General features: G+C 73.0%; 48 protein-coding genes, 1 other RNA gene and 2 pseudogenes (1 of these 51 running past the window's edge). 27 read left to right on the forward strand and 24 right to left on the reverse strand.

Features of this window, described 5'->3' with window-relative positions:
* Window positions 1-305: 305 nt before the first annotated feature.
* The 4 genes from ACZ5Y0_RS00405 to ACZ5Y0_RS00420 form a co-directional block, all read right to left on the reverse strand.
* Entirely contained in the window at window positions 306-1,529 is a 1,224-nt protein-coding gene (locus ACZ5Y0_RS00405) for an MFS transporter (RefSeq protein ID WP_469126421.1), read from the reverse strand.
* Between the two features lie 87 nt (window positions 1,530-1,616).
* The gene (locus tag ACZ5Y0_RS00410) at window positions 1,617-2,675 is read right to left on the reverse strand and encodes an endonuclease/exonuclease/phosphatase family protein (protein WP_469126422.1); all 1,059 of its coding nucleotides are present in this window, start codon (window positions 2,673-2,675) and stop codon (window positions 1,617-1,619) included.
* A 145-nt stretch (window positions 2,676-2,820) separates the two neighbouring features.
* Entirely contained in the window at window positions 2,821-3,549 is a 729-nt protein-coding gene (locus ACZ5Y0_RS00415) for a TetR/AcrR family transcriptional regulator (RefSeq protein ID WP_469126423.1), read from the reverse strand.
* Between the two features lie 219 nt (window positions 3,550-3,768).
* Window positions 3,769-5,361 (reverse strand): MFS transporter, encoded by a 1,593-nt coding sequence (locus tag ACZ5Y0_RS00420; protein WP_469126424.1) that lies wholly within the window; start codon window positions 5,359-5,361, stop codon window positions 3,769-3,771.
* A gap of 168 nt (window positions 5,362-5,529) precedes the next feature.
* Between ACZ5Y0_RS00420 and panB the strand changes: the two genes are divergently transcribed.
* From panB to ACZ5Y0_RS00435, 3 genes are all read left to right on the forward strand, one after another.
* On the forward strand, window positions 5,530-6,396 hold the full coding sequence (panB, locus tag ACZ5Y0_RS00425; RefSeq protein WP_469126425.1) for a 3-methyl-2-oxobutanoate hydroxymethyltransferase: 867 nt from the start codon (window positions 5,530-5,532) through the stop codon (window positions 6,394-6,396).
* A gap of 246 nt (window positions 6,397-6,642) precedes the next feature.
* Window positions 6,643-7,671: an ATP-binding cassette domain-containing protein gene (locus ACZ5Y0_RS00430; RefSeq protein ID WP_469126426.1), complete on the forward strand. Its 1,029-nt coding sequence runs from the start codon at window positions 6,643-6,645 to the stop codon at window positions 7,669-7,671.
* A complete protein-coding gene (locus ACZ5Y0_RS00435) occupies window positions 7,668-8,498 on the forward strand; it encodes an ABC transporter permease (RefSeq protein WP_469126427.1) in 831 nt (276 codons plus the stop codon). The genes ACZ5Y0_RS00430 and ACZ5Y0_RS00435 overlap by 4 nt, the downstream gene beginning before the upstream one ends.
* A gap of 9 nt (window positions 8,499-8,507) precedes the next feature.
* Here ACZ5Y0_RS00435 and ACZ5Y0_RS00440 read toward each other — a convergent pair whose 3' ends face one another.
* Entirely contained in the window at window positions 8,508-11,816 is a 3,309-nt protein-coding gene (locus ACZ5Y0_RS00440) for a BTAD domain-containing putative transcriptional regulator (protein WP_469126428.1), read from the reverse strand.
* A 199-nt stretch (window positions 11,817-12,015) separates the two neighbouring features.
* Here ACZ5Y0_RS00440 and ACZ5Y0_RS00445 point away from each other — a divergent pair, with 199 nt between their 5' ends.
* The gene (locus tag ACZ5Y0_RS00445) at window positions 12,016-12,816 is read left to right on the forward strand and encodes a site-2 protease family protein (protein ID WP_469126429.1); all 801 of its coding nucleotides are present in this window, start codon (window positions 12,016-12,018) and stop codon (window positions 12,814-12,816) included.
* Here the strand turns inward: ACZ5Y0_RS00445 and ACZ5Y0_RS00450 are convergent.
* Both ACZ5Y0_RS00450 and npdG read right to left on the reverse strand, forming a co-directional pair.
* A complete protein-coding gene (locus tag ACZ5Y0_RS00450; protein WP_469126430.1) occupies window positions 12,806-12,985 on the reverse strand; it encodes a hypothetical protein in 180 nt (59 codons plus the stop codon). The two genes, ACZ5Y0_RS00445 and ACZ5Y0_RS00450, sit on opposite strands and share 11 nt — an antisense overlap.
* Before the next feature lie 98 nt (window positions 12,986-13,083).
* Window positions 13,084-13,800, reverse strand: a complete 717-nt coding sequence (gene npdG, locus ACZ5Y0_RS00455; protein ID WP_469126431.1) for an NADPH-dependent F420 reductase — start codon at window positions 13,798-13,800, stop codon at window positions 13,084-13,086.
* 149 nt (window positions 13,801-13,949) lie between these two features.
* Between npdG and ACZ5Y0_RS00460 the strand changes: the two genes are divergently transcribed.
* Window positions 13,950-14,549, forward strand: a complete 600-nt coding sequence (locus ACZ5Y0_RS00460) for a hypothetical protein (RefSeq protein WP_469126432.1) — start codon at window positions 13,950-13,952, stop codon at window positions 14,547-14,549.
* A gap of 71 nt (window positions 14,550-14,620) precedes the next feature.
* The gene (locus tag ACZ5Y0_RS00465) at window positions 14,621-15,925 is read left to right on the forward strand and encodes an MFS transporter (RefSeq protein ID WP_469126433.1); all 1,305 of its coding nucleotides are present in this window, start codon (window positions 14,621-14,623) and stop codon (window positions 15,923-15,925) included.
* On the opposite strand, the gene ACZ5Y0_RS00470 is transcribed toward ACZ5Y0_RS00465, so the two are convergent.
* Complete coding sequence (locus ACZ5Y0_RS00470) at window positions 15,926-16,159, reverse strand: hypothetical protein (RefSeq protein ID WP_469126434.1); 234 nt, start codon at window positions 16,157-16,159, stop codon at window positions 15,926-15,928.
* Window positions 16,160-16,217: 58 nt separating this feature from the next.
* On the opposite strand from ACZ5Y0_RS00470, the gene map reads away from it, so the two are divergent.
* On the forward strand, window positions 16,218-17,075 hold the full coding sequence (gene map / locus ACZ5Y0_RS00475; RefSeq protein ID WP_469126435.1) for a type I methionyl aminopeptidase: 858 nt from the start codon (window positions 16,218-16,220) through the stop codon (window positions 17,073-17,075).
* A gap of 194 nt (window positions 17,076-17,269) precedes the next feature.
* Here map and ACZ5Y0_RS00480 read toward each other — a convergent pair whose 3' ends face one another.
* Window positions 17,270-17,914, reverse strand: a complete 645-nt coding sequence (locus tag ACZ5Y0_RS00480) for a PhzF family phenazine biosynthesis protein (protein WP_469126436.1) — start codon at window positions 17,912-17,914, stop codon at window positions 17,270-17,272.
* Between the two features lie 512 nt (window positions 17,915-18,426).
* On the opposite strand from ACZ5Y0_RS00480, the gene efeO reads away from it, so the two are divergent.
* Genes efeO through ACZ5Y0_RS00500 form a run of 4 tightly spaced genes read left to right on the forward strand, consistent with a single transcriptional unit; the run spans window position 18,427 to window position 22,691 of the window.
* Window positions 18,427-19,578 (forward strand): iron uptake system protein EfeO, encoded by a 1,152-nt coding sequence (gene efeO / locus ACZ5Y0_RS00485; RefSeq protein ID WP_469126437.1) that lies wholly within the window; start codon window positions 18,427-18,429, stop codon window positions 19,576-19,578.
* Window positions 19,579-19,594: 16 nt separating this feature from the next.
* Entirely contained in the window at window positions 19,595-20,848 is a 1,254-nt protein-coding gene (gene efeB, locus ACZ5Y0_RS00490) for an iron uptake transporter deferrochelatase/peroxidase subunit (RefSeq protein ID WP_469126438.1), read from the forward strand.
* 3 nt (window positions 20,849-20,851) lie between these two features.
* Complete coding sequence (gene efeU / locus ACZ5Y0_RS00495) at window positions 20,852-21,736, forward strand: iron uptake transporter permease EfeU (RefSeq protein ID WP_469126439.1); 885 nt, start codon at window positions 20,852-20,854, stop codon at window positions 21,734-21,736.
* On the forward strand, window positions 21,684-22,691 hold the full coding sequence (locus tag ACZ5Y0_RS00500; protein WP_469126440.1) for an SCO2278 family lipoprotein: 1,008 nt from the start codon (window positions 21,684-21,686) through the stop codon (window positions 22,689-22,691). Before efeU ends, ACZ5Y0_RS00500 begins: the two co-directional genes overlap by 53 nt.
* Before the next feature lie 110 nt (window positions 22,692-22,801).
* On the opposite strand, the gene ACZ5Y0_RS00505 is transcribed toward ACZ5Y0_RS00500, so the two are convergent.
* The 3 genes from ACZ5Y0_RS00505 to ACZ5Y0_RS00515 form a co-directional block, all read right to left on the reverse strand.
* A complete protein-coding gene (locus ACZ5Y0_RS00505; RefSeq protein WP_469126441.1) occupies window positions 22,802-23,533 on the reverse strand; it encodes a bifunctional DNA primase/polymerase in 732 nt (243 codons plus the stop codon).
* A gap of 131 nt (window positions 23,534-23,664) precedes the next feature.
* The gene (locus ACZ5Y0_RS00510; protein WP_469126442.1) at window positions 23,665-24,285 is read right to left on the reverse strand and encodes a TetR/AcrR family transcriptional regulator; all 621 of its coding nucleotides are present in this window, start codon (window positions 24,283-24,285) and stop codon (window positions 23,665-23,667) included.
* Window positions 24,286-24,356: 71 nt separating this feature from the next.
* A complete protein-coding gene (locus ACZ5Y0_RS00515; protein WP_469126443.1) occupies window positions 24,357-25,352 on the reverse strand; it encodes a Gfo/Idh/MocA family protein in 996 nt (331 codons plus the stop codon).
* An 80-nt stretch (window positions 25,353-25,432) separates the two neighbouring features.
* Here ACZ5Y0_RS00515 and ACZ5Y0_RS00520 point away from each other — a divergent pair, with 80 nt between their 5' ends.
* The 3 genes from ACZ5Y0_RS00520 (at window position 25,433) to ACZ5Y0_RS00530 (ending at window position 29,228) form a co-directional block, all read left to right on the forward strand.
* Entirely contained in the window at window positions 25,433-26,782 is a 1,350-nt protein-coding gene (locus ACZ5Y0_RS00520) for a multidrug effflux MFS transporter (RefSeq protein WP_469126444.1), read from the forward strand.
* Window positions 26,779-27,903, forward strand: a complete 1,125-nt coding sequence (locus ACZ5Y0_RS00525; protein ID WP_469126944.1) for a serine hydrolase domain-containing protein — start codon at window positions 26,779-26,781, stop codon at window positions 27,901-27,903. The genes ACZ5Y0_RS00520 and ACZ5Y0_RS00525 overlap by 4 nt, the downstream gene beginning before the upstream one ends.
* 350 nt (window positions 27,904-28,253) lie before the next feature.
* Window positions 28,254-29,228 (forward strand): small ribosomal subunit Rsm22 family protein, encoded by a 975-nt coding sequence (locus ACZ5Y0_RS00530; RefSeq protein ID WP_469126445.1) that lies wholly within the window; start codon window positions 28,254-28,256, stop codon window positions 29,226-29,228.
* A gap of 1 nt (window position 29,229) precedes the next feature.
* Here the strand turns inward: ACZ5Y0_RS00530 and ACZ5Y0_RS00535 are convergent, their stop codons facing one another.
* Entirely contained in the window at window positions 29,230-30,870 is a 1,641-nt protein-coding gene (locus tag ACZ5Y0_RS00535; RefSeq protein ID WP_469126446.1) for an alkaline phosphatase D family protein, read from the reverse strand.
* A gap of 208 nt (window positions 30,871-31,078) precedes the next feature.
* Here ACZ5Y0_RS00535 and ACZ5Y0_RS00540 point away from each other — a divergent pair, with 208 nt between their 5' ends.
* Entirely contained in the window at window positions 31,079-31,870 is a 792-nt protein-coding gene (locus ACZ5Y0_RS00540) for an SDR family oxidoreductase (RefSeq protein ID WP_469126447.1), read from the forward strand.
* Between the two features lie 287 nt (window positions 31,871-32,157).
* Window positions 32,158-32,419 (forward strand): annotated as a pseudogene (locus tag ACZ5Y0_RS00545) (ATP-binding cassette domain-containing protein); the annotation flags it as partial.
* Window positions 32,420-32,805: 386 nt separating this feature from the next.
* On the opposite strand, the gene ACZ5Y0_RS00550 reads toward ACZ5Y0_RS00545, so the two are convergent.
* A complete protein-coding gene (locus ACZ5Y0_RS00550; protein WP_469126448.1) occupies window positions 32,806-33,132 on the reverse strand; it encodes a nuclear transport factor 2 family protein in 327 nt (108 codons plus the stop codon).
* A 171-nt stretch (window positions 33,133-33,303) separates the two neighbouring features.
* Between ACZ5Y0_RS00550 and ACZ5Y0_RS00555 the strand changes: the two genes are divergently transcribed.
* The 5 genes and pseudogenes from ACZ5Y0_RS00555 (at window position 33,304) to ACZ5Y0_RS00575 (ending at window position 39,842) form a co-directional block, all read left to right on the forward strand.
* Entirely contained in the window at window positions 33,304-33,849 is a 546-nt protein-coding gene (locus tag ACZ5Y0_RS00555; protein WP_469126449.1) for a DoxX family protein, read from the forward strand.
* Between the two features lie 179 nt (window positions 33,850-34,028).
* Window positions 34,029-34,430 (forward strand): MazG-like family protein, encoded by a 402-nt coding sequence (locus ACZ5Y0_RS00560; protein ID WP_469126450.1) that lies wholly within the window; start codon window positions 34,029-34,031, stop codon window positions 34,428-34,430.
* Between the two features lie 317 nt (window positions 34,431-34,747).
* Complete coding sequence (locus tag ACZ5Y0_RS00565; protein WP_469126451.1) at window positions 34,748-35,389, forward strand: hypothetical protein; 642 nt, start codon at window positions 34,748-34,750, stop codon at window positions 35,387-35,389.
* A pseudogene (locus ACZ5Y0_RS00570) lies at window positions 35,389-37,606 on the forward strand (bifunctional serine/threonine-protein kinase/ABC transporter substrate-binding protein). Before ACZ5Y0_RS00565 ends, ACZ5Y0_RS00570 begins: the two are co-directional and overlap by 1 nt.
* Window positions 37,607-37,619: 13 nt before the next feature.
* Complete coding sequence (locus ACZ5Y0_RS00575) at window positions 37,620-39,842, forward strand: bifunctional serine/threonine-protein kinase/ABC transporter substrate-binding protein (protein ID WP_469126452.1); 2,223 nt, start codon at window positions 37,620-37,622, stop codon at window positions 39,840-39,842.
* A gap of 112 nt (window positions 39,843-39,954) precedes the next feature.
* On the opposite strand, the gene rnpB is transcribed toward ACZ5Y0_RS00575, so the two are convergent.
* Window positions 39,955-40,356: RNase P RNA component class A (rnpB, locus tag ACZ5Y0_RS00580), an RNA gene on the reverse strand.
* A 222-nt stretch (window positions 40,357-40,578) separates the two neighbouring features.
* Window positions 40,579-42,021 (reverse strand): RNB domain-containing ribonuclease, encoded by a 1,443-nt coding sequence (locus tag ACZ5Y0_RS00585; protein ID WP_469126453.1) that lies wholly within the window; start codon window positions 42,019-42,021, stop codon window positions 40,579-40,581.
* A 76-nt stretch (window positions 42,022-42,097) separates the two neighbouring features.
* Here ACZ5Y0_RS00585 and yaaA point away from each other — a divergent pair, with 76 nt between their 5' ends.
* Together yaaA and eda are read left to right on the forward strand one after the other, a co-directional pair.
* Window positions 42,098-42,880 carry a peroxide stress protein YaaA gene (yaaA, locus tag ACZ5Y0_RS00590; RefSeq protein ID WP_469126454.1) on the forward strand — a complete coding sequence of 261 codons (783 nt, stop codon included), beginning with the start codon at window positions 42,098-42,100 and terminating at the stop codon, window positions 42,878-42,880.
* Window positions 42,881-42,953: 73 nt separating this feature from the next.
* A complete protein-coding gene (gene eda, locus ACZ5Y0_RS00595) occupies window positions 42,954-43,616 on the forward strand; it encodes a bifunctional 4-hydroxy-2-oxoglutarate aldolase/2-dehydro-3-deoxy-phosphogluconate aldolase (RefSeq protein ID WP_469126455.1) in 663 nt (220 codons plus the stop codon).
* Here eda and ACZ5Y0_RS00600 read toward each other — a convergent pair.
* From ACZ5Y0_RS00600 to ACZ5Y0_RS00610, 3 genes are read right to left on the reverse strand one after another with little or no spacing between them, the layout of a single operon-like run.
* Complete coding sequence (locus ACZ5Y0_RS00600; RefSeq protein ID WP_469126456.1) at window positions 43,588-45,108, reverse strand: bifunctional RNase H/acid phosphatase; 1,521 nt, start codon at window positions 45,106-45,108, stop codon at window positions 43,588-43,590. The two genes, eda and ACZ5Y0_RS00600, sit on opposite strands and share 29 nt — an antisense overlap.
* A gap of 9 nt (window positions 45,109-45,117) precedes the next feature.
* Window positions 45,118-45,861 (reverse strand): zinc ribbon domain-containing protein, encoded by a 744-nt coding sequence (locus tag ACZ5Y0_RS00605; RefSeq protein ID WP_469126945.1) that lies wholly within the window; start codon window positions 45,859-45,861, stop codon window positions 45,118-45,120.
* Window positions 45,858-46,697 carry a Nif3-like dinuclear metal center hexameric protein gene (locus ACZ5Y0_RS00610; RefSeq protein WP_469126457.1) on the reverse strand — a complete coding sequence of 280 codons (840 nt, stop codon included), beginning with the start codon at window positions 46,695-46,697 and terminating at the stop codon, window positions 45,858-45,860. The genes ACZ5Y0_RS00605 and ACZ5Y0_RS00610 overlap by 4 nt, the downstream gene beginning before the upstream one ends.
* Before the next feature lie 208 nt (window positions 46,698-46,905).
* On the opposite strand from ACZ5Y0_RS00610, the gene ACZ5Y0_RS00615 reads away from it, so the two are divergent.
* Together ACZ5Y0_RS00615 and ACZ5Y0_RS00620 are read left to right on the forward strand one after the other, a co-directional pair.
* Complete coding sequence (locus ACZ5Y0_RS00615) at window positions 46,906-48,057, forward strand: hypothetical protein (RefSeq protein WP_469126458.1); 1,152 nt, start codon at window positions 46,906-46,908, stop codon at window positions 48,055-48,057.
* Between the two features lie 102 nt (window positions 48,058-48,159).
* Window positions 48,160-48,318, forward strand: coding sequence for a hypothetical protein (locus ACZ5Y0_RS00620; RefSeq protein ID WP_469126459.1), 159 nt, complete (start codon window positions 48,160-48,162; stop codon window positions 48,316-48,318).
* A gap of 101 nt (window positions 48,319-48,419) precedes the next feature.
* Here ACZ5Y0_RS00620 and ACZ5Y0_RS00625 read toward each other — a convergent pair whose 3' ends face one another.
* From ACZ5Y0_RS00625 to ACZ5Y0_RS00645, 5 genes are all read right to left on the reverse strand, one after another.
* A complete protein-coding gene (locus tag ACZ5Y0_RS00625) occupies window positions 48,420-49,361 on the reverse strand; it encodes a 3-oxoacyl-ACP reductase (protein ID WP_469126460.1) in 942 nt (313 codons plus the stop codon).
* A gap of 9 nt (window positions 49,362-49,370) precedes the next feature.
* Complete coding sequence (locus tag ACZ5Y0_RS00630; RefSeq protein ID WP_469126461.1) at window positions 49,371-50,447, reverse strand: Zn-dependent alcohol dehydrogenase; 1,077 nt, start codon at window positions 50,445-50,447, stop codon at window positions 49,371-49,373.
* Window positions 50,448-50,498: 51 nt separating this feature from the next.
* Window positions 50,499-51,356: a MaoC/PaaZ C-terminal domain-containing protein gene (locus ACZ5Y0_RS00635; protein ID WP_469126462.1), complete on the reverse strand. Its 858-nt coding sequence runs from the start codon at window positions 51,354-51,356 to the stop codon at window positions 50,499-50,501.
* 304 nt (window positions 51,357-51,660) lie between these two features.
* Window positions 51,661-52,311, reverse strand: a complete 651-nt coding sequence (locus tag ACZ5Y0_RS00640) for a class I SAM-dependent methyltransferase (RefSeq protein WP_469126463.1) — start codon at window positions 52,309-52,311, stop codon at window positions 51,661-51,663.
* Between the two features lie 94 nt (window positions 52,312-52,405).
* A complete protein-coding gene (locus ACZ5Y0_RS00645; RefSeq protein WP_469126464.1) occupies window positions 52,406-54,154 on the reverse strand; it encodes an MFS transporter in 1,749 nt (582 codons plus the stop codon).
* A gap of 423 nt (window positions 54,155-54,577) precedes the next feature.
* Here ACZ5Y0_RS00645 and ACZ5Y0_RS00650 point away from each other — a divergent pair, with 423 nt between their 5' ends.
* Both ACZ5Y0_RS00650 and ACZ5Y0_RS00655 read left to right on the forward strand, forming a co-directional pair.
* Window positions 54,578-55,117 carry a SigE family RNA polymerase sigma factor gene (locus ACZ5Y0_RS00650; protein ID WP_469126465.1) on the forward strand — a complete coding sequence of 180 codons (540 nt, stop codon included), beginning with the start codon at window positions 54,578-54,580 and terminating at the stop codon, window positions 55,115-55,117.
* Window positions 55,117-55,242 carry the 5' end (the start) of a hypothetical protein gene (locus ACZ5Y0_RS00655; protein ID WP_469126466.1) on the forward strand. 717 nt of this gene lie beyond the right edge of the window, so only the first 126 of its 843 coding nucleotides appear in the window; its start codon is at window positions 55,117-55,119; its stop codon lies beyond the right edge, outside the window. The genes ACZ5Y0_RS00650 and ACZ5Y0_RS00655 overlap by 1 nt, the downstream gene beginning before the upstream one ends.

The raw sequence follows: 55,242 nt of genomic DNA on the forward strand, positions 1-55,242 counted from the left end.
TCCGACCTGACCTGACCCGTGCGGCCCACCGCCGCCCGCGCGGCACAAGCCCCGGCCCGACCTGCCCTGTGCGACCACGCCCGGCTCGACGGCCGGGGGGACGGCCGCCCTCTCGGAGGTGCACCACACCCGACCGGCCGAGCGCGTCCGGCGACCCCGGCGCCGGCCCACCGCGGCCCGCGCGGCACGGGCTCCGACCTGACCTGACCCGTGCGGCCCACCGCCGCCCGCGCGGCACAAGCCCCGGCCCGACCTGCCCTGTGCGACCACGCCCGGCTCGACGGCCGGAAACGGATGCCCGGCCCTCAGTGGTGCAGCGCGCCCGAGCGGTCGGGGACATGCCCGGCTACCACCCGCTCGCCCCCGGCCGGGGCGGCGACCGCCCGGCGCCGGTCCACCGCGGCCGCCACCGCGGCGACGCCCAGGCCGAGCACCGCGAGTCCCGCGCCGGTGATCGCCGGAGACGTCACGCCGAGCCCGGCGGCCAGCGCCAGACCGCCGATCCACGCCCCGCCGGCGTTCGCCAGGTTGAAGGCCGCCTGGTTCGCGGACGACGCCAGCGACGGGCCGGCCGCCGCCTTCTCCATGACCATCAGTTGCAGCGGCGAGCCGGTGACGAAGGCCGCGGTGCCCAGCAGAGTCACCCCGACCGCCGCGCTCCACGTCGAGGACATCAGCAGCGGGAACAGCGCGAGCACGAGCGCCAGCGCGGTCAGCCCGCCGAACAGCGTGCCCCGCATGGCGTGGTCGGCGAGCCGCCCGCCCAGCAGGTTGCCGATCGTCGCGCCCACGCCGAACAGCGCCAGCAGCAGGGTCACGGTGGAGTCGGCGTATCCGGCGGCGTCCGTCAGCATGGGCGTGATGTAGCTGTAGGCGGAGAACAGCGCGCCGAATCCCGCGACCGTCGTGCCCAGTGCCAGCCACACCGGCATGGAGCGCAGGGCGGCCAGTTCACCGCGCAGGCCGACGGCCGGCGCGTGCGCGTGGTCGTGCGGGACGAGCAGCGCGAGGGCGGCGATGGCGACCAGACCGATCGCGCTGACCCCGAGGAACGTGGCCCGCCAGCCGAGGTGCTGGCCCATGAGCGTGGCCACGGGCACGCCCGCGATGTTGGCGACCGTGAGCCCGAGGAACATCAGGGACACGGACCGGGCCCTGCGCTCCGGCGCGACCATGGTGGTGGCCACGACCGCGCCGACGCCGAAGAAGGCGCCGTGCGGCAGCCCGCTGAGGAGCCGGGCGGCCAGCAGCCAGTGCTCGTCGGGGGCGAGCGCGGACAGCGCGTTGCCGGCGACGAACAGCACCATGAGCGAGATCAGGACCGTGCGGCGGGACATCCGCGCCGTGACCGCCGCGAGCAGCGGGGCGCCGATGACGACGCCGAGCGCGTACGCGGAGACCAGGTGTCCGGCGGTCGGGATGGAGATGTCGAGGTCGTCGGCGACTTCGGGCAGCAGGCCCATCATCACGAACTCGGTGGTGCCGATACCGAAGGCACCCGCGGCGAGGGCGAGCAGCGCCAGGGGCATGGAAGAGCCTGTGCCTTTCAGGAGAGAGTTCCCTCATCTTATGTTCAAGTACGGAACAAACTCTCTCCGGTCCGGTATTCCACAGGGTTACGGTGTGGTGACCTTCACACGAGCCGCGACCGGCAAGTGGTCGCTGCTCGTGCGGGGGAGCGTCCACGAGGTGACCGGCTCCACACCCGTCACCATGATCTGGTCGATCCGGGCCATCGGGAACGACGCCGGCCAGGTGAAACCGAACCCGCTGCCGGCGGCACCCTGCGCGGAGCGCATCTGCGAGGTGACGGCGTTCAGCGAGCGGTCGTTCATCGTGCCGTTGAGATCGCCGAGCAGGATCTTGCGGCTGAGCGGGTCGGCGGCGATCGCCTCGCCCAGCGCGTCCGCGCTCTTGTCGCGCTGCCGGGCGGTGAACCCGGCCTGGAGCTTCACGCGGACCGAGGGGAGGTGGGCGACGTAGAAACCGACCGGGCCCTGCGGCGTGGTCACCGTGGCGCGCATCGCGCGGACCCAGCCCAGCTTGATGTCGACGGCCGCCACATCGCTCAGCGGATACCTGCTCCACAGCCCGACGGTGCCCTGCACGGAGTGGTAGCGGTACGTCGCCGCGAGCGCCTTCTCGTACCCCGGCGCCGCCGACTCGGTCAGCTCCTCCAGGGCCAGCACGTCCGCGCCGGAGGCCGCCACGTCGTGCGCGGTGCCGGAGGGGTCGGCGTTGTCGGCGTTGACGTTGTGCGTGGCGACCGTGAGGTCGCCGCCGCCGCCGGTCTTGTCGCCGAGCAGCCCGCCGAAGAGGTTCAGCCAGACCACGGCCGGCAGCACCAGGGCGATCAGCGCGCTCGCGGACCTGCGCACGAAGGCCAGCACCAGGAAAACCAGGATGAAGACGCCGAGCCACGGCAGGAACGTCTCCGTGAGGCTGCCGAGGTTGCCGAACCGGTTGGGGATGCGCGAGTGCACCAGCATCACCAGGGCGAGCAGCGACGCGAGTACGGCGACGACGAGGCCGCGGCGCCAGATTCTCGGATCACCGCGCCAGCCGGCCGACAGGCGTCCGGCCAGTCGTGCGAACAGGCGCCGAAGCCGGGCTCCCCGACGCTCGGGACCCGAGCCGCCGTTGTCCGTCTCCGTCACATACGCCTGCTGCGCCATACCGTTGCCTCACTACCTGCCGTGCACACCGTCTCCCCCGTGCCTACGACCCTAGGGGATGATCGGCTCGGATCCCGCCGTCCCATGACGGCCCAACAGGCACGAGGACGAACGGAGTGCCGCGGGGGGTTCCGAACGCGGGCCGTCAGGGGTGGTCTGTGACGAACCGCGCACATTCGGGCGGGGCCGCCGGGGAACTGACGGACCGTGGGCCGGTGTCCTCGCCGGCGGAGTGCGCACCGGTGGGACGCAGACCGTCGAGCAGCGTGTCGACGATGCGCTCCGCGAGGCCCTCGGTGAGGTCGGCGTCGGGTCGCAGGACGGCACGGACCAGCATGGGGCCCATGAACAGGTCGTTGACCAGGTCGGCGTCGAGGTCGGCGCGGAGTTCACCGTCGCGCTGGCCGCGTCGCAGGACGTCGATGCCCAGTCGGCGCCGGGGTGCGATGACCGTGTTGTGGTACGCCTCCCAGATCTTGGGGCTGCTCTTCATCTGGGCCTGGGCGGTGCGCAGGATCGCCGAGGACCGGCTTGCCAGTCCGCGTCGGCGCAGCCACTCCAGCAGCGCCACGAGGTCGTCACGCATGGAGGTGCCCGGGAGGTCGGGTTCCTCCGGCTCGACGGCCCGCAGGACGTCGACGAACAGCTCCTCCTTCCCCTTCCAACGGCGGTAGATGGCCGCCTTGCCGACTCCGGCGGTGCGGGCGATCCGCTCGATGGACAGTTCACCGAGCGGAGTCCCCTCCTCCAGCAGCTTCATCGTCCCCTCGACGATGGCCCGTTCCACGGCCTCGCTGCGCGGCCGTCCCCGGACGGGCCGTGGGGGCGGCTCGGCGGCTGTCCCGTTGTCGGCGGAGGTCTCGGCAGAGTTCACGACCGTCCTTTCGTCACGCTCGGGGCATTCTCGCCCAGGGGATTCCAGGTGATCCAGGGTGTCCGGGGGTCCCAGTGGTTCGGGCCGGGACGGCGGGGCCGCGGGGGCGCCTCGTACGGCCGTCCGCGCTCCACGGGCCCCGGCCCACGAGCCCCGCTCCACAAACCCGGGCCCCCGAGCCCCGCTCCACGAGTTCCGCTCCCCGAGTGCGGTGCCCGGCTACGAGTCGGTGGGCACCAACTCGCCCTGCTCCGCCGTCCTCTCGGGCTCCCCCGGCCGGCCCGGCAGGAACACGGCGACGACCACCGCGCCGACCAGCGCGACCCCGGCCCCGCACAGCGCGGTCACGTGCATGGCGTGCAGGAACGCGTCGTTGGCCGGGCCGACCAGGGAATCGCCGCGCGGGCCGAGCTTCGCCGCGACGCCCAGGGTCGCCTCGATCGACTCCCCCGCCGTGTCGCGCAGCCCGGCCGGTACCGTGCCGAGCCTGTCCTCGATGTCCGTTCGGTACGCCGTGGACAGTACGGAGCCGAGGACGGCGATGCCGAGCGCGCCGCCGACCTGGCGGAAGGTGTTGCTGAGCGCGGACGCGGAGCCGGCCTTCTCGCGGGGCAGCGCCTGCATGATGACGACGCTGGTCGGGGTCATGATGTGAGCCATTCCGGCGCCCATCAGGAAGAACACGACCTCCAGCAGCCAGATCGGCGTGTCGGCGTCCAGCGTGGCGAACGCCACCAGCGTCGCCGCGATGAGGAGCATGCCGCCCGTGGTCGTGGCCTTGTTGCCGAACCGGTCCACGACCAGACGGGCCCGTGGCGCGAAGACGATCTGGGCGACGGCCAGTGGCAGCATCAGCAGGCCGGTCTGGAGCGGCGAGTAGCCGCGCACGCTCTGGGTGTAGAAGACCGAGAAGAAGGTCACACCCATCAGCGCGAAGAAGACCAGCGCGATGACGCCGATCGCGGCCGAGAACACCTTGTTGCGGAAGTAGCCGACATCGATGGACGGATGGTCGCTGCGCTTCTCGAACACCACGAACGCGGCGAGGACCACGAGTCCGGCGGAGATCGTGGCCAGCACGGTCGGATCGGTGAAGTCGGCCAGCTCGCCGCCCTTGATGATGCCGTAGACGAGCAGGACCAGGCCGACGACGGACAGGACGACGCCGATGGGGTCGAGCCGGCCGGGGGCGGGGTCGCGCGAGTCCGGCACCAGCCACGCCATCAGCGCGACGGCGGTGATCACGATCGGCACGTTGACGAGGAAGACCGAGCCCCACCAGAAGTGGTCGAGGAGGAGGCCGCCGGTGATCGGGCCGATGGCGATGGCGAGGCCGACGCCGCCGGCCCAGATGCCGATCGCCTTGGGCTGCTCCTCCCGCTCGAAGACGTTCATGAGGACGGCGAGGGTCGCGGGCATCACGAACGCCGCGCCGAGGGCCATCAACGCCCGGAAGGCGATGAGCTGGGCGGGTGAACCGGACTCTGCGGCCAGTGCGGAGCCGATGCCGAAGACCACGAGGCCGCCGAGGAGTACCTTCTTGCGGCCCAGCCGGTCTCCCAGCAGGCCGGCGGAGAACAGCAGGCCCGCGAAGACGAGCGTGTAGGAGTTTATGGCCCACTCCAGCTCGCTCTGGGTGGCGCCGAGGCCGACCGGGGCCGGGGTGGAGATGGTCTTGATCGCGACGTTCAGGATCGAGTTGTCGAGCACCACGATCAGCAGGCTCAGCATCAGCACGCCGAGGATCGCCCAGCGCCGCCGGTGCACGGCTTCCGGTGTGCGGGGTGCCGGAGGGACGACAGGAGTGGTCATGTCTCCGAGCCTAAGCCTATTTCGATACGGGACCGTCTCGTATCGGATGCTCTTACTGAGGTTTTACCCACAGGGGGTGCTCTGGCCCTCCCTGGCACGAGGTGCCACCATGGACGTGGTCCGGGGACGCCGTGAGGGCGCCTCGAGATGACGTAAGGAGCCGTTGCAATGACGCAGCTTTCGGCCGCCCAGACGAAGCCCTCCGACGGCAGCAAGGCGCTGTACGGGGGCAAGGGCACGCGCCGTATCACCGTCCGCGACATCGCCGCCGCCAAGGAGCGGGGCGAGAAGTGGCCCATGCTCACCGCCTACGACGCGATGACCGCGTCCGTCTTCGACGAGGCCGGCATCCCCGTGATGCTCGTCGGCGACTCGGCGGGCAACTGCCACCTGGGGTACGAGACCACCGTGCCCGTCACCCTCGACGAGATGACCATGCTCTCGGCCGCCGTCGTGCGGGGCACCCAGCGTGCCCTCATCGTCGGCGACCTGCCCTTCGGGTCGTACCAGGAAGGTCCCGTACAGGCGCTGCGCAGCGCGACCAGGCTGGTCAAGGAGGCCGGGGTCGGCGCCGTGAAGCTGGAGGGCGGCGAGCGGTCGCACCGGCAGATCGAGCTGCTCGTCGAGTCCGGCATCCCCGTCATGGCCCACATCGGGCTCACCCCGCAGTCCGTGAACGCCATGGGGTACCGCGTGCAGGGGCGCGGTGAGGAAGCCGCCGCGCAGTTGCTGCGGGACGCGAAGGCCGTCCAGGACGCGGGGGCGTTCGCGGTCGTGCTGGAGCTGGTGCCGGCGGAGCTGGCGGCCGAGGTCACGCGCGTGCTGCACATTCCGACGGTCGGGATCGGGGCCGGGGCGGAGACGGATGCCCAGGTCCTGGTCTGGACGGACATGATGGGGCTGACCGGGGGGCGGGTGCCGAAGTTCGTCAAGCAGTACGCGAACCTCCGTGAGGTCATGGGCGACGCGGCGAAGGCGTTCGCGGAGGACGTGGTCGGCGGAACGTTCCCGCAGGAGGAGCACTCCGTCCACTAGAGCCATCTCGGCACCACGGGCAGCCCGCCGATCTTCCCCCGTCGGCGGGCTGCCCCCTTCGCGCCTGAACCGGCGCCGCTCTCGCGGACGTGGTCGGTCGCCGCCGTGGGGCCTGGATCGACGGTCGCTGTGATCGTGGGTGATCGACGGCGGTGTCGGTACCGCGGAGGCGGCTGTCGGTGCTCCGTAGGCGGCTGTCGGCCGGATGTAGGCGGTCTGTCGGTGGCGGCTGGCACCTTCAGTGGCATGACACGCATCGACAACAACCCCAGCGGCGCGTCCCGCGCCGTCACCGTGCGGGGGCTGGTCAAGCACTACGGGGAGACCAAGGCACTGGACGGGGTGGACCTCGACGTGCGGGAGGGCACCGTCATGGGGGTGCTCGGGCCGAACGGCGCCGGGAAGACCACCCTCGTGCGGATCCTGTCCACGCTGCTCGCCCCCGACGCCGGCCAGGCGACCGTCGTCGGCTACGACGTCGTACGCCAGCCCCGCCAGCTCCGCCGCGTCATCGGCCTCACCGGCCAGTACGCCTCCGTGGACGAGAAACTCCCCGGGTGGGAGAACCTGTACCTCATCGGACGGCTGCTCGATCTGCCCCGCAAGGAGGCCCGGACCCGCGCCGACGAACTGCTGGAGCGGTTCTCGCTCACGGAGGCCGCCCGGCGTCCGGTGGGAACGTACTCCGGCGGCATGCGACGGCGCCTCGACCTCGCCGCGTCGATGATCGGCCGGCCCGCCGTCCTCTTCCTCGACGAGCCGACCACCGGCCTCGACCCCCGCACCCGCAACGAGGTGTGGTCGGAGGTGAAGTCGATGGTCGGCGAGGGGGTGACGGTTCTGCTGACCACCCAGTACATGGAGGAGGCCGAGCAGCTCGCCTCCGAGCTGACCGTCGTCGACCGGGGCAAGGTCATCGCCACGGGAGGCATCGAGGAGCTGAAGGCCCGCGTGGGCGGACGGACCCTGCGGGTGCGCCCGGCCGACCCGGTGCATCTGCGCCCACTGGCCCGTGCCCTGGACGAGATGGGCATCACCGGCCTCGCCGGCACCGTCGTGGATGCCGAGCGCGGCTCGGTGCTGGTGCCGGTGCTGAGCGACGAGCAGCTCACCGCCGTGGTCGGCACGGTCACCGCGCGCGGTTTCACGCTCTCCTCCATCACCACCGAACTGCCCAGTCTGGACGAGGTGTTCCTGTCCCTCACCGGCCACCGTGCCGGTGCGCCGCAGGGCACCGTGCCCGCCGGAAACGCCCTCGAGGAGGTCGCCGTATGAGCGCCGCCACCGCCACCGTCACCCCGGCCGACCTCCGGGGTGCCGACGCGCCCATCTCGCTGCGGGCCCATCTGCGGCACACCGGCGCGCTGGTGCGCCGCAACCTGCTGTGGATCCGGCAGGACCCGGAGTCGATGTTCGACGCGATCCTCTTCCCGGTCGTCTTCACCCTGCTGTTCGTGTACGTCTTCGGCGGCTCCATCGGCCAGTCGCTGGGCGGCGGGCAGGAGGAGTACGTCCAGTACGTCATCCCCGGTCTGCTGGCCATGATGGGGATGAACATGGCGCAGGGTGTGGGCACCGGGTTCAACCAGGACTTCAACTCCGGTGTCATGGACCGCTTCCGGTCGCTGCCGATCGGGCGCGGCTCGGTGCTGTTCGCGAAGATCGCGGTCGAACTGATGCGGATGCTGTTCGCGACGGTGGTGCTGATGGTCGTCGCGGTGCTGGTCGGCTTCGAGATCACCAGCTGGTCCGGGCTGCTGGCCTCCGTGGCACTGTCCGCGACGTTCGGGTTCGCCCTGATGTGGGTGTTCCTCACGCTCGGCGTGGTGATGAAGAACGCGCAGTCCGTGCAGGCGATGGGCTTCCTGGTGCTGATGCCGCTCCAGTTCGGCTCGTCGATCTTCGCGCCGACCGCCTCGATGCCGGACTGGCTGCGCAACTTCACCGACTACAACCCGCTGTCGGCCCTCGCGGACGCCGCGCGGGGGCTGATGATCGGTGGTCCGGTCGCGCACGGTCTGTGGGTGACGCTGGCCTGGTCGGTGGGGCTGACCGCGCTGATGGCGCCGGTCGCGATCCACAAGTTCCGCACCAAGAGCTGACCGGGTGCCTCACACCAGGGCGGCGGCCTCCTCGTAGGAGAGGCCGCCGCCCTCGGCGTAGGCGGCGGTGTACGCCTCCTCGCCGAGCGCGGCCCGGACGCCGGCCGTGGCGCGTTCCCGGCACTCGGACTCGAGGCGCGGCGAGACGTGCCGGGGCGGCAGCTGGGCGTCGGCGGCACCGAGGCAGCGGGCGGCCGCCTCGGCGCGGCCCTCGCCGGTGCCGGTGAGGGCGATCGCGGCGATGGTCAGGTAGAAGGAGCGCAGGTGCGGGGCGATGGCCGTGGACAGCGGGTCGTTCGCCCGCCGCAGGGCTTCGCGGATGGTCACCAAGGCCTCCTCGTAGCGCTCCTCGACCGTGTCCAGCCAGGCCTCCGCGCCGAGGATCAGGGCGTCGAAGACGACGAAGTGCGCGAGGACGAACTCCGCGCGCAGCAGTTCCAGTTGCTCGCGTGCCTCGGCGGTGCGACCGGTCACGGCGAGGTGGCCCGAGAGGTAGAGCCGGGCGGCGGGCATCGCCTCGTTGACGGTGCCGTCGATGCGGTCGATGACCTCGCGCAGGATGCGTTCGCCGCGCTCCTCCTCGCCGGCCTCCAGCAGCGCGCTGCCCAGCCGGGCCGACAGCACCGCCGACTGACTGCGGGCGTCGAGTTCTTCGGCGTGGACCAAGGCCGCCTCGTAGTCGGCGGCGGCCCGGCGGTAGGCGCCCACCCGCTCGTGGGCCTCCGCGCGTGCGGAGAGCGCCTCGGCGGTGCCCCAGGCGTCGCCGAAACGGCGGAAGATCTCCAGGGACTCGTCGGCGTCCCGGGTGGCGTCGCCCGCCCAGTCGGAGCGGTTGGCCAGCACGTTGGCGCGCATCTGGAGGCAGACGGCCAGCTCCCACTCGTAGCCGGGGGTCGCGCGCGCGGTGCGGATGTTGGCGTCGATGATGACGCGGATGCGTTCCATGTCGCCGGTGAGCATGACGGCGTAGAACCAGAACAGGCCGGGACTGCGGCAGGTCTGCGGGAGACCGGGGACGTAGGTGTCGGCGATCGCCCGCAGTTTGGCCTGGGCGGTCGGGTTCTGCCAGGCGTCCAGTTCCGTGTCCATGCAGGCGAGATGGGCCAGGTGGACGCCGCGCCGGGCCTCCGCGAGGACCTCGCCGGTCATCGGCGGCGGAGCGTCGGTGCAGGGCTTCCAGACGGGGGCTGCGGGACGTACGGGCTCGGCGAAGGGGTCGGGGCCGAGGGACATCACCTCCCGGCACCAGTTGCGGGCCTCGATGCGCAGGTCGCGCATGTGCCAGTACGTGACGAGGGAGAGGGCGAGACACAGCGCCTCGTGCTCGTCGCGCTCGGCGACCGCGCGGCGCAGCGCGGTGCGCAGGTTCTCGTACTCGAGCTGGAACCGGGCGATGGCGGCGCGCTGCCCTCGGCCGCGCAGCGACGGCTCGGTGGTGCGGGCGAGTTCGCGGTAGTACGTCAGGTGCGCGCGCTCGGCGCGCGGGCGGGCACCGGACTCGTCGAGGCGGGCGGCGGCGTACTCGGCGACGGTCTCCAGGAGCCGGTAGCGCATGACGCCGTCCGGGGCGGGGGCGGCCACGACGAGGGACTTGTCGACGAGGGAGCCGAGCGCTTCCAGGGCGGCCGGACCGCACACGGCCTCCGCCGCGGCGAGATCGCAGCCGCGGGCGAAGACCGACAGCCGGCCGAGGACCTCGCGTTCGTCCTCGTCGAGGAGGTCCCAGGACCAGTCGACGACGGCCCGCAGCGTCTGCTGACGGGGCAGGACGGTACGGCTGCCGGAGGTCAGCAGCCGGAAGCGGTCGTCGAGCCGGTCCGCGATCTGGCGGGCGGTGAGCATGCGCAGTCGGGCGGCGGCCAGCTCGATGGCGAGCGGCAGGCCGTCCAGCCGGCGGCAGATCTCGGCGCAGGCCTCGAGGTCGTCGTCGACGCGGAAGCCGGGGCGGGCGGCCGCGCCGCGCTCGGCGAACAGCCGCAGCGCGGCCGGCTCGGGCAGCGGCTCCACCGGCCGCAGCAACTCGCCCGGCACGCCGAGGGGTTCGCGGCTGGTGGCGAGGACCGTGAGTTCCGGACAGCGCTTGAGCAGGTCCTCCACCAGGCGGGCGGCGCTCTCGACGACGTGCTCGCAGTTGTCGAGGACGATCAGCATGCGGCGGCGTGCGCAGTGCTCGACGAGGCGCTCCACGGGGTCGTCGTGCCGTTCGGCGACCGCCACGCGCATCTCCTCCGCGCCGGCGCCGTAGAGCACGGTCTCGCGGGCCCCCACACCGGTGAGGACGGCCTGCGGTACGGCGTCGGGGTCGGCGACCGGCGCCAGCTCCACCAGCCACACCCCGTCCGGGGCGGCGTCCCCCACGGTCTCGGCGGCCTCCTGCGACAACCGTGTCTTCCCGGCCCCACCGGGTCCGAGCAGCGTGACCAGCCGGGCAGCGTCCAGATCCCCGCGGATGGCCTCGATGTCACCCTCCCGCCCGACGAAGGAGGTGAGCCGGGCGCGGAGGTTGCCGGGCGGCGGGGTGGGGCGGACGGGCTCCGGGTCGGGACGGGTGGAGGCCGGGGCGGTGCGGGAGGGCCGGCGCGGAAGTTCCGTCGGGGTGAGGAGTTCGGTGTGGAGGGCGCGGAGTGCGGGGCCGGGGTCGGAGCCGAGGCGGGTGACGAGCAGGCGACGTACGGACTCGTAGGCGGCCAGGGCCTCGGCGGTGCGGCCCGCGTCGCGCAGGGCGCGCAGGCGCAGGGCCTGAAGGGGCTCGTCCAGGGGGTGGGCGTCGCACAGGGCGGTCAGTTCGGGCAGGGACCGCTCGGCCTGGCCGAGGGCGAGGGCGGCGGTGTGGCGGGCGCGTACCGCGTCCAGGCGGCGGGCCTCCCGGCGGGCCGCCTCGGCGGTGCGGTCGGGCAGGTCGGCGAGAGCCGGGCCCTGCCAGAGGGCGAGGGCGTCGTCGAGGAGGACGGCGGCCTTGGCGGGGTCGCCGTCGCCGAGCGCGCCCAGGCCGTCGGCCGTCAGCCGCTCGAAACGGTGCAGGTCGACGGCGTCGGGCGGGGCGGTGAGCCGGTAGCCGCCGTCCGCCGAGGCGATGGCGTCGGCGCCGAGGGCGCGGCGCAGCCGGCCGACCAGTGCCTGAAGCGCGCCGGGCGCGTCGGCGGGCGGCTCACCGGACCAGACCTCGTCCACGAGCAGCCCCACGGGCACGCTCCGACCGGCCCGCAGCGCCAGCACGGTCAGCAGGGCGCGCAGCCGCGCCCCGCCGACGGCGACGGTGGTGCCGTCGGTCCGGAGTGCCTGGGTGGTGCCGAGGATGCGATAGCGCACGGGATCCATTCTCTCCGGTGGGCGCGGCAGGGGTCACGGCGCCGGGGCCGTTGCCGCGTTGCCGTTGCCGTTGCCGTTGCCGTTGCCAGGACGATCGCCCCACTTTCCTAGGAACCGATGACCTGCCGCGAGACGTTTTCCCCTTACGCCCGGTACGGTCGGGCAGCCGGCCACCGGTCCCGACCTCGCACCCCAGGAGCACCCGCTGATGACCACCGCCCTCTCCCGCCACAGTGACCGGCGGATCAGCCCCGTCTTCCTCGGGATACTGACCGTCACCGCGGTCACGGGCTGGGCCACCTGGACCGGCTTCGCCGAGCAGCCCGGTGTGGCCGTGTTCCTGTTCGTGACCGGCGCCTGGATCGTCTCCCTCTGCCTGCACGAGTACGCGCACGCGCGCACCGCCCTGCACAGCGGCGACATCTCGGTCGGCGCGAAGGGGTATCTGACGCTCAATCCCCTCAAGTACACGCACGCCTTGCTGAGCATCGTGCTGCCGGTGCTGTTCGTGATCATGGGGGGGATCGGCCTGCCGGGCGGCGCCGTCTTCATCGAGCGTGGCCGGATCCGGGGGCGCTGGCGGCACAGCCTGATCTCGGCGGCGGGCCCGCTGACCAACGTGCTGTTCGCCGTCGTGTGCACCGCCCCGTTCTGGTTGGACGCGCTGGACGGCGTGCCGGCGGACTTCCGGTTCGCGCTCGCGTTCCTCGCCCTCCTCCAGGTCACGGCGGCGATCCTGAACTTCCTGCCGGTGCCGGGCCTGGACGGCTACGGCATCATCGAGCCCTGGCTGTCGTACGACGTGAAGCGGCAGGTGGAGCCGTTCGCGCCGTTCGGGCTGCTGTTCGTGTTCGCGCTGCTGTGGGTGCCGGCGGTCAACGGCGCGTTCTTCGACGTGGTCGACTCCGTGCTCGGCGGTCTGGGCATCGGCGACTTCGAGACCTACTGCGGCGAGACGCTGTACCGGTTCTGGCAGGGCACCCCGGAGATCTGCGCCGTCAACCCGTGACCGACCGACGGACCTTCCCGCGCTTGAAGTAGTACCAGGTCATGTTGGACGACAGGCCCGCCAGCAGCACCCACACGACGCCCAGGAAGCTGCCCTGGACGAACGAGACGACCGCCGCCGCGACCGCGAGGACGCAGACGATCAGGGAGTAGACGGCGAGACGGGGCATGGGGCTGGCTCCTGTCGGGGGACACTGCGCTGCACTGCTGGTACGGCCGGTCGCGGGTGTGGTCGTACGGCCGGTGCCGTCCAGTGTCCCCCATCCGCTCAGACGTCGGTGACGCGGAGCCCGGCGTGCGCCTTGTAGCGGCGGTTGACGGAGATCAGGTTGGCGACCAGGGACTCGACCTGGTGGGCGTTGCGCAGCCGCCCGGCGAAGACGCCGCGCATGCCGGGGATGCGGCCGGCCAGGGCCTGCACGATCTCCACGTCGGCGCGCTCCTCGCCCAGCACCATCACATCGGTGTCGATCTCGTCGATCTCCGGGTCCTGGAGGAGGACCGCCGACAGGTGGTGGAAGGCGGCGGCGACACGCGAGTCGGGCAGCAGGGCGGCGGCCTGTTCGGCGGCGCTGCCCTCCTCCGGCTTCAGCGCGTAGGCGCCCTTCTTGTCAAAGCCGAGCGGGTTCACGCAGTCGACGACGAGCTTGCCCGCCAGTTCCTCGCGCAGCGACTCCAGGGTCTCGCCGTGGCCGTCCCACGGCACGGCGACGATCACGATGTCGCTGCGGCGGGCGGTCTCGGCGTTGTCGGCGCCCTCGACACCGTGCCCGAGTTCCGCCGCGGCGGCCCGCGCGCGCTCGGCCGCGCGCGAACCGATGATCACCTTCTGGCCGGCCTTGGCGAGGCGGTAGGCGAGGCCCTTGCCCTGCGGGCCGGTCCCACCGAGGACGCCGACGACCAGCCCGGAGACGTCGGGAAGGTCCCACGGATCCTTGGCGGGGGCCTTCGCGGCGGCGTTGTGTGCACTGTCGGTAGAGGTCATGGGCCGACTTTACGTGCGCGGGGACGGTCCGACCGGGCGGGATGGCGGCCGGGTGGCGGCCGTCACGGTCGCCCCGCGGGTCCCCAGGTCGGGGGAATCGGTGGCGAACCGCCGGTCGCGTCGGCCCGGTTGGGGCAGGATGCGGCCGTATGGACGCCGTACGGGTCGCGCTGCTGCGCGAAGTGCTCGCCGGAACGGAGTGGCTCGGGGCCACCCGCAGGTTCGCCGGGGTGCTGCGCGGGTCGGTGGTGTCGCACGGGGGCGGGCTGCTGCTGGTGGGCACCGAGGAGTACGAGCCGTGGCATCTGGCCGCCCATCTCGTGGACGAGGCCGCCTGGTCCGGTACGCCGGAGCTGACCCCCACGCTGGTACGGCACGGCGCCCGCCCGTCGGACCCGGCGCACCTGGCGGTGGGCCTCGGGCGGATCGAGGCGGCCCGCCGGGGCGAGACCCTGCTGGTGGTGACGCCGGAGGGGGACGCACCCCTGCTGGAGCGGGTGTCGGACGCCCGGCGCGCCGGGGTGACCGTGCTGGCCCTGGGCCCCGGCGACGGCGACCTGACGGGCCTGGCGCACGAGACGCTGGCCGTGCCCGACGGCTCGGAGCTGGATCTGGACACCGTGCAGCACCTGGTGAGCGCGGCGGCGGGCGAACAGACGGTGCCCTCCCCGAGGGGTCCCCGCCGCCTGCTCGACCGACTGTCACGTCTGGCGGAGTCCCTGACGGCACCGCCGCCGGCTCCCTGGTGACGCCCCGCGGCCCCCCGGTGACCCGAAAAACGGTTGCCGGTCGCACCGCCCGCCCCTGACCATGAGCCCTCGTGAGCGACGACGACCGTTCTTCCGCCGGCCTGCGGGCGCTGCTGCCCGACCTCGCTCCCTGGCACGCCTCGCGTGACTTCCGTCGGCTCTGGTACTCCGGGCTGATCTCGAACTTCGGGACGTTCCTGACGTTCGTCGCGTTGCCGGTGCAGATCAAGGAGCTGACCGGGTCGGCCGCGGCGGTCGGGGCGATCGGGGCCGTGGAGCTGGTCCCGCTGGTGGTGTTCGGGCTGTACGGCGGCGCCCTCGCGGACGCGTGGGACAAGCGCAGGCTGATCCTGTGGACGGAGGCCGGGCAGGGGCTGCTGAGCGCCGTACTGCTGCTGAACTGCCTGCTCCCCCGGCCGGCCCTCTGGCCGCTCTACGCGGTCGCCGCGCTGTCCTCGGCGCTGGTGTCCGTCCAGCGCCCGGCCCTCGACTCGCTGTGGCCGCGGATCGTGGCCCACGAGCACATGCCGGCCGCGGCCTCGCTGAACGCGCTGCGCTGGACGGCCGGCGGGGTCGCGGGTCCGGCCCTGGCGGGTGTGGTCGTCGCCTATGCGGGCCTGGGCTGGGCATACGGGGCGGACCTGGTCACCTTCGTCGTGTCCGTCGTCCTGGTCGTGCGGATCGCCTCCTCCCCCGCCTCCCGCGAGGCGGTGAGGCCGTCGCTGCGGGCGATCGCCGAGGGCGCCCGCTACGCCTGGAGCCGCAAGGAGCTGCTCGGCACCTACGCCGTGGACCTGGCCGCGATGTTCCTGGCGATGCCGCTGGCCGTCCTGCCGTTCCTCGCCGACGAACTGGAAGCCGAGTGGTCGCTGGGCCTGATGTACGCGGCGGTGCCGGCGGGGTCGCTGCTGGTGACTCTGACCAGCGGCTGGGCTTCGCGGGTGCACCGGCACGGACGGGCGGTGGTGCTGTCGGCGGCGCTGTGGGGCCTCGCGATCGCGGGCGCCGGACTGGTGGGCGACGTATGGCTGGTGTTGCTGTTCCTGCTCCTCGCGGGGGCGTGCGACATGGTCAGCGGCATCTTCCGCGCGGCGATGTGGAACCAGACGATCCCGGACGAGCTGCGCGGCCGGCTCGCCGGGATCGAGCTGTTGTCGTACTCGGTGGGGCCGACGCTCGGCCAGGTGCGCACGGGCGGTTTCGCGGCCTGGACGGGGGTGCGGACGTCGGTCTGGTCCGGCGGGCTGCTGTGCGTGGGCGCAGTGGGACTGCTCGCCCTGTGTCTGCCGGGACTGATGACGTACGACGCGCGGACCAATGAGCACGCGGTGCGGCAGCGCGACAAGCGCGCCGCCGCGACCGTGGTGGAAGCCTGATCAGTCGTCGTCCCGCGGGGTGCCCGCCGGGCTGTCGTGCCACTTGGGGTCGTTCTCCCACTGGAGGTTGCGCTCGCGGGCCGTCCGCATGGCGTGCTCGGCCTCCGCGCGGGTGGTGTAGGGGCCGAAACGGTCCTTGGCCGGGCACTCGGGCCCTTCCTCGACCTTCTTGTGTTCCAGGCAGTAGTACCACTCGCCCGGTTTGCCGACCGTGCGCTTCTTGAACAGGGCCATGACCAGCTCCTCTCGCCACCGTCATGTTCCCCGATGGACGCTGGTTAGACTCGCTGGCATGTCTGGCCAGTCGCTGCTCGTGCCCGGGGAGCTGTCCCCCATCCGTTCCGTGCCCGGAAACATCCGCCGTCCCGAGTACGTCGGGAAGCCCGCGCCGACCCCGTACACCGGTCCGGAGGTGCAGACGCCCGAGACGGTCGAGGCGATGCGTACCGCCGGGCGGATCGCCGCACGGGCCATGGCGGAGGCGGCGAAGCTGATCGCGCCGGGCGTCACCACCGACGAGCTGGACAGGGTGGCGCACGAGTACATGTGCGACCACGGCGCCTACCCCTCGACGCTGGGCTACCGGGGCTTCCCCAAGTCCCTGTGCACGTCCGTCAACGAGGTGATCTGCCACGGCATCCCGGACTCGACGGTGCTGCGGGACGGCGACATCGTCAACCTGGACGTGACGGCGTACATCGGCGGGGTGCACGGCGACAACAACGCGACGTACCTGGTGGGGGACGTCGACGAGGAGAGCCGGCTGCTGGTGGAGCGGACCCGGGAGGCGCTGGACCGCGCGATCAGGGCGGTCCGGCCGGGCCGGCAGATCAACATCATCGGCCGGGTCATCGAGTCGTACGCCAAGCGGTTCGGGTACGGCGTCGTGCGGGACTTCACGGGGCACGGCATCAACTCGTCGTTCCACTCGGGACTGATCGTCCCGCACTACGACAGCCCGCACGCGACGACGGTCATCCAGCCCGGCATGACGTTCACGATCGAGCCGATGCTGACGCTCGGGACGCACGAGTACGACATGTGGGACGACGGCTGGACGGTCGTGACGAAGGACCGCAAGCGGACGGCCCAGTTCGAGCACACGCTGGTCGTGACGGACACGGGCGCGGAGATCCTCACGCTGCCCTGAGCCCGCCACCACCAGTCGCCGGCCCGCCCTCCCTCCGGAGAGGCGGGCCTTTCGTCGTCGGCCGGGGGCGCAACGGACGCGCAGGACGCTCCGCTCACGGTGCCCGGAAGTCCGTGGCAGGGGAACCCGTCCGGCCGTCGACGCGCTCGTCAGGAACCACCCGACGGAGGCGGACGGGCACGGCCTGAGCCCGATCAGCGCTCCAGGAGGACTCGGCCGCCGATCTCGACCCAGCCGTACGGCTGGGGCGCGGTGAGGATCTGTGATCCCGCGCCCTGGGTGATGTTCAGGGCCCGGCCGAGGAGGTCGGTGAGCAGCAGGGCCGCCGCGCCGGTCGCCTCGTCCTCGTCGATGCCGTCGTCGCGGCCGGGGAAGGCGCGCGCCCGGACCCGTCCCGCCGACTCGTCCTCCCAGGCCCAGGCGTACACCCACTCGCCGGACGGCGGTACGGGCAGGTCGTCGACCTCGGCGGCGGAGGCGTACTGACGGAGCGTGCGCGGCGGGACCCACTCGGCCCGCGCCTCGATCCAGCTGAACTCGCCGTCCAGGCGGACACCCACGACCCCTGCGGGGGTGACGAGTTCGGGCACGTCCAGCAGCCAGGCCGTGCCCACGCAGGGGTGTCCGGCGAAGGGCAGCCGCACGGTGGGCGTGTAGATGTCGACGACTCCGCGCTCGGGGTCGTCCACGAACACGGTCTCGCTGAAGCCCAGCTTCGCCGCGAGGGCCTGCCGGTCCTCCCGGTCGGGCAGCACGGATCCCTCGCGGACCACGCCCAGTTCGTTGCCGTATCCGCCGTTCGGTGCGCAGAACACGCGGAGCACGTCGTAATCAGTCACCGGGGAATTGAAGCACCGCCTCCGCCTCCGCCGTCGGCTCCGGCCAGGTGGCGGGCTCAGGCGAGGGCCGCTGACGGTGGCCGCCGCGACGGCCGCGACCGGGGCGACCGCCTGCGCCGCCCGCGCGCCGGACGGGTCCGGGCGGTGAGGATCATAAACAGCACCCCGAGCAGCACCGCCGGTCCGCCCGGCGTGGTGTGCACGCAGGGCTGCTTGCCGCCCAGGCCCACGACCAGCCGACCGAGGTGCCGTCACGTCCACAGGACGGGCGTGGCACTGGCGACGCCACGCCGCCGCCTTTGAGCTCTCTTGGTGTTCCTTGTGGGCCGTCTTGACCTGACCGTGGGGATCCTTTTGACCCACCGTGACCGGGTCGTGCTCTTACAGCGTCCATGAGAGGTGAATCACGGTCCGGGCGGGCATTACCCAGGTAAGCCTTGGATAAGTTAGGCAAGCCTCACTGATATCTGTGAACCCTGTCACGCAATTTTTCAGCCATGCTGGGAGCCTTCATGCGCGCCGCCAGACTCTCCGTCGCCACCGCCGCCGCTGCCGCCGCGGCCCTGACCGCGGTCACGGGCTGCACCGAGAAGAGCGACGCCGCCACGGGTGACCGGGTGATCGGCGTGACCGCGACCGACGACACGTGCGAGACGTCCACCAAGAAGATCGCGGCCGGCCACGTCGAACTCGCCATCGAGAACAAGGGTTCCAAGGTCACCGAGGTCTACCTCCTCTTCCCCGACGACCGGGTGGTGACCGAGCGGGAGAACATCGGCCCCGGCACCAAGCAGCGGGTCACCGCCGAGGTGAAGGCCGGCGACTATCTGATCGCCTGCAAGCCGGGCATGAAGGGCGACGGCATCCGCCAGGACCTCAAGGTCACCGGCGGCGGCACGACCGCCGAGCGCGACCCGCGCCTGGACAAGGCCGTGGCGGCCTACCGGGCCTACTCGCAGCAGCAGGCCGACGAGACGCTGCCCCGGGTCGAGGCCTTCGTGAAGGCTGTCAAGGCGGGCGATCTGGAGGCCGCGAAGAAGGCCTACGCGCCCTCCCGCATCGGCTGGGAGCGCACGGAGCCGGTCGCGGAGTCCTTCGGCGACATCGACCCCAAGGTCGACATCCGCGAGCCCGACCTCGAGGCCGGCCAGAAGTTCACCGGCTGGCATCGCCTGGAGAAGGCTCTCTGGCAGGACAAGAAGATCACCGCTGACGACAAGGCCGTCGCGGATCAGCTCGTCACCGACCTGAAGGACTGGCAGAACCGGGTCGGCAAGGCCGAGATCAGCCCGACCTCCATGGCCAACGGCGCCAAGGAACTCCTCGACGAGGTCGCCACCGGCAAGGTCACCGGCGAGGAGGAGTTCTTCTCGCACACCGACCTGGTCGACTTCAAGGCCAACGTCGAGGGCGCCGAGAAGGCGTTCGACCTGCTGGAGCCGGTCGCCAAGGAGAACGACGCGGCGCTGGTCACCGAGCTGGACAAGCAGTTCACGGCGCTGAACACGCTGCTCGACACGTTCCGGACGAACTCCTCCGGAGCGGCACCGTACGAGTTCACCTCGTACGACAAGGTCGGCGCCGCCGACCGCAAGGAGCTGTCGGACGCGGTGAACGCGCTCGCGGAGCCGCTGTCCAAGCTCGCCGCCGCCGTGGCCAAGTAGCCGGAGGCTCACCCACATGACGGACACGGACAGCACCTCGCCCTCGCCCACCCGGCGGGCACTGATCGGCTGGGGCGGGGCCGGCCTCGCGCTCGGCGCCGCCGCGGCCGGCGGCGCGGCCGCGATGACCCGCACCGGGAACGACGTGGACCCGGCCGGCGCCGAGGCGGGCGGCGCGGTCGCCTTCCACGGCATCCACCAGGCAGGCATCGCCACGCCCGTCCAGGACCGGCTGCACTTCGCCGCGTTCGACGTGACGACCACCGACCGGGCCGAGTTCGTCCAGCTGCTGAAGGACTGGACGCAAGCCGCCCGGCGGATGACCGAAGGCAAGCCGGTCGGGGAGGGCGCCTACGGCGGGCTCCCCGAGGCGCCGCCGGACGACACCGGTGAGGCGCTGGGCCTCAAGCCGTCCCGGCTGACGCTGACGGTCGGCTTCGGGCCCTCCCTGTTCCAGAAGTTCGGACTCGCCGGGCAGCGGCCCGAGGCGCTGGTGGACCTGCCGAAGTTCGCCGGGGACAACCTCGACGCCAATCGCAGCGGCGGCGACCTGTGTGTGCAGGCCTGCGCGGACGACCCGCAGGTCGCGGTGCACGCGATCCGCAACCTGGCCCGGATCGGCATGGGGAAGACCGTCATCCGCTGGTCGCAGCTCGGCTTCGGCAAGACGTCCTCCACGACGCCCGACGCGCAGACCCCGCGCAACCTGATGGGCTTCAAGGACGGCACCCGCAACATCGCGGGCACCGAGTCGGACCGCCTGGAGAAGTTCGTCTGGGTGGGCGAGAAGGACGGTCCCGCCTGGATGACGGGCGGCTCCTACCTCGTCGCCCGGCGCATCCGCATGCACATCGAGACCTGGGACCGCACCTCGCTCCAGGAGCAGGAGGACGTCTTCGGCCGAGACAAGGGCGAGGGCGCCCCGGTCGGCAAGGCCAGGGAACGCGACGAGCCGTTCCTGAAGGCCATGAAGCCCGACGCGCACGTGCGGCTCGCGCACCCCGACTCCAACCACGGGGTGACGCTCCTGCGCCGCGGCTACTCCTTCACCGACGGCACCGACGGTCTGGGCCGGCTGGACGCGGGCCTGTTCTTCCTCGCCTACCAGCGGGACGTGCGCGAGGGGTTCATCCCCGTCCAGCGCAACCTCGCGACGGACGCGCTCAACGAGTACATCCAGCACGAGGGTTCGGCCGTCTTCGCGATCCCGCCCGGCGTCCGGGACGCGGACGACTGGTGGGGGCGCACCCTGTTCGCCAAGGAGGCCTAGCCCGTGTTCTCCAACTACCTGATCGGACTGCGCGAGGGCCTGGAGGCCAGCCTCGTCGTCTGCATCCTCATCGCCTACCTGGTGAGGACCGACCGCCGCGACGCCCTGAAGCCGGTCTGGGCGGGCATCGCCGTGGCGGTGCTGCTCGCGCTGGGGTTCGGCTCCGCCCTCGAATTCGGCTCCCAGGAGCTGACCTTCGAGGCACAGGAGGCGCTCGGCGGCTCCCTGTCGATCCTGGCCGTCGTCCTGGTGACGTGGATGGTGTTCTGGATGCGGCGCACCGCGCGGCATCTGAGGTCGGAGCTGCACGGCAAGCTGGACGCGGCCCTCGCCATGGGCACCGGCGCGCTGGTCGCCACCGCGTTCCTCGCCGTGGGCCGGGAGGGCCTGGAGACCGCCCTGTTCGTGTGGGCGTCGGTGCACGCGGCCGGTGACGGCACCCCGCGGCCGCTGATCGGCGTGGCCCTCGGCCTGGCCACGGCGGTCCTGCTGGGCTGGCTGTTCTACCGCGGCGCCCTGCGCATCAACCTGGCCAAGTTCTTCACCTGGACGGGCGCCATGCTGGTCGTCGTCGCGGCGGGCGTGCTGGCGTACGGCTTCCACGACCTCCAGGAGGCCGACTGGCTGCCCGGCCTGACCGACCGGGCCTTCGACATCAGCGGCGCGATCCCGCCCGACAGCTGGTACGGCACGCTGCTGAAGGGCGTGTTCAACTTCCAGCCCGACCCGACGGTCCTCCAGGTCACGGTGTGGCTGCTGTACCTGGTCCCGACGCTCGCGCTGTTCCTCGCCCCGGTAGGGTTCGCCTCCGGGAAGGGGAAGGTGAACGCGCCTGATGAGCAGGGAAAGCAGCCTGACGACCGGCCGTCCGCGGCGCCGCGGACGTGACCGTGACGCACTGATCGCCGTCTCGCTCACCGCCGCCTTGACGGCGAGCGGGTGTGTCGTGGTGCACGGGGAGCGCGAGGTGCTGCCCGCGGCCACGAAGGCGGAAGCCGCCAAGGCGGTCGAGCAGTTCACGGCCGCCTACAACAAGGCGGACGCGGCGTACGACCCCTCCCTCGACGCCGAGTTCACCACCGGGGCGCTCGGCGCGATCGACGCGGCACGGCTGAAGGCGGGGCGCGTCAACAACCCTGACGGCAACCCGGAGCACACGCCGCTGACGCTCACCGACGTCAACTACACCATTCCCGAGAAGCCCGGCTGGCCCCGCTGGTTCGTCGCCGACGCGCGGGCCAACAAGGGCGGTGACGCGCGCTGGGTGCTGGTGTTCACCCGCGGCGGCCGGTCGGACCCGTGGCAGGCGGCGTACCTCACGCTGGTGGCGCCGGGCGCGCTGCCGGAGTTCCCCAAGGACAAGGACGGCTGGGCCGAGGCCGTACCGGTCGACACCGCCGGCCTGACGCGCTCGCCCGCCCGCATGAGCACCGACTACACGACGTACCTGAAGGACGGCGGGGACGCGTTCGCGGACGGTCCGTACACCAGTGAGCTGCGCTCCACACGGGCGAAGAACGCCAGCAAGCCGGGCCTGGCCACGCAGTACATCGACGAGCCGCTGACGAACGGCGACTTCGCGCCGCTGGCGCTGCGCACGGCGGACGGCGGGGCGCTGGTGTTCTTCTCCACGCACCACTTCGTGAAGCAGACGGCGGCGGCGGGGGCGGCCGTGCCGACGCCCAACCGCAACGTCCGGGCGTTGACCACGGGGGAGATCGAGCAGGCCCTGACGATGGAGTTCGTGGCCAACGGGATGGCCCTGGTGCCGGTCGCCTCCGGCGGGGGCAAGGTGTCGATGCTGAGCCGGCTGGAAGGGCTCACCGCGGCGAAGGGCGAGTAGGGGGCCCCGGCGTTCGCGTGGTCCTCGCCGGACGGCGGGTGCGCATCCGTCGCGGCTGGTCGCGCCCACGCGGCGCGGAGCCGCGTACCCCTACGGCCGCGCGCCCTGGGTCAGTGGCGCGTGGGCCACGTCGCGACCGCCGGGTCCGTGCCCACGTATCTGGCGCACGCGTCCGTGAGGGGCTCCAGGAGGGTCAGCGGGTCCGGAAGGGAGTGTTCGGGGCCCCGGAGCCAGTGCACGGCCTGGCCGTCGTCGCCCGGGAGGCGGGCCGGCGGGACGAGGACGTAGGAGCCTCGGCAGTGCCAGCGCAGGCCGGGGTGCTCGTCCATCGTCTCGGGGTGGCAGTCCAGCTCGCAGGGCCACCACTCGTCCTCGTCCTCGGGGGTGCCGCGGGTGAGGGTGAAGAACAGCATGCGGCCGTCGTCGCTCTCGGCGACCGGGCCGACCTCGACGCCGGCGCCGAGCAGCCGCTCCAGGGCCTCCCGGCCGGCCTCCATGGGGACGTCGAGGACGTCGTGGGTCGTGCCGGTGGCGGTGATGAAGTTGGCCTGGGGCTGATGACGGGCCCAGCGCTCGATCTGGGCGGGGTCGGTGGTGGACTGCGTGTGCCAGGCGAAGGAGAGCGGGTGGCGGCCGGGCGTCGGACAGCCGACGCGGTCGCAGGAGCAGCGGTAGCCGGAGACGGGGTGGGCGGCGGGCGCGAGCGGCAGTCCCGCCTCGGCGGCGGCGAGCAGCAGGGCCTCACGGCCGCCTTCGTCGGCGCCCTCCTTGGGGCGGCGTCCCCGCAGCCACTGGGAGATTCTGCTCTGCCTGCCGGTCCGGCCGCCGAACTCCGCGCTCATCTATCCCCTCGCCTCGCTCTGGTGCGGACAGCATGCCCTATGGTCCCACCATCCGGCGCATCGGGGGTCCGGAGCCCCAAAAGGGGCACGTGGGACGAGGGGTACCGATGTGGGCCATGAGGTCGGCGAGGTCAGCGCGGTGCGAGACCGTACAGGGCGTAGTCGACGAGGGTGTCGGTGTACTCGTAGGAGAGCGGACCCGTGTACTGGAGCCAGCGCTGGGCCAGCGGTGAGATGAAGAACTCCAGGGCGATGCGCGGGTCGACCTCGGGGCGGACCTGGCCGGCCCGCTGGGCGGCGCGCAGCCGGTCGACGTACAGCTGGATGCTGGGCTCCATGAGCTGGGACGTGAAGCGCCGGCCGACCTCTTCGTTGACCACGCCCTCGGCGGCCAGGGCTCGGGACGGCGCATCGAAACGGGGGTCCGTCAGCTGGTCGACGGTGGCCCGCAGCACCGCCTTGATGTCGGCGGCGAGGTCGCCGGTGTCCGGCAGGACGAAGTCCTCGCCCGCCTCGCGGGAGGCCTGACGGCTGAGGTCGAGGAACGCCTCCAGCAGGACGTCGGCCTTCGAGCCCCACCAGCGGTAGATGGTCTGCTTGCCGACGCCGGCGCGGGCGGCGATGCCCTCGATGGTGGTCCTGGGATAGCCGACCTCCGCCACCAGGGCGAGCGCGGCGTCGTAGATCGCGCGCCGGGACCGCTCGCTGCGGCGGGTGGTGTCGGGGGCCGGCTTTCCGGGCTGGGTGACCATGGCACGACCGTACCAAGAGCATGAGACGGGTCGTCTCGCCGTCCCGTCCGGTGGGCCCGCTCGCCGGGTGGCTACTCCCCCGGGTACCGCACGCCGGTCCGCTCCCGGATCGTGTCCAGCGTCCGCATCACGGCGAGGGTGCCGTCGAGCGGGACGAGCGGGGACTCGGTCTCCCCGGCCCGCAGTGCCCGCATCACCTCCCGCGCCTCGTGCCGCATGGTCGTACGGGGCCCGTCGGACGGGTCGGCGGTGAACTCCTGCGGGTCGCGGCCGGCCCGGTGCAGGACGAGGCGGTCGGGGTGGAAGAAGCCGGAGGGGATGTCGATGCGGCCCCGTGAGCCGGTGACCGACGCGGTGACGCCGGTACCGCCGACCAGGGAGCAGTGCAGGGCGGCCAGCGCGCCGGAGTCCCAGGACAGGACGGCGGCCGTCTGGAGGTCGACGCCCTCGGCGGAGATCACGGCCTGCGCGGAGACGCTCGTGGGCTCTCCCAGCAGCAGGTGGGCGAAGGAGACCGGGTAGACGCCCAGGTCGAGGAGGGCGCCGCCGCCCTGGGCGGGGTCGCGCAGCCGGTGCGAGGGCGGGAAGGGGCCCTCCAGGCCGAAGTCGGCCTGCACGGTCCGTACCTCGCCGATCGCGCCGTCGCCGACGAGGGCCTTCAGGCGGCGGATGACGGGGTTGCAGTACATCCACATGGCTTCCATGAGGAAGCGGCCGTTGTCGCGGGCCAGCTCGACGAGTTCGACGGCCTCGCGCAGGTTCAGCGTGAACGCCTTCTCGCACAGCACGTTCCGGCCGCCCTCCAGGCAGAGCCCGGCCGCCGTGCGGTGCGCGGAGTGCGGGGTGGCGACGTACACGACATCGATGTCCGGGTCCTTGGCCAGCGTCTCCCAGTCGCCGTACGCCCGGGGTATCCCGAAGCGCTCGGCGAACTCCCGCGCCGAGGTCTCGGTGCGGGACGCGACCGCGACCACCTCCGCGTCCGGCAGGTCGATCAGGTCCGCCGTGAACGCGGCGGCTATCCCGCCCGTCGCCAGAATCCCCCACCGCACCGTGTCCGTCGTCATCCGCCCGCCCTCGTGCCGTCCCAGCAGTCCGTACGAGCTGAGAGCATAGGTGGCGCTGACGTCACAGAGGGAGGGGCCACATGCCCGAGGGTGGGGCGATACCGGACGTGTCGAGGGCGGCCGTGGCCGGGCAGGGGGCACCGCTGCGGGCGCGGCGCCGGGCGGGACTGCTCGTCACCCTCGTGCTGGGCGGGCTGACCGCCACTCCACCGCTGGCCATGGACATGTACCTGCCGTCGCTGCCGCAGGTCACCCGGGTGCTGCACGCGCCCGCCGCGACCGTGCAGCTCACGCTGACCGCCTGCCTGGCCGGAATGGCGCTGGGGCAGCTGGTGGTCGGCCCGATGAGCGATCGCTGGGGCCGCCGCCGCCCGCTGCTGGTGGGGCTCGCCGTGTACGTCGTGGCGACCGCGCTGTGCGCGCTGGCACCCACCGTGGAGCTGCTGGTCGCGTTCCGGCTGGCGCAGGGCCTCGCGGGCGCGGCGGGGATCGTGATCGCGCGGGCGATGGTGCGCGACCTGTACGACGGCGTGGCCATGGCGCGCTTCTTCTCCACCCTGATGCTGATCTCGGGTGTCGCCCCGGTGGTCGCGCCGCTGATCGGCGGGCAGATCCTGCGGGTGACGGACTGGCGGGGCGTGTTCGTGGTCCTCACCGCCGTCGGCATCCTGCTGGCCGGTGTCGTCGCGGCGAAACTCCCCGAGACGCTCCCGGCCGCCGAGCGCCACTCCGGTGGCGTCGGCGAGGCCCTGCGCTCGATGCGCGGGCTGCTCGCCGACCCGCCCTTCGCCGGCTATCTGCTGACCGGCGGCTTCGCCTTCGCCGCGCTGTTCGCGTACATCTCGGCGTCGCCGTTCGTGATCCAGGAGATCTACGGCGCCTCACCGCAGACGTTCAGTGTGCTCTTCGGCGTGAACTCGATCGGGCTGGTCGTCGTCGGGCAGGTCAACGGCAAGGTGCTGGTCGGACGGGTCAGCCTGGAGCGGGTCCTGGCGGCCGGCCTGGCGGTCGTCGCGCTGGCCGCGGCCGCGCTGCTGCTGATGGCGACGGGCGTGTTCGGCGAGGTGGGGCTGGTGCCGGTGGCGGCCGCCCTGTTCGTGCTGATGTCGGCGATGGGGGTCACCCTGCCCAACGCCCAGACCCTCGCGCTGCTGCGGGTACGCCACTCCGCCGGGTCCGCGTCCGCGCTGCTGGGCACCACCTCCTTCGCGATCGCCGCGGTCGCCTCCCCGCTCGTCGGTGTCGCCGGTGAGGACACGGCCGTCCCGATGGCCGTCGTCCAACTGGTGGCCGCGGCGGTGGCGCTGGTCTGCTTCGTGGGAATGTGCCGTCCCTGGAGGGCCGCGGGGGCGGCCGACCAGGGTCCGGACGAGGGTCCCGACGACGGGCTCTCCGCTCGTGCGAGGCCGGAAGCGGGCGAGGACAACTGAGCGCGCCGAGACTGCGGGTCGACACTCCGGAACGGGCCGGGCTCGACCCCGAGGAGCTGCGTCACCTCGTGCGCGAGGTCCGCGCACTGACCACCGGGGAACGGCCCTGGGCGGCCGGCGTCGTGGTGGTCGCGGGGCGCGGGCCCGTCATCGCCGTGCGGGAGGCGGCGGGCTGGGCGGTGCGGTACGCGGGCTACGACCCGCAGGCCGACGCCGGCGTGGAGCTGCCACCCGCGTCCCGCGTCCCGATGACCGTCGACACGCCCTTCGACCTCGCGTCGGTCACCAAGCTGTTCACGGCCGTCGCGGCGGTGCAGCAGATCGAGCGCGGCACGCTGGGGATCGACGCGCGCGTGGGGGCCTATCTGCCCGACTTCCGGGCGGCGTCCGCCCATGACATCACCGTGCGCCGGCTCCTCACCCACACCTCGGGGCTGCGGCCCGAACTGCCGCTCCACGACTGCCCCGACGACGCCGGGCGGCTGGAGCTGCTGCGGGCGGAGGCGCCGGTGACCGCGCCCGGGACGTACGTCTACTCGGACCTCAACATGCTGCTCCTCCAGCAACTCCTCGAACGGCTCACCGGCCGGACGCTCGACGTCCTGATCCACGACGGGATCACCCGCCCCCTGGGCATGACGTCCACCGGCTTCGGGCCGTGCCCCGGCGCGGCCGCCACGGAGGACCAGCGGCGGCCGTGGGGGAAGGCCGACCGGGGGCCGCTGCGGGGCGAGGTGCACGACGAGAACGCGTGGGCGCTGGGCGGGGTGGCCGGTCATGCGGGGCTGTTCTCGACCGGGTGTGATCTCGCGGTGTTCTGCCGGGCGTTGCTGGCGGGGGGTGCGTACGGGCCCGCTCGGATCCTCGGGCCCGACTTCGTGGAGCTGTTGCTGGCCGCTCCGGGGCTGGGCTTCGCGGTGGACCAGGCGTGGTTCATGGGGGAGCTGGCGGGGAGGGGAGCGGCGGGACACACGGGGTTCACGGGTACGTCCCTGGTGCTCGACCCGGCGACGGACACGTTTCTCGTGCTGCTGGGGAACACGGTGCATCCTCGGCGGCGGACGGCGAGCAGTGCGCCTCGCGCGGCGGCGGGCACGCGTCTGAGCCGCGCGGTCCGCTGAGTGCGCCGCCCCGGGGCTCGCCTGCCCGGCCCTCCGGGGCCATGCCCACCCACTCGCGGCTCGGCGAGCTGGAAGGCGCCGGTCGGGCGATCCGGCCCGTCCGGGGGGGCGCCTCCCGGGGGGGGCTCGAGGACGACGCCTGTCAGGCGGAAGCTGAGGCCCGGAGCGCAGTCCCCAGGGCGGGGAACCGCAGGGCAGGACCGCAGGGGAGCAGGGGCCGAAGGGGAACCACAGGGCAGGAACCCGCGGGACAGGGCACCGCGGGACAGGGCACCGCGGGACAGGGCACCGCGGGACAGGGCACCGCGGGACAGGGCACCGCGGCACTGGGGCGCGTTTAGTATTTGCGGGTGAACGACCCCGTATCTCCGGCGGAAGCCCTCCGTGAGTTGCTCGACGGGCTTCCGGCCCGGCAGGCCGGTCAGGCCGTGGAGCGGCTCATCGCCAATTATCGCGGGGCCACCCCGACCGACACCCCGATCCTCCGCGACCGCGCGGACGTCGCCGCGTACGCCGCGTACCGCATGCCGGCCACCTTCGAGGCGGTCCGCTCGGCACTGGAGGCGTTCGCGGACGCCGTGCCGGACTGGACGCCCGGCAGCCATGTCGACGTGGGCGGGGGGACGGGCGCCGCGACCTGGGCGGTCAGCGCCACCTGGCCGGGCCGGCGCCCGGTGACGGTGCTGGACTGGGCGGAGCCCGCCCTGGCCGTCGGGCGCGAACTCGCCGCGTCCAACCCGGCCCTGGAGCAGGCCCGCTGGCAGCGTGCCCGGATCGGCTCCGCGCTCACCCTGGAGCCGACCGACCTGGTCACCGTCTCGTACGTCCTCAACGAACTGCCCGCCCCCGACCGGGCCGCCCTCGTGGACGCGGCCGCCTCCGCCGCGCAGGCGGTGGTGATCGTCGAGCCGGGCACCCCGGACGGCTACGGCAGGATCATCGAGGCCCGGGACCGGCTGATCGCGGCGGGCTTCCGTGTCGCCGCACCCTGCCCGCACAGCGCCGCCTGCCCGATAGTGCCCGGTCAGGACTGGTGCCATTTCTCGGCGCGCGTGAGCCGTTCCTCCCTGCACCGGCAGGTCAAGGGCGGCTCACTGCCGTACGAGGACGAGAAGTTCGGCTATGTGGCCGCCGCCCGCTTCCCCGTCGACCCGGTTCCGTCCCGCGTGGTGCGACGGCCGCAGATCCGCAAGGGTCAGGTGCTCCTCGACCTGTGCGAGACCGAGGAGCGGCTGTCGCGGACGACGGTGACGAAGCGGCACGGCGAGCTGTACAAGGCGGCGCGGGACGCCGACTGGGGCGACGCCTGGCCGCCCGCCCCCTGACTCAGGCCGGCTTGAGCCCCTGGTCGCCCACCTCGGTGACGAAGGACGCGGCGGTACTGACCGGAGCGCCCGGCCGGGTGACGTAGGGGACGGTCTTGAAGTCGGCGCGGGCCAGGTCGCGGTTGAGGGCGACGGTCACATAGCCGCGTCGGCCGTTGTAGAACCTCATGTGCGGGTTGGCGGTGGTGTAGGTGGTCCAGTTCGCGGGCTTGTCGGAGCCGTCCCGGCCGCTGGCGACCGACGTGGCGACGATCTCCGTACCGAGGGTGCGGGAGGTCTGGTCGTCGAAGTCGTCCTTGACGTCGAAGGCGTACCCGACGTGCACGTCACCGGTGAGGACCATGAGGTTGTCGACTCCGGCGGCCTTCGCGCCGTCCAGGACACGGCGGCGGGAGGCGCGGTATCCGTCCCAGGCGTCCATGGACAGCTTGGCGACCGGGTTGAGGTCGAGCTTCCGCTGGGAGAAGGTGACCTGCTGCGGGACCACGTTCCAGCGCGCGCGTGAGGCGTGCCAGCCGTTGAGCAGCCAGCGTTCCTGCGTCGCGCCGGTCATCGTGCGGGTGGGGTCGTCGATGTCGGGGCCGGGGAGCTGCGCGCCGTCGCCGTAGGCCTGGTTCGAGCGGTACTGGCGGGTGTCGAGGATGTCGAACTGGGCGAGGTCGCCCCAGTGCAGGCGGCGGTACAGCCGCATGTCGGGGCCGTCGGGGAGCTGGGGGCGGCGCAGCGGCTGATTCTCCCAGTAGGCACGGTAGGCGGAGGCGCGGCGCAGCAGGAACTCCTCCGGCGGGACGGTGTTCTCGGGGGTGTCGCCGGCGTAGTTGTTCTCGGTCTCGTGGTCGTCCCAGGTGACGACGAACGGGTGGGCGGCGTGCGCGGCGACGAGGTCGGGGTCGGACTTGTAGAGGGCGTATCGCAGGCGGTAGTCCTCCAGGGTGACCGTCTCGTGGTCGAACAGGGCGGGCAGGGTGCGGTCGGTGTGGTTGCGGTGGTTGCCGACCGAGTTGACGGCGTACTCGTAGAGGTAGTCCCCGAGGTGGAAGACGACGTCGACGTCGTCCTGGGCGAGGTGGCCGTAGGGGGTGAAGTAGCCGTCGGTGTAGGCCTGGCAGGAGACGGCGGCGAGTTTGAGCTGCGACACCTGGGCGCGGGAGACGGGGGCGGTGCGGGTGCGACCGGTCCGGCTGGTCCAGTCGCCCACGCGGAAGCGGTAGTGGAAGACGCGGTCGGGGGCGAGGTGGGGAACCTCCACGTGGACGGTGTGGTGGAACTCGGGGTGGGCGGTGACGGTGCCGCGTCTGACGACGCGTCGGAAGCCCTCGTCGTGGGCCAGTTCCCAGCGGACGGCGACGCGTCGGGCGGGCAGTCCGCCGTCGGGCTGGTAGGGGGCCGGGGCGAGGCGCGTCCACAGGAGTACGGAGTCGGGCAGGGGGTCGCCGGAGGCGACGCCGAGGGTGAAGGGGTCGTCGGTGATCCGGGCGGGGTCGAGTTCGGCGGCGGCCGCGGTGCCCGCGGTCGGCAGGTTCACGGCGAAGGCGAGCGCGGCGGCGGCGCCGGTCACGGTGAGGAAGCGGCGGCGGCCGAGGTGGCGCGCTGCCTCGCGGAGTTCGGTGGTGTGCTGGGACGGGTGTGCTGCGGGTGTCATCCGGTCCTCCGCTGACGGTGTGTGTAGGAGGCATTGGAGTGGCCGGGGACGACCTGGGAGCGACCGCGGACGGACGCGAACACAACAGTCGCGTGGCGGAAGAGAGCATTCCGGATGGCGGGCCGTACGACGGCTCGCGTGACGGCGGCTGACGGCCGCGTGCCGGGCCGCCGGCACCCGCTCCCTTACGCTGCGGGGCCGTGAACGCATGCGAACTGTCGAAGAGTCACGGTCGGGGCCGGAGTCGCAGCCGGGGGCGAAGATCGCGGTGGTGACCGGAGCCGGTTCCGGCATCGGCCGCGCGGTCGCCGTGGAACTCCTGCGCACGGGTTGGTCGGTGGCCCTGGCCGGGCGCCGCGCCGAGCCCCTCGAGGAGACGGCAGCGCTGGTGCCGGACGCCGCACGTCTCGCCGTACGGACGGACGTCTCACGTCCCGACGAGGTGGCAGGCCTGTTCGCCGCCGTGCGCGACCGGTTCGGCCGCCTCGACCTGCTGGTCAACAACGCGGGCACGTTCGGGCCGGGCGGGGTCCCCGTGGAGGAACTCCCCTCCGACGCCTGGCGGCACGTGGTGGACACCAACCTCGACGGGGCGTTCCTGTGCGCGCGGGCGGCGTACCGGCAGATGAAGGAGCAGGAGCCGCGGGGCGGGCGCATCATCGACAACGGGTCGGTCTCCGCACACGCGCCGCGCCCGCACTCGGTCGCCTACACCGCCACCGAACACGCCCTGACCGGCCTGACCAGGTCGCTGTCGCTGGAGGGGCGGGCGTACGGCGTCGCGGTCGGGCAGATCGACATCGGCAACGCGGCGACCGACATGACGTCGCGGATGCTGGCGGGCGCGTTGCAGGCCAACGGCGAGATGACGCCGGAGCCGGTGATGGACGTGGCGGACGTGGCGCGCACCGTGCGGCACATGGCGGAGCTGCCGCTGGAGGCCGACGTGCAGTTCGCGACGGTGCTGGCGACGGCGATGCCGTACGTGGGACGGGGGTGAACCGTCAACCCACACAAACGGATTTGAACATTCCGTACCATTAGCACCGGTCAAGGACTTATGCTCGACACCTCCTCCACACGAGCTTCACAGTTGGAGGACCGGACTTCCATCGGCCGCACCGAGGGGGAGGACGGCAGCCGTTCCGCGGCACCGGATGGGGGTGGACCTCGCGTGACGCCCGCGAGGTGCGCACCGGACCGCGGAACGGCTGCCGTGCACCACAAGGGTCGGTCGGGCGGCGCAGTGACCGTGTTCGGTCGGGCTCGACGAGTGGCTCGGCCGACGCCCCCGCCGAACTCTCCGACGGCCGGCGCCAGCGCGTCGCGATCGCCCGAGCACGGGTCAGGAGAAGCCGAGAGTTCTGCTCGCCGACGAGCCCACCGGCAACCACGACGAGGGCACCCGCGACGACATCATGCGCCTGCTGGAAGGTTTGTGGCACGAGCGCGGGCTGACCTTCGTCAAGGTCACGACGCCTCGTCGATCGCCCGGTGGGCGGCTCGGCTGACCACCATCGACGCGGGCCCGATCAGGCTGACGGAACAGGCGGTGGCCCGCGCCCCGCGAGATCCTCGGGTGCGGCCGGGACCCGCGCTGAGGCGCGGCCGGGGACTCGGCCCGGGGCTTCGGCCGGGAACTCGGCCCGGGGCTTCGGCCGGGAACTCGGCCCGGGGCTTCGGCCGGGGACTCGGCCCGGGGCTTCGGCCGGGGACTCGGCCCGGGGTTTCGGCCGGGTAAGACCTCCGTCACCGGCTGCCGGTGAGGTCGGCCGCGTGCCCTGGGTCGTGGTGCGGGTAGCCCTCCCCGCCGCCCACACCCGCCAGGGCCGACATGTGGTCCGCCGTCAGCCGACCGCTGCCGCGCCCGTCATGGCCGGCTGTTGCACGGACCGGGCCGGCCGGGCGCCGAAGTACAGCTCGAGCCGCGCCTCGCTACGCCTGCCCGGTCTCGAAGCGGGAGATCCGGCCGTCGTCATCGACGACGAACGTCCACTTGGTGCGCATCTCGCCCCAGGTGTCGTTGCTGTAGCGGGCGAGGAGAGCGCGGCCGCCGTCCGACTCGTTGTCGACCTCCAGATGACCGTGGGAGGAGAAGATCTCCCTGTCGATCCACTCGACGAGATCACGGTCGGAGCCGTCGTCGGCCATGGTCGCGTCCGGGGCGAGGAGTTTCAGGAAGGCTTCCCGGTCATGGGCGTTGACCGCGCAGACGAAGGCCCGGACGGCCGGGTCGGTGAGTTTTCCGGTCTGGATCGTCATACGCGTCACCCTCACACCGCGCCCACCGCCCCGCCACCCGAACGGCTTCCGGGACGGAGCGGCGGGATGTGAGGGATGCGAGGGTGGAAAGGCGGAGCGGGTTTGTGCCTGTTGTCCGCCCATCTGCTCGTCCGCTCGCCTGCCTGTCCGCTCATCTCTCCGGGAGTCACCGTGACCTGTTACGACCGACGTGATCTGGGCCTGCTGTTGCTCCGGCTCGGCACCGGAGGGGTGTTGATGGCGCACGGCGCGCAGAAGCTGTTCGGGTGGTTCGGCGGCCACGGCCTGGAGGGGACCGGCCAGTTCATGGAGTCCGTCGGGTACGCGCCGGGCAAGGCGAGCGCCGCCGCGGCCGGCCTGGCGGAGGCGGGCGGCGGCGCACTGCTCGCGCTGGGCCTGGCCACCCCGGCGGCGGGTGCTGCGGCGGCCGGCGCGATGACGGGCGCCTCCGCGGTCCACGTACCCAACGGCTTCTTCGCGATGAGCGGCGGCTACGAGCACGCGGCGAGCCTCGGCCTGACCGCCGCCGGCCTGGCCGTCACCGGCCCCGGCCGCCTCTCCCTCGACCACGCCCTCGGTCACGCGGTCAACCGGAACTGGATGGTTCCAGCCGCCCTGGGTGCGACGGCGGCGGCCACCGCGGTCGTCGTGGGCCTGCGCAACAAGCGGTTGCGGCGGCGCGAGGAGGGGGAGCAGGAGGCGCTGTTCGAGGAGTGAGGAGGGGCGAAGCCGCTGAGTGCGGCAACCTGCCGGCGGAAGCCGTTCCGCCACGACCCTGCCGACGTGAGCCGTTCGGCGCGACGCGACAACCCTGCCGACGTGAGCCGTTCGGCGCGACGACGCGGTCGGCGGATGCCGCCCGTTCGGGAGGTGACCACCGTGGGCAGGCTGCGCCCATGAGCGACACCCGCCCGGACACCCCGGGGCCGCAGCACCCGTCCGCCTCCCCCTCCGCCGGGACCGACCTGTGGGACACCGTCGACGCCCTGCGGGCCTGGCTCGACGCCGCCCAGCCCGTCGTCGGCCGGGAGGCCGTGCTGCTGCGCGTCCTGAAACTGTCCGAGGAGGTCGGCGAGGTCGCCCAAGCGGTGATCGGCGCGACCGGCCAGAACCCCCGCAAGGGCGTCAGCCACACGTGGGAGGACGTCCAGTCGGAGCTGTGCGACGTGATCATCACAGCGCTGGTGGCGCTGCGGACGCTGACTCCGGAGGCGGAAGCGGTGTTCGCGGGGCATCTGACGCGGGTGGCGGAGCGGTCGTCGGGAGGTGCCGGCGGGGGCGGAACCGCCGTGCGCTGACGCACCGTCCCTCGTTCGCAGAACCGCCCGCCCACTGCTCACGTCCCTCTGTACGATCGCCGCACGCGGCGCGGGGGCAGGCGGGCGAGGGGGCGGAGATGGACAGCGACGGCGTTGCCCACAGGGCGGCTTGGCCATGGCGGATCGGGTCGGCGGTGGCCGGGGCGGCCATGGTGCTCGGCGGCTGCGGTTCCGGTGACGACGACAGGGCGGCCGGACCGAGCCCTTCGGCATCCTCCCGGTCCGCGTCTGCGGCCGTTTCCGGGTCCCCCTCGGCAGCGGCGTCCGCGTCCTCCAGGAGTGGTGGCGCGGCGTCGATGACGCCGTTCGAGGCGGACCCCGCTCTGGTGCCCCGCACGAGGCGGCAGGCCGAGGCGCTGGCGGAGGCGGTCGCGCTGGAGCCGCGGGCGTGGGGCGCGGGCTTCCGGGCGCAGCAGCCGGCCGCGAGCGCCCCCGGCACCGTCGCCGTGCTCGACGAACAGTGCCGGTGGGAGCGGCGGACGCTCCCCGGAGGTGTCCTGGCCTCGCTGTCCCGCTACAGCGAGCTTCCGGGCACGGCGGGCAAGGGCGAGATCACGGTGACCGCGGCGGTCACCGTGCACGCCACGGTGACCGCCGCCGACGAGCAGCTGGCCACAGCCCTGGAGGAGCCGTTGCGCTGCCAGGAGCAGCAGGTCCGCGCCGATGAGTGGATCTCCGGACTCATGTCCGCCGCCATTCCCTACGGCCAGGGCGACAACACCTACGCCGACGACCATGTCGTGGAGACCGGTTCGTATGTCACCGGGGGCAGCGAGCAGCCGTACCGCTGGTACGTCACCCGGCTCGGCACGGTGACCCTGGCGGTGTCGGTGAAGGGCGCAGAGGGTTACTCGAACGCCGAATTGAACCAGTACGCCTCGCAGGCCACCGTCGCGATGCTCGACCGCGTGAAGTTCGAGCTCGGAGGGAAGGGCTGATGGAACCGCTGCGTTCGTCCGATCCCGCCCGCGTCGCGGACCACCGCCTGCTCGGGCGGCTCGGCGCCGGGGGCATGGGCGTGGTGTACCTGGCGCGCACGCCCGGCGGCGCACTGGTGGCGCTGAAGGTCATGCTCACCGACTACACCGAGGAGGCGGACTTCAAGGAGCGGTTCCGCCGCGAGGTCGAGGTGGCCCGGCGGGTCGACAGTCCCTGGGCGGTGCCGGTGGTGGACGCCGACCCGGACGCCGAGGCGCCCTGGCTGGCGACGGCGTTCGTGCCCGGCCCGTCGCTGGGCGAGGCGGTGGCCGCGTACGGCCCCCTGACGGAGCGCGGGCTGCGACTGCTCGGCACCCGGCTGGCCGAGGCGCTGGGCGAGGTGCACCGGGCCGGGCTGGTCCACCGGGACCTGAAGCCGGGCAATGTGCTGATCGCCCATGACGGGCCGCGGCTCATCGACTTCGGCATCGCCCGGGCCCCGGAGGACAGGACGCTCACGGCGACCGGGATGGTGGTCGGCACACCCGGCTATCTGTCGCCCGAGCAGGCCGAGGGACGCGGCGGGGACCGCATCGGCCCGGCGAGCGACGTGTTCTCCCTCGGGTGTGTCCTGGCGTTCGCGGCGACCGGCCGGCCTCCGTTCGGCAGCGGGGCGGTCGACGCCCTGCTGTACCGGGCCGTGCACGATCCGGCGGACCTCGACGGAGTGCCCGAGGGCCTGCTCGAGGTGTTGGGCCGCTGCCTGGAGAAGGATCCGCATCGGCGCCCGGATGCCGGGCAACTGGTGCGGGAACTGAGGGTCGACGACGCTCCCCCGGACGGGGAGGCGGCCGATTGGCTGCCCGAGCCGGTCACCCGGCTGATCGTCCGAGCGCTCGGCCGCCGCGCTCGCGCTGCCGGACATCGAGCACACGCTCGCGCCGGCCGACCCGCCGGCCGTCCCGGAGTCGGCGGAGCCCGACCCGCGTGACACGTCCGAGTCACCGGAGCCGCAGGACGCCCGCCCGGCCGACCGGCGCCGTTTCCTGCTGCTCAGCGGTGGGGCCGTGGCGCTGGCGGCGGGCGGGGGCGGGGCCTGGTGGGCGGTCGCCCGGGACGGCGACACCCCTGCCGCCGGCGCGTCCTCGCGCCGTCCGGTGCACACCGTCGCGCTGCACGGTGACCTCAGCGGCCCGCAGCGGGAGACGGGCAGGGCCCAGGAACGCGGGCTGAGGCTGGCCGTCGCGGAGTTCAACGCGCGTGGTGACGCACCGTTCACCGTGAAGGTCAGGGCCGTCGACGACGGGGGAGATCCGTCGGCCTCGGCCCGGCTCGCCGCGGAGCTCACGGACGATCCGGCGGTTCTCGCCGTGGTCGGCCCGACCACCGACGCCACCGCGCAGGCGGCGCTGTCGACGTACGACGCCGGGCTGCTGCCGGTCGTCGCCGTGTCCCCCGGCAGTGTCAGCCTCGTCATCCAGGGGTACCGCTCGTTCCTGCTCGGACGGCTGCCCGACTCGGTGATCGCTGTGTATGCGAGCAACTACCTGCTCGGAAGGGCCGGTTCGCGCAAGGTCGGCCTCGTCGTCGATCGTCCGGCCGGCAACTACGGCACGGACCTCGGCACTTCCCTCAGCACCCAGCTCGGCAACGCACGGCAGCCGCCGGTTCCCGACGTGGTCAGCGCGATGCGCCGCGACTTCGGCAGCACGGTGGACGGAGTGCTGTCCGCCGGCGCCGACTCCGTGTTCTTCGCCGGTCTGCCCGACCGGGGGGCGTTGATCGCCACGACACTGCGGGAACGCGGCTTCGAGGGGGCGCGGGTGTCCGGACCGGCGCTGCTCGACGGCCGTTTCCTGACCGGGGCCCAGGAGGCGGCCGAGGGCTGGGTGATGGTGGCTCCGGTCATCGACGCCACCCGCAAGCCCGAGGCGAAGAGGTTCGCCGCCGCCTACCGCGAACGCTTCGACGAGGCGCCACCCCGGTACGCGGCGGAGGCCTACGACGTGACCGGGATGCTGCTGAAGGCCCTGTCCGGTCTGCCGACGCCGAAGCGCACCCGGCAGAACCTGCTCGCGGCCGTGCGGGCGGGGAAGTACGAGGGCATCACGAAACCGTACGCCTTCGCGCAGAAGGGCCTGATCGGTCTGATGGTCATCGACGGCAACGGCGGCTATCTCTGGCGGGTCGCACAGGGCGACTTCGTGTACGACGGTCCCGCGCCGCTCACTGTCTGACGGAGCCTGCCTGATGGAGCCCCTGCGGGCCGGCGACCCGTCCTGGATCGGCCGCTACCGTCTGCTGCGCCGGCTGGGCGCCGGCGGCATGGGCGTGGTCTTCCTCGCCCGCGCGCCGGGCGGGGCGGTCGCCGCGGTGAAGACGGTCCGTTCCTCGTACGCCGACGGGACGGGCTTCCGGGTCCGTTTCCACCGTGAGGTCGAGGCCGCCCGACAGGTGGAGAGCCGCTGGGTGGTCCCGTTGCTGGACGCGGACGCCGACGCGGAGACCCCATGGCTGGCGACCTCGTACGTACCGGGGCCCTCGCTCGCCGAGGCGGTGGAGACCTTCGGACCGCTGCCGCTCTCCTCCGTGCGGGTGCTGGGCCTGCGGCTCGCCGAGGCGCTGGAGGCGGTGCACGCGGCCGGTCTCGTGCACCGCGACGTGAAGCCGGGGAACGTCCTGCTGGCCCCGGACGGGCCACGCCTCATCGACTTCGGGATCGCCCGCGCGCCGGAGGCCACCGCGCTCACCTCCAGCGGCGTGATCGTCGGCTCACCCGGTTTCCTGTCGCCCGAGCAGGCGCGGGCGCGCGGCGGCGAGATCGGGCCGCCCAGCGACGTGTTCTCGCTGGGGTGTGTGCTGGCGTTCGCCGCGACCGGCGTGCGGCCGTTCGGTGGCGGTGCGGCGGCCGGCATGCTGCTGCGCACCGTCTACGACGAACCGGATCCGGCGGCGTTCCCGGAGGGTCTGGGCCCCGTGCTGAGAGCCTGCCTGCACAAGGATCCGCCCGGCCGTCCCGGTCTCGCGCGACTTCGCGAGGCGCTCGGGGCAGGACCGGAAGCCGGTTCCGCCGAGCGGTCGGGGTGGCTGCCCGCGCCGGTCACCCGGTTGATCAACGACCGTTCCGCCGCCGTGCTCACCATCGGCCCGATCGAGCCGACCCGGGTGTCTGCACCGGCGAACACGGTCACCACGGTGTCACCGCAGGCCGCGACGCGGACGGCCGTCACGGTCACCCGGTCGGCCCCCCGCTCCTTCGGCCGCCGAGGCTTCCTGCGCCTCGGCTCGACGGCGGGAGTCGTCGCGGCGGGCGGTGGCGTGGCCTGGTGGTGGAGCACCCGACCGGAGTCGAGTACGGCGGCCCCGTCCGGGACCGGTCGGCCGCGCCCCGAGCTGGTCGTGGCGTTCCACGGCGATCTGACCGGCGCCCGGAGGGAGAGCGGAACCGCACAACTCGACGGAGCCCGGCTGGCCGTCGAGCGGATCAACGCCGACAACGGCCACCCGTTCCGGCTGACACTGCGGTCGTACGACGACGGCGGCGACCCGGGGCGGGCCGATGAGGTGGCCGCCCGGCTGTCGAAGGACGCCGAGGTCCTCGCCGTGCTCGGCCCCACCACCGACGCCTGCTTCCTCGCGTCCGAGGTCACATACACCAAGGCGGTGATGCCCGTCGTGTCCGTCTCGGTGGGCGTCGACACCCGGAGCACGAAGACCGGTACGAACGTCTTCCACTGCCATGCGGCGCTGAGCGTCCCGAACGGGCTCCTCGCCGCCCCTTGCGTCCGCTACCTCAGCAACCACGTCGACGCCCGCAGGACGTTCCTCGTGGACGACCGGGCGCAGGGCGACTTCGCCTGGACCGTGTGCGACCAGACCGAGCGGGCGCTGCGGCAGGGAGGCCGCCACGCGACGGTGACCACTGTCGCCGCCGGAAAGATCGACTACGTCTCCCTCGCCGCCGCCGTGATGTCCGCCCGCGCGGACGCCGTCGTCTTCACCGGCGACGCGGCCCGGACCGCCGGACTCGCGTCGGCGCTGAGCACCGCCCGCTTCACCGGCACCCGGATGGCGACGGAACGCGCCTTCGACCCGCGGTTCCTCACCTCGGCCGGAGCCGCCGCCACCGGCTGGGTCTTCGCCACCTCCTTCACCGACCCGACGGCCCGCCCGGCCGGCCGGGCCTTCACGAAGGCCTACCGCGCCCGCCACGGCACCGACCCCGGCTGGTACGCGGCGGAGGCCCACGACGCCGTCATGTTCCTGGCTCAGGCCTGCACCAAGGACGGCTCGCCCCTGACGGAACGGGGCGCGGTAGCCCGCCGGATGCCCGAGACCACGTACGACGGCATCACCAGGACCGTCAGGTTCGAGCGGGGGTACGGCTACAACCACGACGCGATGTTCCTGTTCCGGGCCGCGGCCGGAGCGTTCCGGTACGTGGGTCAGTACCAGGAGGCGGCGGTCTCCTGAGAGGGAACGGCCTTGGTCCACAACAGGAACAAGCCCGTGCGGCGGCAGACGCACCGGAAGGGGTCTCCTGGCGGCTCGGAGAGCCTGTCCAGGGCAAAGCCGCACAGAGCGGCAGACGAGTCGGGCTGTACGCCGGGTTCTGTCGCCCGGTCGCCTCGCGGCGGCCGGGGAGACGGCCATCCATCTAGGACCGGCGTTGCCGCCGGCCTCGTGCGGTCTACCCGCGGACTCGGGCGGGCAGCCCTCGAACGTCCGCGCAGAGCACGTTTCACCGCGCTCCTTTTGACCTTGCTCCGGGTGGGGTTTACCTAGCTGCCCAGGTCGCCCTGGGCACTGGTGGTCTCTTACACCACCGTTTCACCCTTACCGGGAACCGAGGTCCCCGGCGGTCTGTTTTCTGTGGCACTGTCCCGCGGGTCACCCCGGGTGGCCGTTAGCCATCACCCTGCCCTGTGGAGCCCGGACGTTCCTCGGGGAGCCCTTGGGGGCTTCACGCGGCCGTCCGCCCGGCTCGTCTGCCGTGTGGACCATGCTACCGGGCGACGGCTCAGAGGAAGTCCGCGGTCTCCCGGTCGAAGGCGAACGGGGCAGTCACGTCACGTCCCCTCCTTCGGTCGCTCGCCGAACGGGGCATCGGCGGCCCCCTGTCCATGGGATCCGGAACGCCTCGGCCGGCGCCGGGACGTGCACGTGGTGCGGATGCGCGCCGACGACGCGCGGGACCTCGTACGGACGCTCACGCGGGCGCGAAACGGACCGTCGCCGTCGCCGGGTCGGCGTGGGTGAGTCGCACGCGGAGGCGCTCCCCGAGGGGAAGGGTGGTGCCCTCGGGGGTTTCGATGCGGCCGATGACCGCCGGGGACTCCAGCTGGACGGTGCCGACGGCCGGGTGGCGCTCGTCGGTGTCGACGACGCAGCCGTCGAAGACCTCGCCGACCCGGTCCTTCAGCAGCGCGGCCTCGACGGCGTCGACGCAGGCCCGTTCGACGGCCCCCGCGCGCCGGCCGCCGTCGGCCATCTCGCCCGGCAGGGTGTCGAGCGCGGCGAGCACCCACGCGGGTGGGTCCGTGCCGGCGACGGCGGCCAGGCAGAGCTCGGTGGCGTACCGGTCGACGAGGCGGCGGAGCGGGGCCGTGCAGTGGGTGTAGGGGGCGGCGACGGCGGCGTGCGTGGTGATCTCGGGCAGCACCCCGTCGCGGAAGACGGTGTAGCCGGCACCGCGCAGCAGGGTCGTGCACTCCTGGAGGAAGGCCGCGTGCCGGGGCGGACGCGGGTCGAGGGTGCGGATGAGCCGGGCGTACGACACATGGTGGGGCCAGTCGATGCGCAGGGCGCGCGCGGTGCGCCGGAGTCTGCCCACGGCGCCGTCGGGGGCGGCCGGGAGGGTGCGCAGCACTCCGGTGCCGTACCCGAGCATCAGGTCGGCGGCGGCCATGCCGGTCAGCAGGGAGAGCTGGGCGTTCCAGCCCTCGGCGGGCAGCGGGGCGCGGAAGGTGAGTGCGTAGGTGTGGTCGTGCTCGACGATCTCCTGCTCGGGCACGTCGAGGGAGATCCCGCCCCGGTCGGCCTCCAGCCGTTGCCGGAGCTGTCCGACGGTCCTCAGGAGCGCGAGGGGTTCCTCGGCGGTGCCGTCGTCGATCTGTTTCTGCACGCGCGCGTAGTCGAGTCCGGCGCGGCTGCGGACGAGGGCGCGGCGGACGTCGACGGCGACGGTACGGCCGTCCGCGTCGAGGTCCACGGTCCACAGCGCGGCCGGTCGCGGCCCGTCGGGCAGCAGGCTCGCGGCGCCTTCGCCGAGCACCGGCGGGTGCAGCGGCACCTTCCCGTCGGGGAAGTAGAGGGTGCTCACCCTGCGGTGCGCCTCGGCGTCCAGCGGCCCCCCGGGTACGACGAAGGCGGCGACGTCGGCGATGGCGTACCGCACGCGGTAGCCGGTGCCCTGCCGGGACAGGTGCAGGGCCTGGTCGAGGTCGGTGGAGCCGGGCGGGTCGACGGTGACGAAGGGGATGTCGGTGGCGTCGTGCACCGCGGGGGCGGGGGCTCCGGCGGCGCGGGCCGCCTCCGCGAGCACCTCGGGCGGGAAGCTCGTGGGCACGTCCAGCTCCGTGCGCAGGGCGTCGAGGGCGGCCCGCAGCGGTGCTTGGGGGGCGCCGGTCACGCGGATGGGGCGGCGAGGCATAGGGCGAGCGTAGGGCGGGGGCGGGGGGTTGGCACCCCGTACGCTGGCGGCAGTTCTGTCCGAAGGAGAAACGCGCGTGCTCGTCCTGCTGCCCCCGTCCGAAGGAAAGGCCGACTCCGGCCGTGGCGCCCCGCTGAAGCCGGAGTCGCTGTCGCTGCCGGGGCTCGCCGCCGCGCGTGAGGCCGTGCTGCGCGAGCTGGTCGAGCTGTGCGCCGGGGACGAGGAGAAGGCGCGCGAGGTGCTGGGGCTGAGCGAGGGGCTGCGCGGCGAGGTCGCGAAGAACACCGGGCTGCGCACGGCGGGAACCCGGCCGGCCGGGGAGATCTACACGGGCGTGTTGTACGACGCCCTGGACCTGGCGTCGCTCGACGCGGCCGCCAAGCGGCGGGCCGCTCGTTCGCTGCTGGTGTTCTCGGGGCTGTGGGGTGCCGTCCGGGTGACGGACCGCATCCCGTCGTACCGCTGCTCGATGGGTGTGCGGCTGCCGGGGCTCGGGGCTCTGGGCGCGCACTGGCGGGCACCGATGGCGGAGGTGCTGCCGGAGGCGGCCGGTGACGGGCTGGTGCTGGACCTGCGGTCGGCCGCGTACGCGGCGGCATGGAAGCCGAAGGGGGAGATCGCGGCGCGGACGGCGAGCGTGCGGGTGCTGCACGCCCCGACCCGCAAGGTGGTCAGCCACTTCAACAAGGCGACGAAGGGCCGGATCGTGCGGAGTCTGCTGACGGCGGGCATCGCCCCGAAGGATCCGGCGGCCCTGGTGGTGGCGTTGCGGGACCTCGGTCACACGGTGGAGGAGCGGGCCCCGGCACGGGCGGGGTCGGCGTGGACGCTGGACGTGCTGGTGGAGGAGGTTCACTGACCCCCGGCCCGGCTTGTTGCATCCTGCGCAATGCCCTTTGCGTGGAGTGCACCCCGAGGGCAGGATGAGGCGCATGACCTCACCCCTGTCCTCCCCTTCGGCTGCCTCGGTACTGGATCTGGCCCCCGTCGTGCCCGTGGTGGTCGTGGCCAAGGTCGCCGACGCGGTGCCGCTGGCGCGGGCGCTGGTGGCGGGCGGGCTGCCGGCGATCGAGGTGACCCTGCGCACCCCGGCCGCTCTCGACGCGATCCGCGAGATCGCCGGCGCGGTGCCGGACGCGCTGGTCGGGGCCGGGACGGTGATCACCCCGGACCAGGTGACGGACTGCCGGGCGGCCGGGGCGCGGTTCCTCGTGAGCCCCGGCTGGACGGACGCGCTGCTGGCGGCGATGCGGGCGTCCGGGCTGCCGTTCCTGCCCGGGGTGTCGACCACCTCGGAGGTGGTGGCGCTGCTGGAGCGCGGGGTGCGCGAGATGAAGTTCTTCCCCGCGCAGGCGGCGGGCGGTACGGCCTATCTGCGGTCGCTGGCCGGACCGTTGCCGCAGGCCCGCTTCTGCCCGACCGGCGGCATCGGCCCGGACAACGCGGCGGAGTATCTCGCCCTGCCCAACGTCGGCTGTGTCGGCGGCAGTTGGATGGTGCCCGCAGACGCGGTGGCGGCCCGCGACTGGGCGCGGGTGACCGAGCTGGCGCGGGCCGCCTCGCGGCTCACCCGCGCAGGTGGGACGTGTCGTTGAGCAGCCGGACGCTGGCGTTGCCGTCCGCGTAGTACGCGACCACGGACAGCGAGGCCGCCGACAGTTCCATCCGGAACAGCGACTCGGGCGGGGCGCCCAGGGCCAGCCGGACCAGGGTCTTGATCGGGGTCACGTGGGTGACCAGCAGGACCGTACGCCCCCCGTAAGCCGCGACCAGTTCGTCGCGGGTGGCGGCGATCCGGGACGCGGTCGCCGCGAAGCTCTCGCCGCCGCCGGTCGGTTCGGCCTCCGGGTCGGCGAGCCAGGCGTTCAGATCGTCGGGGTAGCGCTCGCGGACCTCACCGAAGGTGAGTCCCTCCCAGGCCCCGAAGTCCGTCTCGCGCAGCCCGTCGTCGACGGTGACCTCCAGCCCCAGCCGGGCGGCGACGGCACCGGCGGTCTCCCTGGCCCGCGCGAGCGGAGAGGCGACGATGTGCTGGACGGTGCCCCGCCGGGCCAGCGCGGCGGCGACCCGCCCGGCCTGCTGCCGCCCGACGGCGGAGAGCACGGGATCACCTCCCCCGCTCCCGGAGAACCGCTTCTCCGGCGTGAGCGCGGTCTCGCCGTGCCGGAGCAGCACGAAGGTGGCGGGGGCCCCGAGATCGGGGGCCGAACCCCAGCCGACCGAGGGCTGTGCCCGTCCGGCCGACGGGGTGGAAGCAGCGGAGGCGGGAGCACCGGCGGCACGGCGGTCGGCGTCGGATGCGGCGGCGGTACCGCTCCCGGTGTCGCCGCCCGTGGTGGCGCCGCGAGCGGAGCCACCGGCGGGTTTGCCGTCACGCGGAGTGCCGGCGGCGGCGTGACCGGACGGGCCGGACGGCTCCGGGTGCGCCGCCGCTTCACCGGCGGGAGTCCCGCCCGCGGCCGAGGCCGGGTGGCCGGCGCCCCCCGCCGACGCCGTACCCTCGGCGGGCGCCGACGCCGGGGCGCCTGCCGCACGTTTCCCGGCCAGGGCCTCGCGGGCCATCGCCGCGCCGGCGGCCGCGTCTCCGGGCGGGCCCGACGGCTCGGGAGGCGCCGCGGCGCCGCGGGACGACGCGGCGGCCAGGGCCGCCATGGACGCCCCGGCGTCCCACTGCTCGCCCCGCTTGCCGGCGTCCATCGCCTCGTTGGCGAGACGGTCGGCGTGTTTGTTGCGTTCCCGGGGGATCCATTCGTAGGTGACCTGGCCGGGCGGGTGGATCCGGGCGGCCTCCGCGGCCAGTGGCTTCATGTCGGGATGCTTGATCTTCCAGCGGCCCGACATCTGCTCGACGACGAGCTTGGAGTCCATGCGGACGCGCACCGAGGCGGCCGGGTCCAGTTCGCGGGCGGCTCGCAGGCCGGCCAGCAGCCCCCGGTACTCGGCGACGTTGTTGGTGGCGACGCCGATGTACTCGGCCCGCTCCACCAGGGTCTCCCCCGTCGACGCGTCGATGACCACGCTGCCGTAGCCCGCGGGCCCCGGGTTGCCCCGGGAGCCCCCGTCGGCCTCCACGATGAACTCCCGCACGGCAGCCGCCTACAGGCCCGACTCGGAGGTCCGCACCAGGATCCGGCGGCAGTTCTCGCACCGTACGACGGTGTCGGGGGCGGCCTTGCGGATGTCGTTGATGTCGGTGATCGCCAGCTCCTGGCGGCAGCCCTGGCAGGTGCGCTGGTACAGCTTGGCCGCGCCGACGCCGCCCTGCTGCTCGCGCAGCTTGTCGTAGAGCTTGAGCAGGTCGGCGGGGACGGTGGCGGCGATGACCTCGCGCTCCTTGGTGACGGAGGCGATCTCGCCGTCGATCGTCTCGAAGGCGGCGTCTCGGCGGGCGGTCGCGTCGTCGATCCGGCCCTGGACGGAGCCGACGCGCTCGGTCAGCTCGGCGGCCCGCTCCTGGGCGGCCTCGCGGCGTTCCATGACCTCCAGGACGATGTCCTCGAGGTCGCCCTGGCGCTTGGCGAGGGAGACGATCTCGCGCTGGAGGTTCTCCAGGTCCTTCGGGGAGGTGACGGCGCCGGAGTCGAGGCGCTGCTGGTCGCGGGTGGCACGCTGACGGACCTGGTCGACGTCCTGCTCGGCCTTGGTCTGCTCACGGGCGGTGTCGCTCTCCTCCGTCTGCGCGGCCACCAGGAGGTCGCGCAGTTGCGTGAGGTCCTTGGTCAGCGACTCGAGCTCGGCGTGCTCGGGCAGCGAGCGGCGCTTGTGCGCGAGCTGCTGGAGGCGGACATCGAGGTCCTGGACGTCGAGGAGTCGGATCTGGTCGGCGGGCGCGGCGTTCAGTTGGGGGCTCCAGGTGAAGGGAATTGGCTGGTCCAGGGGTCGGTGACCGTCCTCGAGACGTGGACCCGCAGGCCCCAGCCGTGGCGGTCGGAGATCTCGTCGAGCTGGGCTGCGGCCAGCTCGCACCAGGGCCACTCGGTGGCCCAGTGCGCCACGTCGAGCAGCGCGAGAGGTGTGTGGGCGCGGGCCTCGGACGCCGGGTGGTGGCGCAGGTCCGCGGTGAGGAAGGCGTCGACGCCGGCGGCGCGGACGTGGTCGAAGAGACTGTCGCCGGACCCCCCGCTGACCGCGACGGTCCGTACGGTCGCGTCCGGGTCGCCCGCCACCCGAATGCCCTGCGCGGTGGCGGGCAGCCGCTCGGCGGCGCGGGCGGCGAACTCGCGGACGGTGAGCGGGTGGTCGAGTTCGCAGACCCGGCCGAGGCCGCGCCGCCCGTCGGGGTCGCCCGGATCGGGCACGAGGGGCCGTACGACGCGCAGGTCGAGGGCGCCGGCGAGGGCGTCACTGACGCCGGGGTCGGCGGTGTCGGCGTTGGTGTGGGCGACGTGCAGGGCGATGTCGTGCTTGATGAGGGTGTGCACCAAGCGGCCCTTGAAGGTGGAGGCCGCGACGGTCGTCGTCCCGCGGAGGTAGAGGGGGTGGTGGGTGACGAGCAGGTCGGCTCCCAGCTTCACCGCCTCGTCGACGATCTCCTGGACGGGGTCGACGGCGAAGAGGACCCGTTCGACGTCCTGGCCGGGTTCGCCCACGACGGTGCCGACCGCGTCCCAGGACTCGGCCCGCTCGGCGGGCCACAGGTTCTCCAGCGCGGCGATGACTTCAGACAGACGGGGCACGGGGAAAGGCTACCTGGCCGTCCCGCGCCCCTGAACCGCCGTCGACCAGGACTCCCGCGTGGGGACACACCACCGCAAGCCCATGCACATCCCCCACAAACCTCGAAGCAGAATCGCTTCTGCGCCACTCGTACGAGCGAAGCCCCCGCCCGCCGATCCCCCGCCCGCGCGTACGAAAACTAGCTTCGTCGCCGGAGGTGACCGAACGATGACGGCCTGTGCGATCGAACCCACCGCGGAGAACGGGGACGACGACCCGACGCCGGACGCGCCCTGCGCGATCACGGCGGACGGGACCTACGCCGCACGTCTCGCCCGCGACGGCGATTCCTGGTTCCCGGAGCGCTGGACACTGGACGGCCCCGAGCCGTACGCCGTACCGCTGCCCGCCCACCAGCCGGAGGAGCCCGGCACGGAGGTGCAGCCGATGGCCGACGGGCGGGTCCTGATCCGCCGGCTGACGCAGGGGCGGCACGTCTTCTCGCTGCTGTACCCGACCGGCCCCGACACGGGTGAGCTGCCGCTGGGTGCGGTGCAGTGCCGGGACGAGGGCACCGTGCTGCGGCTGCTGCCCCCGGCGCCCTGCGGGCAGCGGGCGTACGCCGTCGCCGTGGGTCGGCGTTCGACCGCGCTGTGGCTGGTGGCGGGCGGCGCCCGCGGTCCCGAGCACCTGGCCGAGATCCCGGGCCGCTGCTCGGGCGGGGTGTGGCTGGACCGGACGGGCCGCATGCTGGCCCTGGACCGCGAGATGGGCGGTCGCACCAAGACGGTCGTGGTGGACCTGGAGCGGGGCGGCGAGGTGTCCCCGCTGCTCCAGATCACCCCGGGCAGCGACGACCGGCTGCTGCTCGCGGCTCCGGACAGCGGGCTGCTCCTGATCAGCTCGGACGCGCCGTCGCCCGGCCAGCCCCGGCTCGGCTGGGGCGTGCTGGGCAGCACCCTGCCGGTGCGTTTCCCCGAGTCGTTGCGGCTCGCGGACCGCGCGCTGACGCCGTTCGCGATCCAGCCGGGTCAGGTCCTGGCACCGGAGAGCTGCGCGGTGGCCCTGCGCATCGACGGCCCGTTCGGCAGCTGGGTCGGCGTGTGGCGCCCGATGGACCGGCACCTGCACCACCTCGCGGCGCCTGAAGGATGGTTGACGGGCAGCGGCCTGTGGACGGAGGACGGGGTGCTGAGACTGCCGTACGCGACGGCGGCGGAGCCGTGCGCGGTGGCGCGGATGGCGGTGCCGGCCCCGGCCGTGGAACACCGCCCGAGCGGCCCCGCCGAGGCCGCTCCCGACACCCGGGAAGCGGAACCTCCGGAACCTGCCGCGCTCCGGCCCGTCCCGCTCCAACAGGCGCCCCTGGCAGGCTTGTAACGAAACAGTGGCGGTTGGCGTGGCCGCCTGGATCCGCCCCGAGGTCCGCCGGATAAACTCTCCGGGCTGAAAAAGATCATGTTGACGGGGTGAACACTTCCGATGAGCGACACAAGCACCATGCAGCCGTGGTCCACCGGCACACAGGAGGACACCGGTCACGGGCGGCACCGGGGCCCGGTCTCGTCCCACGAGAGCGAGTCCGCTCCCCTCGGCCGGCACCGCAAGCCGGCCGAGGAGAGGGCCGACGCCGCTGTCTGACGGTCACGCCCGTGGGCCCTGTCCGCCGTTCCGGTGGGCGGGGCCCACAGCTGTCTCCGTCACCGCTTTCGCCTGTTCGCCGTCACTTCCGCCGGTGCCTGTCACCCCTCGCGCCGCAGTCCCAGCACCTCCGCCGCCGCGAACGTCTCCCCCTCTGGCCGCCCGGCGTAGTGCGGGGTGAGCACGGCGTCCAGTTCCTCGTAGCTGAACGTCTCCTGCTCGCTGTCGAACCTGGCCTGCACGCGAGGCCGTTCGACCACGGCGACCATCCCGCCGTGCACGACGAGCAGTTGGCCGTTGATCCGGGCGGCGGCGGGCGAGGCCAGATAACCGACGAGCGGGGCGACGTGCTCGGGGGCGAGGGGGTCGAGCCCCTCGTCGGGACGTCCGAGGCCCGCGAAGACGTCCTCGGTCATCCGGGTGCGGGCGCGCGGGCAGATGACGTTGGCGGTGACGCCGTACTTGGCGAGGGCGAGGGCGGTGGAGGTCGTCAGGCCGACGATTCCGCCTTTGGCCGCCGCGTAGTTGGGCTGTCCGGCGGAGCCCGCGAGGAACGCCTCCGAGGAGGTGTTCACGATCCGCCCGTACATCGGCCGGCCCGCCGCCTTGGACCGGTCGCGCCAGTGGGCGGCGGCGAAACGGGTGGTGTTGAAGTGGCCCTTGAGGTGGACCCGGATCACCGAGTCCCACTCCTCCTCCGTCATGGAGAAGACCATGCGGTCGCGCAGGATGCCGGCGTTGTTGATCAGGATGTCCAGCGAGCCGAACTCCGTGACCGCCAGGTCGACGAGATCACGCGCCGCGGCGAAGTCGGAGACGTCCCCGGTGTGGGCGAGCGCGGTGCCGCCGGCCGTGCGGATCTCCCGCGCCACCTCCTCGGCGGGCCCGGCCGATGCCTCACCCGAGCCGTCGCGGCCGGGGCGCCCGTGGTCGTTGACGACGACGGCCGCGCCGAGCCGGGCCAGTTCGAGGGCCTCGGCCCGGCCCAGTCCGCGCCCGGCGCCGGTGACGATCGCCGAACGCCCTTCCAGAGGAGTCGACATGAGCGTGCCTCAGATCTCTATGCAGGTGCGCAGGGCCGTCCCGGTGCGCATCTGGTCGAGGGCCTGGTTGATCTCCGAGAGCGGGACGCGGTGGGTGATCAGCCCGGCGAGGTCGATCCGGCCGGCCCGCCACAGGGCGACGGTCCGCTCGTAGGAACGCAGGACGTCGCCGCCGCCGTACATGGAGGGCAGTATCCGCTTCTCGTCGAAGAACAGCTCGAACATGTTGAGCTGGAGGAAGTCGTCCATGGCGCCGGCGCCGACGACGACCAGGGTGCCGCCGCGGCGGGTCGCCTCGTAGGCGGTGCGGGCGGTGGTGGAGCGGCCGACCACCTCGAAGACGTAGTCGAACCCCTCTCCCGCGGTGATCCGCTGCTTGGCGTCGGCGAGTTCCTCGGGTGGGACGGCCCGCGTGGCACCGAACGCGAGCGCGGCCTCCCGGCGCGCGGCGACCGGGTCCACGGCGACGATCTCGGCGGCGCCCTTGAGCCGGGCGCCCTGGATCGCGGAGACGCCCACTCCGCCGCAGCCGATCACGGCGACGGACGAACCGGCCTCCACCTCCGCGGTGTTGAGCGCGGCTCCGAGACCCGTGGTCACCCCGCACCCGATGAGCGCGGCGATGTCGAAGGGCACGTCGTCGGGGATCGGGACGGCGCAGCCGGCGTCGACCACGACCTCCTCGGCGAAGGTTCCGGTGCCGGCGAAGCCGAAGACATCGCCGTTCGGGCGGCGGAAGTTGGGCGTTCCCGCGTTCATGAACCCGGCCAGGCACAGCTCGGTCTGACCGCGCCGGCAGGCGGGGCAGACACCGCAGGCGGGCAGCCAGCACACGACGACCCGGTCGCCGGGCTTCACCCGCGTGACACCCTCCCCCACCTCCAGGATCTCGCCCGCGCCCTCATGGCCGGGCACGAACGGCGCGGGCTGCGGCAGCACGCCGTTCATCGCGGACAGGTCCGAGTGGCACAGCCCCGTGGCGCGCACCCGGATCCTGACCCTGCCGGGGCCGAAGCCCACCGCCTCGACGTCGTCGAGGACCTCCAGCTTGTCCTGGCCGATCTCGTGCAGTACGGCTGCGCGCATGGTGCGGCTCCCCTCGGGGTCCCCTCGGATGCTGGCTGGTTCAGGACGGGATCAGGAGTGTTCGACGACGGTGTCGGCGAGCACGGGCGCGTCGTCACGTTCGGCCGCGCTCACGGCGACCCGGACCGTCCGCTCGCCGCGCCACATGCGGATGCGCAGGGTCTCTCCCGGGTAGACCACTCCGGCGAACCGGGTGGCATAGGCGCGCACCCGCGTCACGTCCCCGTCGAGCAGCGTGTCGACGACCGCCTTGAGGGTCGTCCCGTAGGTGCACAGACCATGCAGGATGGGCCGGTCGAAGCCGGCGGCCCGTGCGAAGTCAGGGTCGGCGTGCAGCGGGTTCCAGTCGCCGGAGAGGCGGTAGAGGAGGGCCTGGTCCTCGCGGATGTGCCGTTCGACGGTCTTGTCGGGATCGCCGTCCGGCGGGTCGAGCCGGGCGGAGGGGCCCCGGTCGCCGCCCCAGCCGCCCTCGCCGCGGACGAAGATCTGGGCGTCGTTCGTCCACAGGGGTCCTTCCGCGTCGAAGACCTCGGTGCGCATGACCAGGACGGCGGCCTTGCCCTTGTCGTACACCGCGGCGATACGTCCGGAGGCGGTGGCGGTGCCTTCGGCGGGCAGCGGGCGGCGCAGGGTCAGCGACTGGCCGCCGTGCAGGACGCGGGCCAGGTCGACGTCGACGCCGGGCATGGACAGTCCGCCGGTCACTCCGGGGGCGCCGGAACCCGCGACGGTGGCGAAGCTCGGCAGGACGTGCAGCCGGGACTCCAGGGTGTAGCGCAGTTCGTCGGGGTCGGTGGCGGGGACGCCGGCGCCGACACCGAGGTGGTAGAGCAGGACGTCCTTGCGGGCCCAGGTGATCTCGCCGGTCCGTGGTTCGGCGGCGAGGGCCTTGGCTGCGTCGATGGGCATGGGGCTCCTGGCGGGTCTCAAGACCTCGGCGCGACCGTCCGCACCGTCGGCCGCACCGAGGTCGTCACGGGCGGGACCTAGAACGCGTTCCAGTCCGGCGACCCTCTGTATAGCCGAGCGCCCGGCACTTGTGAAGGCTGCTGACGGTTCGTCAGGTACGTGTCGGGCGGCGGGTGGCGGACGGGGGGTACCCAGCCGGCGGCCGCGCCGGCGCCCTGGCGGTCCTGGTGGCGGTGGCCGCACCGGCGCCGCCGGGCGGGGAGCCCGGAGAAACCGGGCGCGGCCCGGGAGCCGGGCGGCGTACTCAGAGGCCGGTGCCCGTGCGGCGCAGGACGCGCAGGGAGCCGGTGTCCGAGACCTCCGTGAAGGCGCCGGACTCCAGGGCGCGCAGGTAGACGCGGTAGGGAGCCTGGCCGGTGAACTCGTCGGCGGGCTCCGGGAAGACGTCGTGGATGACGAGCAGGCCTCCCTCGGCGACGTGCGGGGCCCAGCCCTCGTAGTCGGAGCCGGCGTGCTCGTCGGTGTGACCGCCGTCGACGAAGACCAGGCCGAGGGGCGAGTTCCAGAAGGCGGCGATCTGCGGGGAACGGCCCACCAGGGCCACCACGTGCTCCTCCAGACCGGCCCGGTGCAGGGTGCGGCGGAAGGCGGGCAACGTGTCCATCAGACCGATCTCGGGGTCGACGGTCTCCGGATCGTGGTACTCCCAGCCCGGCTGCTGCTCCTCGCTGCCCCGGTGGTGGTCGAGGGTGAGCGCGGTGACCCCGGCCCGCCGGGCCGCGTCCGCGAGCAGGATCGTGGAGCGCCCGCAGTACGTGCCGACCTCCAGCAGCGGCAGCCCCAGACCGGCGGCCTCGACTGCGGCGGTGTACAGCGCGAGTCCCTCGTCGAGGGGCATGAAGCCCTTAGCGGCCTCGAACGCGGCCAGGATCTCGGGCTCGGGTGCCGCGGGCATGGGGGTCCTTCCGGTCGTACGTGCGTCTGGGCCCGCCCATGATGCCCCGCACCCCCCGTCGGGCGGGCGACGGGGGGGGTGCGGGGCACGCGGGTCAGCGGGTCAGGCGGTGACCGTCTCCCCCGGGCAGCGCCAGGTCCAGGTCGACCGGGCGCTCGTCGCCCGCGTGGGTCGCGGCGGAGGCGAGGGGGCCGTGGCCGGCGGCCTTGGCGGCGAGGACGTAGGCGCCCTGGGCCGGGACGGCGACGGTGTAGCTGCCGTCCGCTTCGGACAGGGTGGCGCCGGCCTGGCGGCCGCGGCGGTCGATCAGGGTGACCTTGGCGTGGGCGATCGGGGCGCCGTCGGCGTCCAGGACCCGGCCGCGGAAACTCCGCAGGACCTCCTCGGCGCGCGCCAGGTTGGCGTCCTCCTCGCTGCTGGCCCGCAACTGCGGCGCCGCCGCGGGGGTGCGGCGGGGCAGGAACAGGGCGAGGAGCAGGCCGACGGCGACGGCGCCGGTGGCGATCAGGAAGGAGACCCGGAAGCCGTGCATGGTCGGGACGGCGACGCCGCCCACGTCGTTCGCCGTGTCGGCCAGCACCATGCCGATGACGGCGCTGGAGACGGACGTACCGATGGACCGCATCAGGGTGTTGAGGCCGTTGGCCGCCCCGGTCTCCGAGGCCGGGACCGCGCCGACGATCAGCGCGGGGAGCGAGGAGTAGGCGAGGCCGATGCCCGCGCCCAGGACGACCGCGATGACGAGGCTCTGCCAGGCGGCGCTCATCAGACCGAGGCCGGCGCCGTAGCCGATCGCGATGATCAGCAGGCCGAGGATCAGGGTGACCTTGGGACCGTACTTCGCGGAGAGGCGGGCGTAGACCGGCGCGGTGACCATCATCGTCAGGCCGAGCGGGGCCACCAGGAGGCCGGCGGTGACCATCGACTGGCCGAGGCCGTATCCGGTGCTCGTGGGCAGCTGGAGGAGCTGGGGCAGGACGAGGGAGACGACGTAGAAGGAGACGCCGACCATGATCGAGGCGAGGTTGGTGAAGAGGACCGCGGGGCGGGCACTGGTGCGCAGGTCGACCAGCGGGGCCTTGACGCGCAGCTCCATCAGGCCCCACAGGAGGAGCACGACGACGGAGGTGGCGAACAGGCCGAGGGTGATACCGGAGGACCAGCCCCAGTCGCTGCCCTTGGTGATCGGCAGCAGGAACAGGACGAGGCCGGTGGACAGGCCGATCGCGCCCGGCAGATCGAAGGAACCCCCGGCGCGGGCCGGGGACTCGGGGACGGCGAGCAGGGTGAGGACGATGGCGAGGGCGCCGAGACCGGCGGCGCCGTAGAAGAGGGCGTGCCAGTCGGCGTGCTGGGCGATGAGGGCCGCGGCGGGCAGGGCGAGACCGCCGCCGACGCCGATGGAGGAACTCATCAGGGCCATCGCGGAGCCGAGCTTCTCGCGGGCCAGCATGTCGCGCATGAGACCGATGCCGAGCGGGATCGCGCCCATGGCGAAGCCCTGGAGCGTGCGGCCGGCGATCATGACGAGCAGATCGCTGGTGACGGCGCTGACCAGGGCACCGGCGACCATGACCGCGAGGCTGAGGATGAGCATGCGGCGCTTGCCGTAGAGGTCGCCGAGGCGGCCCATGATCGGCGTGGCGACGGCGCCGGACAGCAGGGTGGAGGTGAGGACCCAGGTGGCGTTGCTGGGGGCGGTGTCGAGCAGTTGCGGCAGGTCCTTGATGACCGGGACCAGCAGGGTCTGCATCACCGCGACCACGATGCCCGCGAAGGCGAGCACGGGGACGACGGCACCGCCCGCCCTGCGTGCGGGCTGGTCGGTCGACGTGTGCGTCATGGAGCGAGGCCTCCAGGCCTGGGAGTGAGGGTCGGAACGGCTGAACCGTGCGGGATACGTGCAGGTTGAACCCCGTATGCATGAGCAACTATTCCGATGCTTCAGCATACTAACGAAACCTTGGCTCTCTCTTGAGGAAGGAGGGCGTGGAGGAGACCGCACCCCTGGGTCTCGATACCGGTGCAAGGAGTGCGGGGCGGTCGGGACCACGACACCCGTGCCCGCTGTCTCCCGCCGCCCCCTCCCGCCCAGCTCGTCACCCCCTCCCCGCCCGGCTCGTCGGCGCACGCGCCCGCGCCGGTCAGTTCCTCGTCGTCTCGACCACCGGGGCTTCGAAAAATGCGGGAAATTCCAGGGATTCCCGCGAGACGAGGCAACGATCCTGACCCCTCGTGGCCTCCTTCGAACATCTAGGAGGTGCCCATGGGGGATCGGAAGCAGGCCGGGGACAGGGAGTTCCAGGCTTTCGTCATCGGCCGCTGGCCGCGGCTGCTGCGCACGGCATACCTCCTGACGGGGGAGCAGCACGCCGCGGAGGACCTGGTCCAGTCGACGCTCGAACAGGCCTACGTGGCCTGGCGCAGAGTCGCCTCGGCCGACGATCCGGAGGCGTACGTACGGCGCGTGATGATCAACGCGCATGCCCGCAAGTACCGCCGGAAGCTGCGGGAGTTCCTCGCCCCGAAGGACGACACGGGGCTGACGCACGAGATCGCGGACACCGGCGACCACATCTCCCGCGCCGACGACCGGCACACCCTGCTGAAGGCACTGGCCCAGCTGCCGCCCCGGCAGCGGCAGGCGGTCGTCCTGCGGTACTGGGAGGACCTGACCGAGACGCAGACGGCCTTGGCCATGGGCTGCTCGGTCGGCACGGTCAAGAGCAGCGCGGCCAAGGGAATCGCCAAGCTCCGCGCCATACCGGAACTGGCGGACACCGTGGCACACGGAGGGCGGAAGTGATGAGCGCGGACCGGGAGACGAACCACGACATGGCACACGACGACGTTTCCCTCCTGCTGGCCGAGGCCGCGGACGAGGTTGTGATCGGCACAGCCCCCACCCAGGCCCTGATCCGCGGTGGCCGC

The organism is Streptomyces sp. NPDC033216, from assembly GCF_055577115.1.

Bases quoted from the DNA above. Each gene is read 5' to 3' on its own strand.
- ACZ5Y0_RS00405 (WP_469126421.1), bottom strand. From the start codon at position 1,529: ATGCCCCTGGCGCTGCTCGCCCTCGCCGCGGGTGCCTTCGGTATCGGC.
- ACZ5Y0_RS00410 (WP_469126422.1), bottom strand. From the start codon at position 2,675: ATGGCGCAGCAGGCGTATGTGACGGAGACGGACAACGGCGGCTCGGGT.
- ACZ5Y0_RS00420 (WP_469126424.1), bottom strand. From the start codon at position 5,361: ATGACCACTCCTGTCGTCCCTCCGGCACCCCGCACACCGGAAGCCGTG.
- panB (WP_469126425.1), top strand. From the start codon at position 5,530: ATGACGCAGCTTTCGGCCGCCCAGACGAAGCCCTCCGACGGCAGCAAG.
- ACZ5Y0_RS00430 (WP_469126426.1), top strand. From the start codon at position 6,643: ATGACACGCATCGACAACAACCCCAGCGGCGCGTCCCGCGCCGTCACC.
- ACZ5Y0_RS00435 (WP_469126427.1), top strand. From the start codon at position 7,668: ATGAGCGCCGCCACCGCCACCGTCACCCCGGCCGACCTCCGGGGTGCC.
- ACZ5Y0_RS00440 (WP_469126428.1), bottom strand. From the start codon at position 11,816: ATGGATCCCGTGCGCTATCGCATCCTCGGCACCACCCAGGCACTCCGG.
- ACZ5Y0_RS00445 (WP_469126429.1), top strand. From the start codon at position 12,016: ATGACCACCGCCCTCTCCCGCCACAGTGACCGGCGGATCAGCCCCGTC.
- ACZ5Y0_RS00450 (WP_469126430.1), bottom strand. From the start codon at position 12,985: ATGCCCCGTCTCGCCGTCTACTCCCTGATCGTCTGCGTCCTCGCGGTC.
- npdG (WP_469126431.1), bottom strand. From the start codon at position 13,800: ATGACCTCTACCGACAGTGCACACAACGCCGCCGCGAAGGCCCCCGCC.
- ACZ5Y0_RS00460 (WP_469126432.1), top strand. From the start codon at position 13,950: ATGGACGCCGTACGGGTCGCGCTGCTGCGCGAAGTGCTCGCCGGAACG.
- ACZ5Y0_RS00470 (WP_469126434.1), bottom strand. From the start codon at position 16,159: ATGGCCCTGTTCAAGAAGCGCACGGTCGGCAAACCGGGCGAGTGGTAC.
- map (WP_469126435.1), top strand. From the start codon at position 16,218: ATGTCTGGCCAGTCGCTGCTCGTGCCCGGGGAGCTGTCCCCCATCCGT.
- efeO (WP_469126437.1), top strand. From the start codon at position 18,427: ATGCGCGCCGCCAGACTCTCCGTCGCCACCGCCGCCGCTGCCGCCGCG.
- efeB (WP_469126438.1), top strand. From the start codon at position 19,595: ATGACGGACACGGACAGCACCTCGCCCTCGCCCACCCGGCGGGCACTG.
- ACZ5Y0_RS00500 (WP_469126440.1), top strand. From the start codon at position 21,684: ATGAGCAGGGAAAGCAGCCTGACGACCGGCCGTCCGCGGCGCCGCGGA.
- ACZ5Y0_RS00505 (WP_469126441.1), bottom strand. From the start codon at position 23,533: ATGAGCGCGGAGTTCGGCGGCCGGACCGGCAGGCAGAGCAGAATCTCC.
- ACZ5Y0_RS00510 (WP_469126442.1), bottom strand. From the start codon at position 24,285: ATGGTCACCCAGCCCGGAAAGCCGGCCCCCGACACCACCCGCCGCAGC.
- ACZ5Y0_RS00515 (WP_469126443.1), bottom strand. From the start codon at position 25,352: ATGACGACGGACACGGTGCGGTGGGGGATTCTGGCGACGGGCGGGATA.
- ACZ5Y0_RS00520 (WP_469126444.1), top strand. From the start codon at position 25,433: ATGCCCGAGGGTGGGGCGATACCGGACGTGTCGAGGGCGGCCGTGGCC.
- ACZ5Y0_RS00535 (WP_469126446.1), bottom strand. From the start codon at position 30,870: ATGACACCCGCAGCACACCCGTCCCAGCACACCACCGAACTCCGCGAG.
- ACZ5Y0_RS00540 (WP_469126447.1), top strand. From the start codon at position 31,079: ATGCGAACTGTCGAAGAGTCACGGTCGGGGCCGGAGTCGCAGCCGGGG.
- ACZ5Y0_RS00550 (WP_469126448.1), bottom strand. From the start codon at position 33,132: ATGACGATCCAGACCGGAAAACTCACCGACCCGGCCGTCCGGGCCTTC.
- ACZ5Y0_RS00560 (WP_469126450.1), top strand. From the start codon at position 34,029: ATGAGCGACACCCGCCCGGACACCCCGGGGCCGCAGCACCCGTCCGCC.
- ACZ5Y0_RS00565 (WP_469126451.1), top strand. From the start codon at position 34,748: ATGACGCCGTTCGAGGCGGACCCCGCTCTGGTGCCCCGCACGAGGCGG.
- ACZ5Y0_RS00575 (WP_469126452.1), top strand. From the start codon at position 37,620: ATGGAGCCCCTGCGGGCCGGCGACCCGTCCTGGATCGGCCGCTACCGT.
- ACZ5Y0_RS00585 (WP_469126453.1), bottom strand. From the start codon at position 42,021: ATGCCTCGCCGCCCCATCCGCGTGACCGGCGCCCCCCAAGCACCGCTG.
- eda (WP_469126455.1), top strand. From the start codon at position 42,954: ATGACCTCACCCCTGTCCTCCCCTTCGGCTGCCTCGGTACTGGATCTG.
- ACZ5Y0_RS00615 (WP_469126458.1), top strand. From the start codon at position 46,906: ATGACGGCCTGTGCGATCGAACCCACCGCGGAGAACGGGGACGACGAC.
- ACZ5Y0_RS00620 (WP_469126459.1), top strand. From the start codon at position 48,160: ATGAGCGACACAAGCACCATGCAGCCGTGGTCCACCGGCACACAGGAG.
- ACZ5Y0_RS00625 (WP_469126460.1), bottom strand. From the start codon at position 49,361: ATGTCGACTCCTCTGGAAGGGCGTTCGGCGATCGTCACCGGCGCCGGG.
- ACZ5Y0_RS00630 (WP_469126461.1), bottom strand. From the start codon at position 50,447: ATGCGCGCAGCCGTACTGCACGAGATCGGCCAGGACAAGCTGGAGGTC.
- ACZ5Y0_RS00635 (WP_469126462.1), bottom strand. From the start codon at position 51,356: ATGCCCATCGACGCAGCCAAGGCCCTCGCCGCCGAACCACGGACCGGC.
- ACZ5Y0_RS00640 (WP_469126463.1), bottom strand. From the start codon at position 52,311: ATGCCCGCGGCACCCGAGCCCGAGATCCTGGCCGCGTTCGAGGCCGCT.
- ACZ5Y0_RS00645 (WP_469126464.1), bottom strand. From the start codon at position 54,154: ATGACGCACACGTCGACCGACCAGCCCGCACGCAGGGCGGGCGGTGCC.
- ACZ5Y0_RS00650 (WP_469126465.1), top strand. From the start codon at position 54,578: ATGGGGGATCGGAAGCAGGCCGGGGACAGGGAGTTCCAGGCTTTCGTC.